Below are 54,938 nucleotides of genomic sequence, written 5' to 3' on the forward strand. Positions count from 1 at the left end.
GGGCCGTCGTCGTAACCGCCGCGCGCTGGGCCCTGTCGTCACCTTCCCGCCTGCCCCGCGGCGCCATGCACGCTCCCCCCACTGCCTTGAGGGCGTGGGAGGGCCCCACTCGCCGCACCACGCGTTGATCCCGGCCGAGCGCCGGCCCGGTCTGTGAGCAACCACACTCGTCACGGCAACCCCCCGCAGGCCAGAGGCACTTGGTGCCCGGAGGGCGGTGCCGCGGGGGTGCGCCGTCGATGACTCGCCCGTCCCGTCTGCCACGATGGTCCGCGCCGTGACCGACTCGGTGGAGTGACCGCGCAGCGCAGCCGGCGTCCCTCGGTTTCGCCGACCTGTCTGACCTGCCGCCTCGCCTCTCGGGTACCGCACTGTGTCTTCCGCATCCTCCCTTTCCCCTGCCCCTGCTCCTGCCTCGGCCCCGTCCGGGCAGGCGTCACGCTCGCCGTGGCGATCCCTGCGGCACCGCAGCATGCGCTGGTGGTCCGTCGCGAACTTCGTGTCGAACGCCGGCACCTGGATGCAGCTCACGGTGCAGAACCTGCTGGTCCTCCAGATCACCGGATCCGCTGCCGCGACCGGGCTGTCCATGTCGGTCCAGGCCGCCCCCGCCCTGTTCATGAGCCTGCTGGGCGGCGCGGCCGTCGACCGCTGGCCCCTCAAGCTGACGGCGGCCGTAAGCCAGGCCCTGCTCGGCGCGGTCGCTTTCACGACCGCCGTGCTCGTGGCACTGGACCGTCTGGACATGACGTCCTTGATGGTGCTGGCCGCCGTGACCGGCGCGATCGCCACCGTCGACGGACCGGCCTGCGCCCTGCTGGGCAACGACCTCGTTCCCGTGGCGGACGTCCCCTCCGCCATCGGCGTGGGCGCGCTGGTCCACAACGCGGGCCGGCTCGCCGGCACGGCGCTGGCCGGGGTGACGGTGGGCCTGCTGGGCACGCCCGCCGCGTACGCGGTCAACGGGCTGTCGTTCCTCTTCGTCGCCTCGGTCATTCCGTTCCTGCGCCCGGCGTACGACAAGGCCGGGCGGGCCGGGACGGACCACCATGCTCCTGCGCAGCCGCGCGACCGACGGGACGACATGACCGTCCGGGAAGGGCTGGCCTTCTTCGCGCGCCGACCCCGCCTGGTCGCGCTCGCCGCCGTCACCGGCATCAGCGCGGTCTTCGGACGCAACTACGGACTCACCCTCGCCGTGCTGGTCACCGGGCCGCTGGCGGGCGGCGCCGGTGCGTTCGGCTCGGTCTCCACTGTCCTCGCCGTCGGCGGCATCCTCGGGGCGGTCCTCGGCGCCCGGCTGCGCAAGCCCTCGGTCCGGCTCGTGGGCACACTGGCCGCCGCCGGTGGGCTGCTGCAGGTGGCGGCCGGACTGTCGCCGTCGCTGGCCGTGCTGCTGGTGCTCGTGCTGCCGATGGCCGTGGTGGAGTCCGTCTCCGACACCGCCGGAACGGCCGTCCTGCAGACCGACCCGCCCGCTCACCTGCGGGGTCGGGTGCTCGGGGTGTGGAGCAGCATCGGCACCGTGTGGGGCCTCGGTGGGCCGCCGGCGCTGGGTCTGCTCATGGAAACGGCCGGAGCACGCGGGGCCCTCGTGACCGGCGGCCTGCTCATCGCAGGCGCGATCGGTGCGGGCTTCGTCGTGCGGGCACGCCGCGTCCCGGAGCCGGTGGCCCTGCCGACCAAGCCGGGCGACGTGATGGAACAGGAAGCGCTCGGCGCTGCCGCCTGACGGCTCGCCGAACGACTCGTACGGCGTCCCGGCGCGCCGATCAGCACCCGGTCATCTTTCCTGGTCGCCGGGTACCGCACAGGACCTGCGGAGCTTGCCGACCGTCGCGGCCACCTGATGCCGGAGCGGTTCCGGCAGCCCGTCTCCGTTGACGGCATTGACCAGCCCGTAGGCCACGTCACGCAGTTTGGTGTTGGTGTTCTGGGAGACGTCGACCAGCACCGTCCAGGCACCCTCGGCGCTCAGACCGAAGGAGGCCATCAGCACCCCGCGGGCCAGGTCGATGACCGGCCGGGTCTCCATGGCCCGCTTCAGGTGCATGATCTCCGCCCGCAGCTCGGGCTCGCTCGCCCCCTCCGTGACAACGAAGAGGGACAGCGTCCCGGTGCCCGCGAGGACTCTGCGCACCGCGGGGCTGGCGGCCTGAACGGCCAGATCCTTGCCGGCCTCCCGAGCGTGCCGACGCACGCGTATCAGGACACCGAGGCCGGAACAATCACAGAAATCGACGCCGCTCAGGTCGAGATCGATTCCGTGGACCGATCTGCCGAGGGCCCGGAGCAGGGCCTCGCTGAGCGCACGGACCCCGGCGATGTCGATCTCGCCGGTCACCACCACGGCCGTTCGGTCGCGGGCAGGATGTGTTTCGATCCACAGCGAGGGCTGCTGGTGACCGCTCGCCGGGCGGGTTTCCGCGGAGGCGGTCTGGTCTCCGCCTGTGAGCTGCACAGGAAGCGTACGTTCTGACATCGTGGCCACTCCCCGAGGCGACGTGCATCCTCCGCACCAGCGTCATCCCGGCGGAACTCGTACGTCAAGGGATTCAGGAAACCGTATTCAGGCTTTTGAACGCACGAACGGGCACTTCTACCATGTAGGTATGGGTGACGTACCTGAACGGCACATCGGTTGGACATTCCTCACCAACCACGCCCGCGTGCTGGCCGCGATCGCCGACGATCCGACCACACGCATCCGCGACATCGCAGCGCGGTGCCGGCTCACCGAGCGGGCCGTCCAGAAGATCGTTTCAGATCTGGAGGCGGACGGCTATCTCAGCCGCACACGTCAAGGGCGGTCCAACACCTATCGCATCGAAGAGGGGACGATTCTGCGCCATCCCGCCGACTCGGGGCTGACGGTCGCGGGCCTCCTCTTTCTCCTTGCCCAGCACGACGCGGAACACAGCGGTGAGGTCCACAGCGGGAAGTGACGCTCCGCGGGGCCGTCTCCGATCCCGCGTTCCACAAGGCCCTGCTCGACGAACTGAGCCGAATCACCGGCGTGCGCCTGCCCTGAACCCGGCGGGTACTGCCAGGTCGGGACGGGGGAGCGGTGGCATCGTCCGCCACGGCTGCCGACGGGCCGTCCGATGCGGGTGCTTCTCTTCGCGGGTATCGAGGCCGGCGGCGTCGAGAAGGACGTGGCGTTCGAGGACGTCGACGGCGAGATCAACGACGCGGTCAACGCCGCCTACCGCAGCCGGTACGGCCGCTACTCCGGCGCTACCATCCAGCGCATCACGAGCACCACCGCGGGCTCGACGACCATGCGGCTCCTGCCGCGCTGACCGCCAAGGGAGAAGTGCCATGTCCACTGTCTTCGTCATCGACGCCTCGACCATCGAGTCCGTGTCATGACCACCCTGGTGATCATCGGTGCGGGGCCGGGCCTCGGTGCCGCGGTCGCGCGTCGGTTCGGCCGCGAGGGCCACGAGGTCGCGGTGATCGCCCGTGACCGGGGGCGGCTGGACACCCTGGCCGCCGAGCTCTCGGGCGACGGCGTCACAGCGCGCGGTTTCATCGCCGACGTACGCGACCCGAAAGCCCTGCAGGCCGCCCTGGACGCGGCGCACGCCACCCTGGGCCCGATCGAGATCCTCCAGTACAGCCCGGTCCCGCACCGGGACTTCATGCGACCCGTTCTGGAGACCACCCCTGCGGACCTCACCGGCCCCCTCGAGTTCTCCGTCCACGGTCCGGTCGCCGCCGTACAGCAGGTGCTGCCGGACATGCGGACGCTCGGCCGCGGCACGATCCTGTTCGTCAACGGCGGCACCGCTGTCGTCCCGCACCCCGATCGTGCGGGCACCTCGATCGCCTTCGCCGCCGAGAGCGCCTACGGCCATATGCTGCACGACGCGCTCGTTCCCGAGGGCATCCATGTCGCGCAGTTGATCATTCCCGGCGCGATCGTCCCCGGCCACCACCGCAAGGACCCCGCCGTACTGGCGGACACCTTGTGGGGACTCCACCGGGACAGGCACGGGTTCCGGCACTTCGCCGACGACCTCGACTCCTGACAGAGGCCGGAGACGTAGTCCTGGACGGCACCGCCGAACCGGGACGCGTCTTCGACCGCACCGTTTCCCTGTGGGAGGCACCTGAGAGGTGCCGAGCCATGGACGAGCGCCGGTCGCTGAAGGTCCTCGTCACTCCGTAGGGCCAGGGAACCCGGGCGGCGGTCGGCACATCACCGCTGGCGCCCGGGCTGAGCGGGACCGCCGCCGAGCCCCGGAACGGGCCGGTCAGTACTCCAGCTCGGGGCGGAGCGGGCCGCCGACCGCGTGCAGGTGCCGCAGTACCTGGGCGTAGGAGTTGAACAGGCCGGTCTCGTGGTAGGCGATGCCGTGCCGGGCGCAGAACGCGCGCACGAGTTCCTGGGCATGGCGCAGGCTGGACCGCGGCATGGAGGGGAACAAGTGGTGTTCGATCTGGTAGTTCAGCCCGCCGAGCGTGAAGTCGGTGAACCGGCTGCCACGGATGTTGCGCGAGGTCAGTACCTGCCGGCGCAGGAAGTCGATCTTGGCGTCCTTGGCGAACATGGGCATGCCCTTGTGGTTGGGGGCGAACGAGCACCCCATGTACAGCCCGAACAGCCCCTGGTGCACGAGCAGGAAGCACACGGCCTGGACGGGAGGCAGCACCCAGAACACGGCGACGAGATAGCCGACGAGATGCGCCGTCAGCAGGCTCGCCTGGCCCGCCTTGGCCATCCGCGAGGCGCGCATACCGGTGCCGTCGAACAGCGCCTTGACCCCGGCGACGTGCAGGGCGAGTCCTTCCAGGAGCAGCATCGGGAAGAACAGCCAGGCCTGGTGACGGGCCAGCCAGGCATACGCTCCGCTGCGGACGCGGGCCTGATCCTCGGTGAAGGCGATCGCACCGTCGGCGATGTCGGGGTCGCGGTCGATGTAGTTGGGGTGGGAGTGGTGCCGGTTGTGCTTGGCGATCCACCAGCCGTAGCTGAGGCCGATCAGCAGGTCGGCGTGCATCCGGCCGAGCAGGTTGTTGACGCGTTTGGAGGCGGCGATCTGCTGGTGCCCGGCGTCGTGCCCGATGAAGCCGGTCTGGGTGAACATCACCGCCAGGAAGGCCGCGGTCAGCAGCTGCCACCACGACTCCCCGATGAGGGCGAACGCGGTCCAGCCGGCGGCCAGCAGAAGCAGGTTCCCCCCGACCTTGAGGGAGTAGTAGCCCGGGCGCCGTTTCAGCAGCCCGCTCTGCCTCACCTCGCGGGACAGCGCGGCGTAGTCGCTGCCCCGGCTGCCGGGCGGAGGTTTCGGCGGTCCGGCGTGATCGGCCGGTTCGATGCCCCGGTTCATGATGTCAGTGGTCACAGTTTTCCTTTCGGAGTGGATGCGGGCCGGTGCCGGCGGCGCGGGGGCAGGGCGCCGCGTGCGGGTAGCCCGCGGGGAGGCAGCGCGAGGCAGGCCCGCGGTGCGGACCTGCCTCGTAAAGTGGCCTCAGAGCACGCGGACCGGGTCCGCGTGCGGGCCCTCGGGGCCCTGGCTTCCTTGAGCCATACGTTGTCTCCTTCGAGACGGCGAGTGGGACGGAGGACGCGCGCCTGCGCGATCCCGGGCTGCTGGTCGCCAGCCGTCGAAGAAAACCCCCGAAACGACGAAGCGCCCGCTGTCAGAACTCCGCGGGCGCTTCCACGTTCGCAAACTTCCACTACAACCACTCGCTCCAACGTCCGGCGCGCGGGGATGGTTCCCGGCCCCGGCGGGGAGGGGTCCGGCGCCGGCGGGAGGGGTCCGGCGACGCTCCGACGGTCGGCTCCGGGGACCGGAGGGGAGTACGGTTGGCGGCATCGAGCGCACTTCGCATGCCGTCATCCGTTACGGCATCGCCCTCGCGATGATGAGGAAGCGCATGAGCCTTTTGAGCCTCGGAGTACTCGCCTCCTCCCGCAAGGAAAACGAGTTCCGACTGCCGCTGCACCCCGCCCACCTCGACCGTATCGCCCCGGACGTACGCGAGAGGATCTTCCTCGAGCAGGGCTACGGCAACCGGTTCGGCGTCGCCGACGACGCCCTGCGACCGCTGGTGGCCGGCCTGCGCTCCCGTGAGCAACTCCTCGCCGAGTGCGACGTGTTGCTGCTGCCCAAACCCATGCACGAGGACGCCGCCGCGCTGCGCGAGGGCCAGGTGCTGTGGGGATGGCCGCACTGTGTGCAGGACGAGAAGATGACCCAGCTCGGCATCGACCGACGGCTGACCCTCATCGCCTGGGAGGCCATGAACCACTGGACCTCCACGGGCGCCTTCAGCGTCCATGTGTTCCACAAGAACAACGAGCTCGCCGGCTACTGCTCGGTGCTGCACGCCCTGCAGCTCGGCGGGCTGACCGGCAGCTACGGGCGCCGCCTGCGCGCGGTGGTCCTCAGCTTCGGCGCCACGGCGCGCGGAGCGGTCACGGGTCTGGGCGCCATGGGCGTGTCCGACGTCACGGTGCTCACCCAGCGGGCCGCGGCGGCGGTGGCCTCGCCGATGCCGTCGGTCGTGATGGGCCACTTCGAGGAGCAGGAGGACGATCCGTCGAAGCTGCGGGCCTTCACCGCGGCCGGTTCCGTGCCGCTGGCGGAGTACCTGGCCGGCTTCGACATCATCGTCAACTGTGTCCTGCAGGACACCGACGCGCCGCTGATGTTCGTCACCGAGAAGGAACTCTCCCTGTTCCGGCCGGGAACCTTCTTCATCGACGTCGCCTGCGACGAGGGCATGGGCTTCGAATGGGCCCGCCCGACCTCCTTCGGCGCCCCGATGCACACGGTCGGTCCGGACTGCCACTACTACGGGGTGGATCACAGCCCGTCCCACATGTGGAACTCGGCGACCTGGGAGATCAGCGAGGCGCTCCTTCCCTACCTGCGCAAGGTCATGAGCGGCCCCGAAGCCTGGGAGGCCGACGTCACCCTCCGCAAGGCCATCGAGATCCGCGACGGTGTCGTACTGAACCCGAAGATCCTGTCCTTCCAGCACCGGACGGCCGCCTACCCCCACGGCCCTGAGGCCCCCGCCCCGGCGCGGCAGCGCTCCGCGCAGCCGGCCTGACCAAGCCCACGCCCGTCACGGTCACGCCCCTTGCGCAGCAGTCACCGGCCGGTCATTTCGCAACTGCGCGAAGAGTTTCCGTGCCCGGCGGTCGTCCCACTGCACGGCACTGCCCTTGGACGTGGCAAGGGCGGGGTTGGAGACGGGCACGTTGAGCTGCCTCCCGTCGCCCGCGGTGACGCCCCGCATCGCCTGGAACAGCGACATGAGATCCCGTAGGTCCGTGTCCTTGTCGACCACGAGTGTGTCGAGGCCCGCGCTGAGGGTCGGGAAGGACTTGGCCGGGTTGAGGAGCGTCCCGGCGGTGGCGGCCTTCCTGGCGAGCGCGGTCAGGAACTTCTGCTGGTTGCGGGTACGGCCCAGGTCGCCCTGGGCTTCCTGCTTGCGCTGCCGGACGAACGCCAGCGCCTCGGTGCCGTCGAGGGTCTGGCAGCCCTTTTGCAGGTCCGCGCCCGAGTTCTTGTCCTTGATGGCCCGGTCCAGGCAGATGTCCACGCCGCCGACCGCGTCCACCACGCCGACGAAGCCCGCGAAGCCGATCTCCGCGTAGTGGTCGATGCGCAGTCCGGTGTTGCGTTCCACGGCCCGGACGAGCAGGTCGGGGCCGCCGAGGGAGAACGCGGCGTTCAGTTTGTCCGGCTCGGCGGAGAAGCTCTTGCCGGTCTCGGGACGGACGTAGGGCGGGACGGTCACCCACGAGTCGCGCGGCAGGCTCAGCATCGTGGTGCCGTTCGCGCCGGTGTGGAGCACGATCATCGAGTCGGTGCGGCGGCCCTCGGCCGAGCCGGTGCGCAGGTCCTTCCTCGCCTGCTCGGACAGCCCGTCGCGGCTGTCGGAGCCCACGATCAGATAGTTGGTTCCCTTCCCGCCGGCCGGGCGGTCCGGGAGCGCGTTGAGGTCGACCTCCTGGTCGAGCTCGGTGTCGGCCCACACATACGTCCCGACGGAGGAAGCGAACAGCGCGCAGACCAGGAGGACCGTCAGCCGTACGATCTTGCGGCGGCGGGAGGGACGGGGCTTGCGGGACCTGCCGCCGCCCATGTCCCCGAGCGGCCGGCGCCCGTGCCCCGTACGGCCCGGCGTGGCGGGGGAGGGCATGCCCGGCAGTGGCGCCGTACGCGTCGTGGGCAGGGCCCCGGACCCTGGCGCGGCCCGGCCCGTGACGAAGTGCGGTGGCCCCGCCACCCCACCGCTTCGGTCGTAGTGGCCCGCCGGGCGGTCGGTCCCGTCACTCATCAGCCTGCTCAGTCCCTCACCACATCGGGATCATCTCGTCGGCAGACTCTTATACGAGGCCGGGCCGCCGATCTGTTCAGCGGCGGTTCCGGAACGCTTCATGCGCTGCCAGGTCAGCCGGCTGCCCAGCAGGGCGGCGACCACGGACTGGATGACGACCAGATACATCAGCTGGCGGTAGACGAACAGCTGGAACGGCATCGACCACAGGGCCCGCTTTCGCTCCCCGTCGAGCTTCAACGCGTAACCGGCGCAGGCCAGTTGGACACCCAGGAAGGCGAACCACACCGCGGCCGCGCTCAGGGGATCGAGGAACAGCACGCCGTACAGGGCGAACACGTCGATGACCGGCGCGAGCAGCGGCAGGACGACCTGGAAGAGCGCGAGGTAGGTGAGTCCGCGCCGGCCGAAGCGCCCGGCCACGCCCACCTCCAGGACGGCACCGCGGTGCTTCCACATGGCCTTGATGGTGCCGTAGCACCAGCGGTAGCGCTGGCGCCACAACTGGCGCAGGGAAGTGGGCACTTCGGTCCAGGCGACGGCGGACTCCTCGTAGAGCACCCGCCAGCCCGCCCGCCACAGCGCCATCGTGAGGTCGGTGTCCTCGGCGAGGGTGTCGTCGCTGACCCCGCCGACGTTCATCAACGCGTCCCGGCGGAAGGCCCCGATGGCACCGGGGACGGTCGTCATGCACTCCAGCACCTCGAACATCCGGCGGTCGAGATTGAAGCCGAAGCAGTACTCGAGATGCTGCCATTTGGCGAGCAGGCCCCGCCGGTTGCCGACCTTGGTGTTGCCGCTGACGGCGCCGACGGCCGGGTGCGCCAGCGGCTGCACGAGATGGTGGATGGCGTCCGGTTCGAAGACGGTGTCGGCGTCGACCATGACCACGATGTCGTAACTGGCGTACTGAAGGCCGGTGTTGAGGGCGGCGGCCTTGCCGCCGTTGGGCTTGCGGATCACCAGCACGCGCGGATCGCCGATGCCCTCGGCGAGATCCGCCGTACGGTCCGTCGAGCCGTCGTCGACCACGATGATCTGCAACCGGGGGTAGTCCGAGGCGAGCAGGGAACGGACGGTGGACTCGATCCCGGCCTCCTCGTTGTAGGCGGGCACGAGCACCGTCACCGGCTCCGTCACCTCCCGCAGCCAGGGCGCGCCGGGCCGGGAGCGCTCCAGCCGCCGGACGTGCGCACGGGCGAAGACGGCGAGCAGCACCAGGCGCAGCACCCCGAGAGCGCCCGCGATGCCGAGCGTCCAGGTCATGGCGTCGGAGAAGGCCCGCCCGATGGCGGTGGCCCAGACCAGGGCGGTGCCACGCCACCTCTCGAGGGCCGACACCGGAGCGTACGGGGTGAGCCGGAGCCCTGCCGAGACGGTGGTGAAGCGGTCGACGCTCCGGTTCTCGAGCAGCCTCTGCGTCTGCCGGTAGGCGGTCTCCGTCTGGCTGAGCTGCCGGACCATGCCCTGTGCCGGTTTCCGGGACGCCTTGTCGGCGGCGACCAGGACGTAGCCCTGGGCGGTGGCGCGGCGCGCCGCCTGCCACTCGCGGCCGCACAGGGTGTCCGGCGAGGTGGTGCGCGGCATCCGCAGCAGATTGGTGCGCAGGCCCGCGGCTCCCGCCAACGCGCTCTGCGTGAGGTCCAGTTCGGCGGAGAAGCGGACGGACGAGGCCTCGCCCAGGGCGCCACCGGTGTAGGTGTTGGAGCCGATCTCGTGCCCCTCGTCGCGGATCCGCCGTACCAGGTCCGGATGGCGGGCCGCCTGTGAGCCGAAGAGGAAGAAGGTGGCCTGCGCCCGGTGCCGGCGCAGCAGGTCGAGCAGGCGCGGGGTCCACACGGGGTCGGGGCCGCCGTCGAAGGTGAGCGCGACGGTGCGGGCCGGCATCGAACCCGTTTGTATCCCGTTGCGATTGATCCCCACCACGGGGCCGCCGCCGACCACGGCATCGGGTGCGGGCGAGGTGCAGGCGGACCGCGTCGTCGCCCCGTCGACCTCGTGGTTGGTCCAGCCCTCGAAGAGCAGGGCCGCGAACATCGCGGGGAGGACGAGGATCAGTAACAGCCAGTGTCCGCGCGGGTCGCGGGACTGCTTGTGCCGAGCCTTCACGGAACGTCGTCCCCCCTTTCGGCCGATGTGCCGCGCGGGGCACAAGTGGTCGGTACCTCAAGGGACTTGGGGTACGCCTTGGCACTCCGACAGGCCGCGTTCCCGGCCGTTCTTCTCCAGTCGTACGTGTCGGGGCGCGAGGCGCGGGGGGACGTCTTCTTCCACTGCTGCACGGGACTGGAGTTACGCATGGGGCGCGAGTCTAGCCACAGCCTTTCGATTGCATGGCCATAACACCGAGCCTCACAGGAACGTGGCGTCGGATCACTTGTAGGCGATGGCCGACGCGCTGTAACGGCAGTACGTGCCGTCCGGGCCGCTGCCGACCTTGCTCGGCTCCGCCCCGCTGGTGTTGCCCTGGAAGCGCTCGCAGACGGTGATGTCCCTGCCGCTGTCGCCGACGATCGTCACACCGGAGAGGGTGGCGGTGTCCCCGTAGTTGGCGTTGATGCCGACGAGCACCTTCCCGGGGCTGGTCGCCCTGACGTTGTCGATCACGACATGCCGCTTGTACTGCGTGTCGCAGTTGCCGCACGAGCGGTACAGCTTGCCGAACTCGGCGACCTGGAAGTTCCTGATCGTCAGCGTTCCTGCACCGTTGTGCTGGAAGACCTTGTCGTCCGCCTTCCGAGCGCCACCGCCGATGACGAGGTACGTGGCGGAGGGGGACGTGCCCTTGAAGGTGGCCGCGTCCTCGCCGACGTCCTGCCACCACACGTTCTGCAGGGTGCAACTGCCCAGACAGTGCACGCCGTCGGCGGCCGGTGCGCCGAGGACGACGTTCTTCAGGACGGCTCCGTCGGCGAGTTCGAAGACGGGGTCCTGGTCCTCGTCCTGGCTGTCGCCGCCCAACGCGCCGGATCCGTAGAAGCGTTGCAGGCCGCCGTCGTAGCTGCCGGAGACCTTGATGGTGGAGGTCACCGGCCTGCCCCCGGTGGCGGTGGGCCAGGAGCCGAGGGCGGAGACGGGGGACGGGGATGCGGCGGAAGCGGTCGCGGACTTGCTCGCCGAAGCCGAAGCCGAAGCCGAGGCCGACTTCGAGGCCGAAGCCGACGCCGAAGGAGACGGGGAGGAAGGCGAGGCCGAACCCGAAGGCGACGCCGAAGCCGTCGGCGAGGACAAGCTCTTGACCGCCTTGCCCGAGTCCGGCCCGGAGGCCGATGACCTCATCAGGACGCCGCCGGTGATCGCGCCCCCGACCAGGGCGGTGGCCACCACGCTGATCAGAACAGTACGGCGGTTCGGTCTCCCGCGCCGGGTCCGGCGGTGCAGGGCTGCTCTTCGACTCACGTGATGACCTTCGTTCGGCAGTTCGTGGAGCGCGTCGGCTACCAGTCGCCACCGCTCCCGCAAAGGTTGCCGGGATTCTGTGAGACGTGCGTTAGCGTGGCCCGGCGCCGCGGACGTCACCGCCGACGACATGCGGACGGCGTTCGAGACGAACGTCTTCGGCGTGGTCCGCGTCACCCATGCTTCTCTGCCCCTGCTGCAGCGGTCGGCCGCGCCGGTCGTGGTCAACGTCAGCAGCGGTCTCGGCTCGGTCACCAACGTCTCCGATCCGAGTTCACCGGCCTGTCACTACCCGGGCGTCGCCTACCCGGCGTCCAAGGCCGCGGTCAACATGATCACCGTGCAGTACGCGAAGGCGTTCCCGGCCATGCGGATCAACGCCGTGGAGCCCGGCTTCACCGCGACGGACCTCAACGGGAAAACCGGCACGCAGACCGTCGAGGAGGGCGCCGAGATCATCGTCCGCATGGCGCAGGTCGGCCCCGACGGCCCGACCGGCGGCTACTTCGACGCCAAGGGGACCCTCCCCTGGTGAGATCACGGCTGCACGAGCCGAGGCGCCGAGCTCTCCGCCCGCTGCAATGTCCCGGCCTCCCGCGTCAACTCCCGTGAACTGCCCAGCAGTCCGTCCAGCACCAGGGCCCGCCGCACGTGTCGGTGCGGCGGGTGCTCGGCGGTGAATCCGATGCCTCCGACGACCTTTCCGTGAGTCCCGGCTGCTGGGGCCGACTCCGATCAGCCAGGAGACGGTGCTCAACTACGTGTCCCAGCACGCGCTGGGGCTGCCCAGGTCGTACTGACCCGGACAGCCCCAGACTCGATCGGTCAGCCCTTGCGGGTGTTGATCTCCTCGGTGAGCTGGGGGACGACGTCGAAGAGGTCGCCGACCACGCCGTAGTCGACGAGGTCGAAGATCGGGGCCTCGGCGTCCTTGTTGACCGCCACGATCGTCTTGGAGGTCTGCATGCCGGCCCGGTGCTGGATGGCGCCGGAGATGCCGGAGGCGATGTACAGCTGCGGGGAGACGGACTTGCCGGTCTGGCCGACCTGGTTGGTGTGCGGGTACCAGCCCGCGTCGACGGCGGCGCGGGAGGCGCCGACGGCCGCGCCGAGGGAGTCGGCGAGGGCCTCGATGATGGCGAAGTTCTCGGCGCCGTTGACGCCGCGGCCGCCGGAGACCACGATCGCGGCCTCGGTCAGCTCCGGACGGCCGGTCGACTCGCGGGGGGTGCGGGCGGTGACCTTGGTGCCGGTGGCCTGCGCGGAGAAGGACACCTCAAGGGCCTCGACCGCGCCGGCGGCCGGCGCCGGCTCCACGGCCGCGCTGTTGGGCTTGACGGTGATGACCGGGGTGCCCTTGGCGATGCGGGACTTGGTGGTGAACGAGGCCGCGAACACCGACTGGGTGGCCACCGGGCCCGCGTCGCCGGCCTCCAGGTCGACGGCGTCGGTGATGATGCCGGAGCCGATGCGCAAAGCGAGCCGGGCGGCGATCTCCTTGCCCTCCGCCGAGGACGGCACCAGCACGGCGGCCGGGGACACGGCGGCCACCGCGGCCTGCAGCGCGTCCACCTTCGGGACGACCAGGTAGTCGGCGTACTCGGCGGCCTCATGCGTGAGAACGCGGCTCGCGCCGTGCTCGCCGAGGACGGCGGCGGTGTCGGCGGCGCCGTTGCCCAGGGCGACGGCGACCGGCTCGCCGATGCGGCGGGCCAGGGTCAGCAGCTCCAGGGTGGGCTTGCGGACGGCGCCGTCCACGTGGTCGACATAGACGAGAACTTCAGCCATGGATCCGTGACCTCTCTCAGATGAACTTCTGGCTCGCGAGGAACTCGGCGAGCTGCTTGCCGCCCTCGCCCTCGTCCTTGACGATCGTCCCGGCGGTGCGCGCCGGGCGCTCGGTCGCGGACTCGACGACCGTGTAGGCGCCCTCCAGACCGACCTCCTCGGCCTCGATGTCGAGGTCCGACAGGTCCCAGGCCTGCACCGGCTTCTTCTTCGCCGCCATGATGCCCTTGAAGGACGGGTAGCGCGCCTCACCCGACTGGTCGGTCACCGACACCACCGCCGGCAGGGACGCCTCCAGCTGCTCGGTGGCGGAGTCGCCGTCCCGGCGGCCCTTCACCACCCCGTCCTCCACCGTGACCTCGGACAGCAGCGTCACCTGCGGCACACCCAGGCGCTCGGCCAGCAGCGCCGGCACGACACCCATGGTGCCGTCGGTGGAGGCCATGCCGGAGATCACCAGGTCGTAGCCGGCCTTCTCGACCGCCTTCGCCAGCACCAGCGAGGTGCCGATGGCATCCGTGCCGTGCAGGTCGTCGTCCTCGACGTGGATCGCCTTGTCGGCGCCCATCGACAGCGCCTTGCGCAGCGCGTCCTTGGCATCCTCCGGACCGACGGTCAGGACGGTGACCTCGACGTCGTCATCGGAGTTCTCGGAGATCTGCAGCGCCTGCTCGACCGCGTACTCGTCCAGCTCGGAGAGCAGACCGTCCACGTCGTCCCGGTCGACGGTCAGGTCATCGGCGAAGTGCCGGTCGCCGGTGGCGTCGGGCACGTACTTCACAGTGACAATGATCCTCAAGCTCACAACCCTCTCCTGTTTCCATGTCAGTGACCGCTGCGTCGCAGCCGCACGCGGTACGAGTAGTGCTCGGGCAGAAAGTGACTGATCGCCAGCTCCACGAGCTGTCCGGCGACCGACTGGTAGACGCGGTCGATGCGCAACAGCGCCCGGCCCGGTTCGCAGCCCAGATGGTCCGCGAGTTCGGGCGTGGCCTCGGCGACGGTGATGCTCTGCTCGGCCTCGGCGATCGACTCGGGCAGCCGCCCGTCGAGCAGTCCGATGACGGTGAAGTGGCTGGGTGTGACCGGCTCCGCCAGCTCCGGAACCGGCTCCAGCAGCCGGCCGACGTCGGGCGGCAGGAAGACGGAGGTGTGACAGAACACGGTGTCCTCGTGCAGACGGAGGAAGGCGAGCTTGTACACCTGGTCGGTGTGCAGACCGAGTCGGCCCGCCGCGTCCACGTCGACCCGCCGGTGCAGGGGCGTGACGACGTCCATGCGGGTGTCTATGGACAGCCCCATCAGGTCGTCCACCGATCCGAACTGGCGCAGGTACTGCTCCTCGCGGGGCGCGGCGAAGGTGCCGCGGCCCGGCACCCGGTGGACCAGCCCCTCGGCGACCAGGTCCTGGAACGCCCGCCGCACGGTCTGCCTGCTGACCCGGTGCCGCTCCGCCAGCTCGGCCTCCGTGGGCAGCCGTACGCCCTCGGGATAGTCGTGCCGCAGGATCGCCGCCCGCAGCTCACGGGCGAGCCGCAGATAGGTGCTTTCACGCTGTGCCGACTCAGCCATGCGACCCACCTCGCGCCACCGACCGGGCCGCGAACGTCACGCTCATCGCTCGTGGCTTCTCCACGGCAGCCACTCGTCTCTTCTCCGCGGCAGCCACTCGTGTCCCCTCCACGGCAGGCATCAGACCACCGCGTCGGCGCGCAGCGCCTCGAAGTCGTCGCGGCCGAGGCCGAGTTCGGCGAGGATCGCCCCGGTGTGTTCGCCCGCCGCCGGAACGGGGTCCATCCGAGCGGACATGCCCGCGAGGTCGGCCGGCGGGAGCAGCGCCTGAACCGTGGCGCCGCCCGGCACGCCCACCTCGCGCCAGCGGTCGCGGGCGGCCAGGACCGGGTGGTCGAGGAACGCGGCGACGTCGTTGACCCCGGCGCAGGCGATGCCGATGCCCTCCAGGTCCTCGAGGATCTTGGCGGCGTCGGACCGGGCGCAGCGTTCGGCCACCACGGCGTTGAGCTCCTCGCGGTGGGTGACCCGGTCGGAGCCGGTGGCGAAGCGTGGGTCGTCGGCGAGTTCGGGTCGGCCGAGGAAGCGGGCGCACAGGGCGACCCACTCGCGTTCGTTCTGGATGGAGAACAGCACGTCCTTGCCGTCGGCGGCCGTGAAGGCGCCGTAGGGGGCGATGGTGGCGTGCTGGGTGCCCAGGCGCGCGGGCTGGGTGCCGCCGTACCGGGTGTAGTAGGCCGGCTGGCCCATCCACTCCGCCAGCGCCTCGAACAGGGAGACCTCCACCGGGTGTGCGGTGCCGGTGGTGGCGCGGGTGTACAGGGCGGTGAGGATGCCGCTGTAGGCGTACATCCCGGCGGCGATGTCGGCGACGGAGATCCCGACGCGGGCGGTCTCGTCGGCGGTTCCGGTCAGGGAGACCAGACCGGTCTGGCACTGCACCAGCAGGTCGTACGACTTGCGGTCGGCCCACGGTCCGGAGGTGCCGTAGCCGGAGATCGTGCAGGGGATCAGCCGGGGGAAGCCCTCGGCGAGGGCGGCCGCGCCGAGGCCGAGGCGGTCGGCGGCGCCCGGTGCGAGGTTCTGGACGAACACGTCGGCGCCGTCGAGCAGTTGGTGCAGGATCTCCAGGCCTCGCGGGTCCTTGAGGTCCAGGGTGAGGGACTCCTTGGAGCGGTTGAGCCAGACGAAGTAGCTGGAGTGGCCGTGGACGGTCGTGTCGTACCGGCGGGCGAAGTCGCCGTCGCCCGGCCGCTCCACCTTGATCACGCGGGCGCCGAGGTCGGCGAGCTGCCGGGTGGCGTAAGGAGCGGCCACGGCCTGTTCCAGGCTGACCACGGTGATCCCGGCCAGGGGCCGCTGCGGGACGCTCATGCGGCCCATTTGTACGGCCAAATTCGAGAGCCTGTCAACGGCGACCTCCCACCCGCCACCTGTGCTCTTCGACACTCACCTGATGCTTGGGGGAGGCCCTCGGCGTCGAGCCGGCACTTTGTACGCCCCAATGCGGCACTCGGCCACCGAAGGGTGTTCAGAACCGCCGGTGCGGGTGGCGCAGCACCCGCCGCACGGGGCCGGGGCAGCGCGCGAGGCGACTTCAGACAGGCGTGCGGAGGGTCTCGACGACCCGTACGAGCGGGGCGAGTTCGGGGTTCCGGGCGGCGGCGTCGAGGGCTTCGCGCAGGGCGGCCTCGTTGGTGGGGCGAGCCTCCGCCAGCAGCTTCAGGCCCGCCTCGGTGACGTCGGTGTAGATGCCGCGGCGGTCGGTGGGGCACAGGTAGCGGGAGAGCAGGCCGCGGTCTTCGAGGCGGGTCACCAGGCGGGTGGTGGCGCTCTGGCTGAGGACGACGGCGTCGGCGACCTGTTTCATCTGGAGGTGGCCGCCTTCGCCGTCGTGCTGGCGGCTGAGGACATCCAGCAGGGAGTACTCGCGCACGCTCAGGTCGTGTGCCGCCTGCAGGGCCCGCTCGATGTGGGCCTCGATCCTGCCGTGCAGCAGGGACAGGGCGCACCAGCCCTGCGCGAGGGTGGTGAGTGCGGGATCTGTGGCGGTCATGGGGCCTGCTCCTCCGTCCCGAGGTGACTCCATCCAGGATAGGGCATCCTTGAAATTTCCAGCGGATGCGGTTATTGCGCGCCCGCAAGCAAGCCCGTAACTCCGTGGCCCGTCATACCCGTACCCCGATAGGCTCCGGACTCCAACCCGCCGCACTGAGCACGGAGAGCGATACCCATGACCGGCGGCCGAGCCACGACCACCCTCTGGCGTCCCACCGGACCCAAGGAGCTGGCCCTGGCCCGCGAGCTGGACTGGCGCGCCTGGCCGCCGCGGCTGCCCGAGCAGCCGATCTTCTACCCGGTCCTCAACGAGGACTACGCGATACGGATCGCCCGGGACTGGAACGTCAAGCACGACGGCGCCGGCTACGTCACCCGCTTCGAGGTCGACACGGAGTTCCTGAGCCGCTACCCCGTCCAGCAGGCGGGCGGCCGGACGATCCTCGAACTGTGGGTGCCCGCCGAGGAGCTGGACGAGTTCAACGCCCACATCGTCGACAGGATCCAGCTCGTGCACGCATTCCGCTGACGGTCGGGACAGCGCCGACGCGACCGCTACGACCGTGCCAAGTGCCGCATCGTCAGGGCCAGATGGAGTCTGAGCCGGCCCTGCGGCGTGCGCAGCGGCCAGCCGAGCACGTGCTCGGCGTGGGTCAGCCGGTCCTGGAGCGTGGAGTGGTGCACGTTGACCTCGGCGGCCGCAGCGCGCAGGCTCGCCGTCGCGGCCACCGCGTGCAGGGTGGCCAACAGCCAGGGCGTGCTCGCGGCCGCCGCTTCCAACGTCCGTACGTCGGGCGGCGGTTCGGCGCCCGGGACGACGAGGCCGGCCAGCAGGGCCACCCCGCCGAGCTCGTCGGCGTGCACCACGCGCGGTCCCGGGTCGTGTGCGGTGCCGTCCGCGGTGAAGCGCAGGGCGGTACGGGCGGCGGCCCAGGAAGCCGGCAGGTCCAGCACGGGGACGGCGGGACCGACGCCGAGCCGGCCGACGGGCAACTCGGCCTCCCCGGCGACGATACGGGGACGCCCGTCGTACGGGGCCAGGGCTCGCGCGGGCGCCGTCGGGTCCAGGCCCAGCCCGCGGGCCGCGTGCACTCGGGCCGGTTCCGGCGCCGTGGCGTCCAGCACCGTCTCGACCAGGGCGGGATCGTCGGCGGGTGCCCGGCCCCGGGTGCGGTCGAGGACGAGGCGTATGGCACCGGCCGCCCGCTCCAGGATCACCGCGTCGACCACACTGGGCGCCGCCTCCGTCCGCTCCAGCCACAGGGCCGCGGCCCCGCCCGGCGTCAGCGCCGCCGACGGCCACGCGGGGTCCGGCGGCAGGTCCGTGTCCCGGCGGGTTCCGTCGGTCTCGACGCGGACGTACACGCGCCGTTCGGCGTCGACCAGCCGCGCGGGCACCCCGGCCAGCACCGCGGCACCACGCACCAGCGCCTCCAGACCGGCCCGGGACTCGGACAGTCGGTCGAAGTAGGCGATGACCTGGACGGCGGCACCGGCGTCCGGGTCCAGCGCGGTCAGGCGCCCGGCCAGCTCTTTCATGCGTCCATGGTGCGCTATGCGGTCACGTTCCGTGGAGCCTGTGGGGAGGGGTGCTTTCGGCTTACGGCCGAGGGGACGCGCCGGAACCGCGGAGACGGTTCCACCCGGCAGGCGCCGGAACCCCGGAGTCCGTGCCACCGCAGGCCGGTCGGTGCCCCAGAAATCCGTACAGCCTGGGCCTTCTGGCCACGGGGGCCACGCACGCACACCGTCAGCCGTGAACCGGTCGGCTGGAGGCCCCTTCGCGCGGTTGTGGCGGCCGTATGGCTGGGCCTGCCGGGCAGCGAATGGCCGCTCAAGCGCTCCCGTCAGCGGCGAACCGGTCGGCCGGAGGCCCCCGCGCGGTCGCGGCAGCCGTATGGCTGGGCCTTCCGGGCAACGGATGGCCGCCCACGCGCTCCTGGCACAGCGAACCGGTCGGCTGGAGGCCCCCGCAGCCGCAGGGCCAGCAAGCGGGGTCGATCACGGGAACAGCCCCGCGGAAGCCTCCGCGGTCGCCGATCAGCCGTGAGCGTGCCGGCCCGTGACGCGGCGACCAGTGGGCAGTCTGCCGCCCCGCGACGGGGATCAGCCGTCAGTGTGCCGCCCCGTGACGCGCCGATCAGCTGCCAGCCGGCCGCCGCCTGTTCGCGGCGATCAGCCCCGGTCGCGCGCCGGCCGCCGCCGCTCTCGCGGCGATCAACGGCGCTCGCGTCTCCCGTCGCGCGGCGATCAACGGCACTCGCGCCGCCCCGGGTCACCCGCCCAGCAACCGCCGCAGCCACGCCAACTGCGCCGCCCGGGCCGCCTGCGACAGTGCCGCCTGCGGGGCGAAGCCGTCGAAGCCGTGGAAGCCGCCTGGCCACACGTGCAGCTCGGCCACCCCGCCCGCCTGCCAGAGCCGGGAGGCGTAGGCGACGACCTCGTCCCGGAAGGTCTCCGCGGAACCCACGTCGAGGAAGGCCGGCGGCAGGCCGGACAGGTCCTCGGCGCGGGCCGGTGCCGCGTACGCGGGCACCTCCGGACCGCCGCGCGCCTCGCCCAGCAGCGCACCCCAGCCGGTCTCGTTCGCCGTACGGTCCCACACACCGAGGCCCGCCATCTGGTGGCTGGAGACGGTGTCGTTGCGGTCGTCCAGCATCGGGCACATCAGCAGCTGGCCGATCGGCCGCGGGCCCTTGCGGTCCCGGGTGAGCAGGGCCAGCGCCGCGGACAGGCCGCCGCCCGCGCTCGCGCCCGCTATGACGATGCGCTCGGGGTCACCGCCGATCTCCGCCGCGTGCTCGGCCGTCCAGACGAGACCGGCGTACACGTCCTCGATCGGCGCCGGATGCGGATGCTCGGGCGCCAGGCGGTACTCGACCGACACCACGACCGCGCCCAGCTCCTTCGCCCAGGCCAGCGGCCCGTCCACGCCGACTCGGCTGTTGCCGAGGACCATGCCGCCGCCGTGCACGTGGTACACGACGGGCTGCGGCACGCCCGCGAGCTCAGGAGCGGTGGGCCGGCAGATCAGCAGCGAGATCTCGGGAGCGCCCTCGGGCCCCGGCACCGTACGGTCCTCGACCTTGAAGCAGCCGTCCATGGTCAGGTCCAGCTCGGCGAGCATCTGGATGGCCGGGCCCTGGCGTATGACGTCGATCTCGTCCGGGGTGAAACCGGGCGACAGGACGTCCTTGATCAGGTCCAGGGCGGCGGCGAGTTCCGGGTCGAACGGGGGCGGGACGTGGCTCATGTGATCTCCTCACGCGGGGGCGCGGCGGCTCGGTGCCCCATGATTCGCGCATCGGCCGACGTCCGGGACGCCGCCGTACGGCGGAACCTGCCCGCCGTACGGCGGGTGGGCTCCCGCGCTTTCCGGCCATGTCCCAGTGTGACCTGCCGCGTGCTCATGGTCGGCGTGATCGTGATCATGACACTGGTGCTGCGCGCGGGAGTTTCATCGCGGCAGCGGTCATCACGCCGACGAGCCTGCGGGCCCGCGAAGCAGCAGGAAACCGCCGAGCCGAGCGCGTGACCTGACGGCGCCGCGGCCACCCTTGACTTCGAGAGCGCTCCAGGACCTAGCGTCGCGGGAGTCAATGAAGGTCCGGGTGATCCCGGGGGAGCGGAGGCGGACATGCGGGTGGGCGTGCACATCAACCGGTTCGACCACAGTGGGGGCGGCCCCGCACTCGGCGCCGAACTCGCCGCGGCCGGCGCCGCGGCCGAGGACGCGGGCGTGAGCTGGCTGTCGGTCATGGACCACTACTTCCAGATGGAGTTCAACGGCGGCGCCGAGGCCCCGATGCTGGAGGCGTACACCACGCTGGGCTACCTCGCGGCCCGCACATCGACGATCCAGCTCGGCGCCCTCGTCACCGGAGTGACCTACCGCCACCCCGGGTTACTCGCCAAGATCGTCACCTCGCTCGACGTACTGTCCGGCGGCCGGGCCACCCTCGGCATCGGGGCGGCTTGGTACGACCGTGAGCACGAGGGGCTCGGCGTGCCGTTCCCACCGCTCGCGGAGCGCTTCGAGCGCCTGGAGGAGGTCCTGCGGATCTGTCGGCAGATGTGGGACCCGCAGTCGAACGGTCCCTTCGAGGGCGAGCACCACCGGCTCGCCGAGACCCTGTGCGTCCCGGCGCCGGTGAGCAGCCCGCACCCCGAGATCATGATCGGCGGCGGGGGCGAACGCAAGACGCTCCGCCTGGTCGCTCGGTACGGCGACGCCTGCAACCTGTTCGCCACCTCGCCCGAAGAGGTCCGGCACAAGCTCGACGTCCTGCGCCGTCACTGCGAGGCCGAGAGCCGCGATCCCGAGGAGATCCGCAAGACGGTCGCCTACACGGGCGAACCGGCCGACGAGGGCGACCTGGACGCCTTCACCCGGGACATCGCGGGCTACACAAAGCTCGGCATCGACACGGTGATCCTGGCGCCGCGCATCGGAGAGCCGGCCGAGTGGATCGAGCGCTTCGTGGCCCCTGCCGTTCAGCGGCTGGCCGAGCTCGACTGAGCCGCGGCCGGGCGACTGCGGGAGACGATCCGCGTGCCCCGGCCGTCGACGACCCGGACCTGCAGCGAACCGCAGCCGCAGCGGGTCCACACCGTGGTGCCCGCCGCCGTGCTGTGCCGGGACACCACCTGGAAGGGCTCGGCGCCGTCGGGCCAACCGCAGTGCGGGCAGACGGCGCCGGTCGTGCTGGTCATGGGAACTCCTTCGGTGGTAAGGCTGGTGGGCCGTCGCGACACAGTCAGGGTGCGCCGGAGTCTTCGTACACGTCCAGGTTGACTTTCTGGAGCCGACCTTGAAGCGTGGGCTTCATGATTGATCTGCGCCGGCTCCATGTCCTGCGCGCGGTGGCGCACTACGGCACGGTCACCGCCGCGGCCAACGCCCTGCACTTCACGCCCTCCGCGGCCTCCCAGCAGATCCGCCAACTCGCCCGCGAGTTGGGCGTCGACCTCCTCGCGCCACAGGGGCGCGGAGTGCGGCTCACCCCGGCCGCCGAGACCCTGCTCGCGCACGCCGACGCCATCCAGGCCCACTGGGAACAGGCCGAACTCGACCTCCGCGCCGACCACGGGGAACCCGCGGGGCCGCTGCGCGTGAGCGGTTTCCCCGTGGCCATCTCGGTGCTGCTGGCCCCGATGGCGGTCCGGCTGCGCGAGCGCCACCCGCGGCTGGCCGTCCGCATCCAGGAGGGGGCGGTTCCGGAGAGCTTCGACCTGCTCTTCGAGGGGGAGACCGATCTGGCGGTCGTCGAGGCGACCCCGCACAACCCGCCGCTCGGCGACGCGCGCTTCGACCAGCAGCCACTGCTGGACGACCCCTTCGACCTGGTCGTGCCCGAGGACCATCCGCTGGCAGGACGCACCGGCGTCGACCTGGCGGAGGCGGCGCACGAGGACTGGATCGCCCCGGTGCCGGAGAGCCCCTGCAGTCCGCATGTGCTGTCCGCGTGCGGTGAGGCCGGGTTCACGCCGGACGTGGTCCATCACACCCTGGACTGGAACGTCACCGCCCACCTGGTCGCCCACCGGCTGGGCGTCGCGCTGATCCCCCGGCTGGCCCACCTCACCCCGCACCTGCCGATCGCGCGCGTGCACTGCACCGGCAACCCGCACCGCAAGCTGCTCACCTGCACCCGCCGGGGCGGCCGGACCCGCCCCGCGGTGGTGGCCGCCCTGGCGGAGCTGCGGGAGCTGGCGCCCACGGCGGTGGCGTGACGTACGAGCAAGCCCCCGCCCACGACACGCGGAGGGGGCCGGAGCTCCGTACGGGCTCCGGCCCCCTCCGGGACCTGCTGCGATTGGGCGGTTCCAGCCCCCGTCCGGGGTCCGGACCCGTCAGGCGGCGACCGCTTCGCCGGCGTGGCCGTGCAGACGGGCGACCACCTCGGTGAGCTGCGCGGCGACCTCGGCGTCGTCGGACGGGTGGGTCTCGGCGAAGCGGGTCAGGGAGCCGGGGATGGAGAGCTTGAGGTCCTCGATCACCCTGCCGCCGGCGATGCCCACGGCCTTGCGGGCCTCGTCCTGCGCCCAGACGCCGCCGTACTGGCCGAAGGCGGTGCCGACCACGGCGACGGGCTTGCCGCCGAAGGCGCCGGCGCCGTACGGGCGGGACAGCCAGTCGATCGCGTTCTTCAGGACGGCCGGGATGGTGCCGTTGTACTCGGGCGAGAAGAACAGGAAGGCGTCGGCGGAGGTGGCGGCCTCGCGCAGCTTGGCGGCGGCGGCCGGGACGCTGCCCTCGACGTCGAGGTCCTCGTTGTAGAACGGGATGTCCGCCAGGCCCTCGAACAGCACCACGTCGGCGCCCTCGGGAGCGTGCTTGACGGCCGCCTCGGCGAGCTGGCGGTTGGTCGAACCGGCGCGAAGACTGCCGACGAGCGCGAGAATGCGAACAGACATACGAAACTCCCGGGGGCTGAAACAGTGGCGTTACGATCCGGACCGAGGTCCGTTTAACTTTCTAGCATCCTAACCGGACCGCGGTCCAGTTTTGTTCCGGATGCTTTACGCTGTTTTCATGTCCGCCGTCCTGCCCCCCTTCCCGCAGCCCCAGGAGCCCGCCCCGCAGCCCGAGTTGCTGCAGGTCGGATCCATCGGGGAAGAGCCCTGCCTGCGTGCCGACGCCGCGCGCAACCGGGCCCGGCTGCTGGAGGCCGCCGCCCGGCTGGTGGCGCAGCACGGCGCGGCCGGCGTGACGATGGAGGCGGTGGCCGTCGCGGCCGACGTCGGCAAGGGGACGGTGTTCCGGCGCTTCGGCGACCGCACCGGCCTGCTCACCGCACTGCTCGACCACTCGGAGAAGAAGTTCCAGGCCGCCTTCCTCGGCGGCCCCCCGCCACTGGGCCCAGGGGCACCCCCCGTCGAGCGGCTGCGGGCGTTCGGCTGCGCCCTGCTGCGCCGCTCGGCCGAGGAACTGGACCTGCAACTGGCGGCCGAACCGAGCCCGGAACGCCGGTTCTCCGTCCCGCCCCGCCGCGTGCAGCGCAGCCATGTCGCCATGCTGCTGCGGCAGGCGGTTCCGGACGCGGACACCGAACTCCTCGCGCACACCCTCATGGGCTTTCTGAGTCCCGTCCTGGTCCATCACCTGACCGTGCAGTGCGGGATGCCGATGGAGCGCCTGGAGGCCGCCTGGTGCGACATGGTCGACCGGATGACGGCCCCCGCCGGCGCACAGCCGCACTGACCATCGATTTCGACGCGAAGTTCCCCCAACCGAAAGCCACGCGCACAGGTTCTGCAAAGATGCGGTACGTCATGGTGCAGATACCGAAAACGCCCGCGCCCGCGTCGCCCGTACCGCGTTCCGTGCCCACGAGCGCCGATGTGGCCCGCCTGGCCGGCGTGTCGCGCGCGACCGTCTCCTACGTCCTCAACAACACCAGCGCCGTCCGGATCAGTGAACCCACCCGCCGACGCGTCCGCGAGGCCGCGAAGGAGCTCGGGTACGTGCCGCACGCGGCGGCCCGCAGCCTGCGCGCCGGGCACAGCCGCATGGTCCTGATGCCCGCCCCGACCTTCCCCGTGGGCCCGCTCTACAGCCAGTTCATCAGCGAACTCCAGTGGGCCCTCGGGCGTCTCGAGTACACGGTCGTGCAGTTCGGCACCGTCGGACTGCACGGCGACGAAGCCGCCCGCGCCTGGGCCGAACTGCGCCCCGTCGCCGTCCTGGTGCCCGGTTCCGGCCTCGGCCCCAAGGACGTCACCGTGCTCAAACGCTCCGGCGCCCGGGCCGTGGTCACCCTCGGCCCCGAGGCCGTCGAGGGCGCCCATGCCCTGCTCATGGACCACGAGGCCGTCGGCCACTGCGCGGGCACCCACCTGTACACCCGCGGCCGGCGCCGCATCGGCGTCGTCGTCCCCGAGGAACCCGGCCTGGACGCCTTCTCCGCGCCCCGTCTGGAAGGCGTACGCCGTGCTGTGTACGGCATGGACGCCACCGTCACCGAACTGCCCCTCGCCTACGAGGAGGCCGCCGCCGCACGGCTCGCGGCCCGCTGGCGCGAACTCGGCCTGGACGCCGTGTTCGCGTACAACGACGAGTACGCGATGCTGCTCATGCGCGCCCTGCAGGACGAGGGCGTCGCCATCCCGCAGGAGACGGCGGTGATCGGCGCCGACGACCTGATGCTCGGACGGCTGCTGCGGCCCAGACTGAGTACCGTGCACATCGAGCTGCCGTCCGGCCGCGACCTGGCCGGACTGGTCGACCGCGCGGTGCGCAACCCCGGCGCCGCACCCGAGACGCACACGGTGCTGGGAGCCTCGGTGGTACACCGCGACTCCAGTTGAGCCCAGGGAGGCGGGCCATGTACACGACGGTCGGCATCATCGGCGGCCCCGCCGGACTGCTCCTGCCCCGTCCGCTGCACCCGGCCGACATCGTGGTTCACGAGCCGATGTGCCACGCACGGCTGTTGCTAGCCCAAGGTGCCGCCCACATCGTCCCGCCGACCGGTGCCAAGGGCCACGGTGTCCGACTCCGCGTCCTCGCGCAGGTGTGGCAGGCGACGCGGTTCTCGTAGGACATGACTAGGATGTTGCATGCTCAACAAAATGGGGATGCGTTCGACGACCGGATGCAGTTCGCGCGGCTGCGCCGGATCACCGCGTCCCGCCACGCGGCCGAACCGGCCGCGAACTACTCGGGACTCCCGCTGCCCCTGTGAGTCCCGTCGGTGACCGAACGGAGAGCCGTCATGCCGTTGCTCGACCCCAAGACCTGGCAGTCCCGCACCCTGTCGGGACCTGAACACGCCGTCACCGAACCCGCCACCGGCGAAACACTCGGCACCGTCACCCTGGCCACCGCCGAGGACGTCCAGGCCGCCGCCGAGACCGCCCGCACCGCCCAGGCGGAGTGGGCCCGCCTGCCCCACTTCGTCCGCGCGGGCGTACTGCGCAAGGCCGGCGACCTGTTCGCCGCGCACACCGAAGAACTGCGCGAATGGCTGGTCCGCGAGTCCGGGTCCATCCCCGGCAAGGCCGACTTCGAGCTGCACGTCGCCGCCCAGGAGTGCTACGAGGCCGCCGCTCTCGCCTCCCGCCCGGCCGGACAGGTCCTGCCCAGCGAGGCGCCCCGCCTCTCCTACACGCGGCGCGTCCCGGTCGGGGTCGTGGGCGTGATCTCGCCCTTCAACGCCCCGCTGATCCTCTCCATCCGCTCCGTCGCCCCGGCGCTCGCCCTCGGCAACGCGGTCGTCCTGAAGCCGGACCCGCGTACGGCGGTCTGCGGTGGGCTGTCACTGGCCGCGGTCTTCGCCGAGGCGGGCCTGCCGGAGGGGCTGTTCCACGTCCTGCCGGGCGGACCGGACGCCGGTCAGGCCCTGGTCGCCGACCAGCGGGTGCCGGTCATCTCGTTCACCGGGTCGACCGCGGCCGGCCGGGCCGTCGGCGAGGCCGCCGGACGCCACCTCAAGCGCGCGCACCTGGAACTCGGCGGCAACTCCGCCCTGATCGTCCTGGAGGACGCCGACCTCGACGCCGTGATCTCCACGGCCGCCTGGGGCTCCTTCTTCCACCAGGGCCAGATCTGCATGACCACCGGCCGCCACCTGGTGCACGAGTCGCTGTACGGCGAGTACGTCGAGCGGCTGGCCGCGAAGGCCGACTCGCTCGCCGTCGGCGACCCGCACCGCGATCAGGTCCATCTCGGCCCGATCATCGACTCCGGCCAGCTCGCCAAGATCCACGGCCTGGTGGAGGCGAGCACGGCCCAGGGCGCCAAACTGGCCGCCGGCGGCACCCACGAGGAACTCTTCTACCGGCCGACGGTCCTCGCCGGTGTCGACGACCACACGCCCGCCTACGCGGAGGAGGTGTTCGGCCCGGTCGCGCCCGTACGCTCCTTCGGCACGCCCGAGGAGGCGGCCGCCCTGGCCGCGACCGGCCCCTACGGCCTCTCGCTCGGCATCATCACCCGGGACGCCGCCCGCGGACTCGACCTGGCCGAGCGGATCCCGACCGGCATCGTCCACATCAACGACCAGACGGTGAACGACGAGGCCGTCGCCCCCTTCGGCGGAATCGCCGCGTCCGGCACCGGCGCCCGCTTCGGCGGCGAGTCCAACCTGGAGGCCTTCACCGACGTCCGCTGGACGACGGTACGCGCGGACGTGGCGCCGTACCCGTTCTAGGCCGAGGGACTTACGCGCCGTTCTGCTCGGCCTGCGCCTGCTGATCGGCGACGGCCTTGCGGACCTCGTCCATGTCCAGCTTGCGGGCCTGCCCGATGACGTCCGTCAGGGCGGGCTCGGGCAGGGCGCCCGGCTGGGCGAACACGGCGACCTGGTCACGCACGATCATCAGCGTCGGGATCGACTGGATGCCGAAGGCCGCGGCCAGCTCCGGCTGCGCCTCGGTGTCCACCTTGCCGAACACCAGGTCCGGGTTCTCCTCGGCCGCCTTCTCGTAGACCGGCGCGAACTGACGGCACGGACCACACCACTCCGCCCAGAAGTCGATCAGGACGAACTCGTTGTCCGTGACCGTCTGGTCGAAGTTCTCCTTGGTGAGTTCCACGGTGCTGCTCATGGCGTGATCCCTCTTCCTGGTGTGGGGGCGAAGCCGCCTGCACAACACGGCGGCCCTGGTACATATTCCGCGCGCTTACCCATGTGGCCTCCGCGCACACCACGCACCAGACTGACCCCATGACGGAAACGGAATCCATCGCGTACGACGTCGTGGTGCTCGGTGCCGGGCCCGTGGGGGAGAACGTCGCCGACCGCACCCGCGCGGCCGGCCTCTCCACCGCGGTCGTGGAAAGCGAGCTGGTCGGCGGCGAATGCTCGTACTGGGCCTGCATTCCCAGCAAGGCCCTGCTGCGCCCGGTCATCGCCCGCGCCGACGCCCGCCGCGCACCCGGCCTGAGCCAGGCGGTGCAGGGCCCCCTCGACACGGACGCGGTCCTCGCCCACCGCGACTACTACACCTCCCACTGGAAGGACGACGGCCAGATCCAGTGGCTCGACAGCATCGGCGCCGACCTCTACCGGGGACACGGCCGCCTCACCGGCCCGCGCACGGTGACGGTCACCGGCCCCGACGGCGAGCGGCACGTGCTGACCGCCCGGCACGCCGTGGCCGTCGCCACCGGCACCCGCGCCGTCCTGCCCGACCTGCCCGGCCTCGCGCAGGTCGAGCCGTGGACGAGCCGTGAGGCCACCAGCGCCAAGGCGGCCCCCGGCCGACTGGTCGTCGTCGGCGGGGGAGTTGTCGCCACCGAGATGGCCACCGCCTGGCAGGCCCTCGGCTCACAGGTCACCCTTCTCGTCCGCGGCAAGGGCCTGCTGAACCGCATGGAGCCCTTCGCCGGCGAGCTGGTCGCCGAAGCCCTCGCCGAGGCCGGCGCCGACGTGCGCACCGGCACCTCCGTCGAATCGGTCACCCGCCAGAACGGCACGGTCGTGGTCGTCACCAACACCGGCGACCGCATCGAGGCCGACGAGATCCTCTTCGCCACCGGACGCGCTCCGCGCACCGACGACATCGGCCTGGACACCGTCGGCCTGCAGCCCGGCTCCTGGCTGGAGGTCGACGACAGCCTGCGCGTCACCGGCAGCAAGTGGCTGTACGCCGTCGGCGACGTCAACCACCGCGCCCTCCTCACCCACCAGGGCAAGTACCAGGCCCGCATAGCCGGAGCCGCCATCGCCGCCCGCGCCTCCGGTGTGCCCATCCTGGAGTCCGACCCATGGGGCGCCCACGCGGCGACCGCCGACCACGAGGCCGTCCCCCAGGTCGTCTTCACCGACCCCGAGGCAGCCGCCGTAGGGCTGTCACTGGCAGAGGCGGAACAGGCCGGACACCGCGTCCGCGCGGTCGACTACGACCTCGCCTCCGTCTCCGGAGCGGGCCTGTACGCCGACGGCTACAAGGGACGCGCCCGCATGGTCGTCGACCTGGAACGCGAGATCCTCCTCGGCGTCACCTTCGTCGGCCCCGGCGTCGGCGAACTGATCCACTCCGCGACCATCGCGGTCGCCGGTCAGGTGACCATCAGCAGGCTCTGGCACGCGGTGCCGTCGTTCCCGACGATCAGCGAGGTGTGGCTGCGGCTGCTGGAGGCCTACCGGGACAACTGACCCACCCCGTCACCGGGCAGTTCGAAGCCGAGGGAGGCCGCCGCCTCCCGAGGCGTCGGCTGCGCCCACCACTGGACCATCGCCTGGTTCGAGGCGAGCGAACGCAGTTCGGCACGGTCGAGGTACAGCATCCCGTCGAGGTGATCGGTCTCGTGCTGGACGATCCGCGCGGGCCAGCCGGCGAACACCTCGTCCACCGGGCGGCCCGCCTCGTCCTCACCGGTCAGCCGCACCTCGGCGGGCCGGGCCACCACCGCCTGCCAGCCCGGCACGCTCAGACAGCCCTCGAAGAACGCGGCACGGACGGCGCCGACGGGCTCGTACGACGGATTGACCAGGACCCGGAACGGCTGCGGCACCCGCCCGCGTACCAGCCGTACCTCCTCCGGCACGGGCGCCGGATCCTCGATGACCGCGATCCGCAGGGGCACCCCCACCTGCGGCGCGGCAAGGCCCACGCCCGGCGCCGCGTGCATGGTGAACCGCAGGGCCTCGACGAAACGGGCCAGCAGCGCGGGCTCCAACTGCCCCTCGAACCGCTCGGTGCCGCGCCGCAGCACCGGATCGCCGGCGGCGACGATGGGCAACGGACCGTCCGTGGCCAGAAGTTCCTCGACCAGCTCGGCCAGGGGCACACGATCGCGGGAAGAAACCATCGCGCCAGGATGCCACGACGCCTCGGCGCCCCTCCCACCCATCGGCGTGACGCACACCACACGCACCCCCGGGAACTCGGCGCTCCCTTCCCCCGACTTCTGGACCGCCACAGCCGAGAAACATCCCCTGCCCCGGGAGAAGCCCGCCGATGTCCACCGCTCCCTCGACCACCACGGACGAGGCCCCACAACCGGCCGCCGCCCCGGCGCCGTCGTCCCCCAGCAGCTGGTCGCCCCTGCGCCCGCTGATCCTCCGACTGCACTTCTACGCCGGCGTGTTCGTCGCTCCGTTCCTGTTCGTCGCCTCCGTCACCGGCTTCCTGTACGCCGGCGCGTTCCAGGCCGAGAAGATCGTCTACGCCGACGAGATGACCGTCTCCTCCGTCGGCGACGCCAAGCTGCCGATCTCCGAGCAGGTGGCCGCCGCCCGCGAGGCCCACCCCGAGGGCACGGTCTCGGCGATACGGCCCTCGCCCGAGGACGACGCGACCACCAGGGTGCTGCTCTCCGGCGTCAAGGGCGTCGACCCGAACCACTCGCTCGCCGTCTTCGTCGACCCGTACACCGCCAAGGTGCGGGGCGCGCTGGAGCAGTACGGCTCGACCGGCGCGCTGCCGCTGCGCACCTGGATCGACGAGTTCCACCGCGACCTGCACCTGGGCGAGAACGGTCGCCTCTACAGCGAGTTCGCCGCGAGCTGGCTGTGGGTGATCGCGCCCGGTGGTCTGGTCCTGTGGTTCTCGCGCCGCCGTGCCCTGCGCAGGGTCCGCGGTACCGGCGGGCGGCGCCGCACGCTCGGCCTGCACGGCACCGTCGGCGTCTGGGCCGCGGTGGGCTTCCTCTTCCTGTCGGTGACCGGCCTGACCTGGTCGACCTACGCCGGCGCGAACATCGACGAACTGCGTACCTCCCTCGGCCAGTCCACCCCGTCGGTCACGGCGACCGCGGGCGGCGATCACTCCGGCCACGGCGCGTCCGCCTCGGCCGGGGACGCCGAGCACGGCGTCGGCCTCGACAGGATCCTGGCCGCCGCCCGCACGGAGAGGCTCGGCGACCCCGTGGAGATCGTCCCGCCCGCGGACGCCTCGTCGGCGTACGTCGTGAGGCAGGTGCAGCGCAGCTGGCCCGAGAAGCAGGACGCCGTCGCGATCGACCCGACCACCGGCGAGGTCACCGACGTCCTGCGGTTCGCCGACCACCCCGTGCTCGCCAAGCTGACCCGCTGGGGCATCGACCTGCACACCGGAGTCCTCTTCGGCCTGGTCAACCAGATCGCGCTGATGCTTCTCGCGCTCTCGCTGATCCTGCTCATCGTCCTCGGGTACCGCATGTGGTGGCAGCGCGGCCGCGGCTCGTCCTTCGGGCGGCCGATCCCGCGCGGCGCCTGGCAGCAGGTGCCGCCCCACATCCTGGTCCCGTCCGTGGCGGTGATCGCCGTGCTCGGCTACTTCGTCCCGCTGCTCGGCATCCCGCTGGCCGCGTTCGTCGTCGTGGACGTCCTGCTCGGCGAGATCGCCCACCGGCGGGGGCGGCGCACCCGGGCGAGCGCGGCGTCCGGGCAGGCAGGTGACGGACTCGGCGGCGCCGACGCGAGGTAACCGGCGCCGACGCGAAGCAGCGGACCCGCGACAACCCCAGGGCGTGACACATGGCTCGGACCCGGCTCCCCGAAAGGGAACCGGGCCCGAGCCACAGTCCGTTCAGATCTGCTCGAAGTCGCCCGCGAGCGCCGAGGCGAGTCGCATGTGCGGCTCCGCCTCCTCGTGCCGGCCCTGCCGCTGCAACGTGCGGCCCAGCATCAGCCGGGCGTAGTGCTCCACCGGGTCCCGCTCGACGATCACCAGCAACTCACTCTCCGCGCGCCGCAGTTGGGCCGAGTGATAGTAGGAGCGGGCCAGCAGCAGCCGCGGTCCGGTCTGCTCCGGCACCTCCTCGACCAGCCCGCCCAGGACACGCGCCGCGGCGGCGTAGTCCTTGGCGTCGAAGAACATCCGCGCGCGCTCCCAGCGCTCCGCCGGCGTTCCGTGGTCGTAGTACGTCGTTTTCACTGCTGGCCTCCTTCGGCGTCTTCAACCGCGCGAGATGGTTAAACATTCCACTACTTGCGGGGCTGCTCCACGAGTACCGCCAGTTCCGCGTTCGCCCGCTCGGTGACCAGGGCGAGCACCCGCCCCGCGGCCGCCAGGTCCTCCGCGGAGATGCCGGCGTAGATCCGGGCGGAGATCTTCCCGGTCTGGCCGGTCACCTCGGCGTACAGGTCCCGTCCGGCGTTCGTGACCAGCACCTTCGAACCCTCGGTCGCCACCAGCTGCTTGGCGGCCAGCTCCTCGACGATGCCGTGCACGTCCGCCGTGTCGGTCTTGAGCGCGTCGGCGATCTGCGCGACGAGTCCGTCTCGCTCGACGGGGGCCTCGGCCTCCGCGACGGGCCGCAGGGTGATCTGTTGCTGAAAGGTCATGTCGTGGCGGGCCAGCACGTTCTCCAGGACCGCGCGGCCGGCGTAGTGGGCCACGCCGATGACGCGGCCGTTGACGGTGGGTGCGGTGGTGGTCATGACTGCTCCTCTGTTTCGCGGTTCACGGCTCCTCGGCTCCTGTCGATAAAGTACATGGATACTATGTACATGGCTACTAATAAACGAGGATTCGTTGGCCTGACGCGGAAGGCCGCGCGGAGCTAGGTTGAGCGGCATGAGCAATCTTGACCGCGAGGCGGTACCCGCCCTGTGCGGCGGCCGCGGCTTCGTGGTGGCCGAGCCCGTCCGCGAACTCCTCAGCCCTCGCCGCGTCAAGCTCGGCGAGTCCACCGAGGTCCGCCGCCTGCTGCCCAACCTGGGCCGCCGCATGGTCGGCGCCTGGTGCTTCGTCGATCACTACGGCCCCGACGACATCGCCGACGAAGCCGGCATGCAGGTGCCGCCGCATCCCCACATGGGCCTGCAGACCGTGAGCTGGCTCCACCAGGGTGAGGTGCTGCACCGCGACTCCACCGGCAGCCTCCAGACGATCCGCCCGCGCGAACTGGGCCTCATGACCTCCGGCCGGGCGATCAGCCACTCCGAGGAGAGCCCAAGGCCCCACGCCCGGTTCCTGCACGGTGCCCAGCTGTGGGTCGCTCTGCCGGACGGCCACCGGCACACCGAGCCGCACTTCGAACACCACGCCGAGCTGCCCCTCGTCACGGCACCCGGCCTGACGGCCACGCTCATCCTCGGCACCCTCGACGGCGCCACCTCGCCCGGCACGGCCTACACCCCGATCGTCGGCGCCGACCTCACCCTCGCTCGCGGCACGGACGTACGCCTGCCGCTGGAACCGGACTTCGAGTACGCCGTGCTGTCCATGTCCGGCGAGGCGCACGTGGACGGTGTGCCGATGCTGCCCGGCTCGATGCTCTACCTCGGCTGCGGCCGCACCGAACTCCCGCTGCGCGCCGAGTCCGACGCGGACCTGATGCTCCTGGGCGGCGAGCCGTTCGAGGAGGAGCTGATCATGTTCTGGAACTGGATCGGGCGCTCCCAGGAAGAGATCGTACAGGCGCGTCGGGACTGGATGGAGGGGACACGATTCGGGGAGGTGAAGGGCTACGACGGGGCTCCACTGCCCGCACCGGAACTGCCGCCAGTGCCGTTGAAACCGCGGGGAAGAGTGCGCTGACCTGCGGGATCGCGTCAGTGTCGGTGGCCGCTGGGCGGAAGACGATCAGAGATTTCTTGTCGCCTTCCACCTGCCTGCCGGAAGACGTCCGAGTAGCCGGCCGGCGGTGCTGGTCAGCCGAGCGGGTTGGTGGTGTCGCGCAGGGTGGCCAGGGCCGGGGCACACATGCGGGCCTTGATGGTGCCGAGGGTGTCACCGGCCTTGTTCACCTGCGCCTGGGCGAGCTCGGTGGCGGTGGAGCGCACGGCGTCCTCGCTGACCGCCTGGTCGACGATGCCGGCGGCCGCGGCGTCGGTGCCGCCGTAGCGGCGGGCGGTGAGCATGGCCTCATGCGCGGTCTGCGGCGCCAGCCGGGACTGGATGAGGGCGGCCATGCCGGGGGTGAAGGGGATTTTGATGTCCGCTTCGGGCAGGCACCAGTAGCCGCGGTCCGTGCGCATGACGCGGAAGTCGTGGGCGAGGGAGAACATCGCGCCGGCGGCGAAGGTGTGCCCCTGCAGCGCGGCCACCGTGATGACCGGCAGCGACAGCATCCGCGCGAACAGCTCATGGACCGAGACGACGTAGTCCTGGTGCTGGTCGGCGTGGGCGAACAGCCAGTCCAGGTCGAGCCCGTTGGAGTAGAACTTGCCGGTGGCGGCGGTGACCAGGGCGCGGGGGCCGTCCGCCTTTTCCACCTCGTCGAGCGCGGCGCTGACGGCGGTGAGCCAGTCGGGGTGGAAGCGGTTCTCTCCGTCTCCGAGGTCGAGGACGAAGACGTTGTCGTGGCGGTCGAGCGAGGGCATGGTGGCTCCTTCGAGCTGAGCTGACTGGATCAAGTGGCTGCGGACCACGACCGGGGCCCGGATCCGGCACCGGGGCGGTCACCCAAGGTGTAGAGGAGCAAGTCGTGGATCTCGGCGGCGGCTGCCTCGATCGGGGCGGTGCTCTGCTCGGCCCGGCGCATGATCACCGCGCCTTCGACCGCGGCGATGATGAAGGCGCCCAGCCTGCGGCTGCGTTCCTCGGTCAGGCCGTGCCGCAGGAAGAGGGCCGCAAGCGCCTCCTGCCAGCGGGCGAAGACGGCGGCGGCCGAGCGGGCGAGCCGGGGTGCTTCGTCGTTGGTCTCCACGGCGACCGCCACGATCGGGCAGCCGGCCCTGAAGCCGCTCTCCACGAGCCGGTCGCGCCACAGCAGGAAGAACGCGTCGACGGCTGCCACCGGGTCATCCGCCTGCATGGCGGCGTCGATCAGTCCTGCGAGGAAGTCCCCCGCCAGTGCCACCGCCTCGTCGATGAGCTGCGTCCGCCCGCCGGGGAAGTGGTGGTACGCCGAGCCCCGAGGGGTTCCGCTGTGGGCGAGCACCCGGTCGATGCTGGTCGCGCCGGCCCCGTACTCACGCAGCAGAGCAGCGGCACTGAGGATCATCCGGTCACGGCTGTCACTCTTGCGCGGACTCACCCGCCTCCACCCTTCCGACGACGATGTGGCCCGCCGAGCGAGCTACCCGTCGGTAACTTATGGGGTATTGCATAGGACATGCAAGAGGGGATCAGGCGGCGGTTCGGTCGGAGCCGACGAGCGTCGCCGCGATCCCGCTCGGTGCCCTGCTGGGCGGGGCGCTCGCCGACGTCCTGGGCGGGGCGATGGGGCCGGGCGCCGGTACCGGCACGGGGCTCGTGCTGACCGGGCTGACCGCGGTGGCGGCGGCTGTGCTGTTCTGCTCGGACCTGCGCCTCGTACGGGACATCCCTGGCGTCGACGAGGACGGGCCCGGCGTCGCGGCCTGACGGCGGCCAAGACCCGGGCGGGGGTCAGCCCTTCCTGACACTGACCGCCTGGGTGATCGCCACTCCGGCCGCCAAAACCGCCGAGGCCAGGGCGAGGAGTACGCCGGTCGATCCGAGCGTGGCCGTACGACGGATGCCGAACTCGACGTGCGCATACCGAGGCCGGGGTCGGTGACCGTACGCTCGCGTACTCGCCGTGGCTGCGCGTCGAGGGCGGCTGTCCGAGCCGGGAAGGCGAGTTCACGCGGCTGACGGTCGGCGGTTCGGGCGGGTATCGGATCGGGTCGTCGTGCCTTGCGCCCTCGTCGGCTTCCGGCGCCGGCCGGCGCTTCACCCGATGCTCAGTGCGGCGCCGGCCCGCTGCTGCGGCGGACGACGAGGTCCACCGGGACCAGCGACTCGGGCCGCGCGGGTTCGGCGGAGCCGTCGATGCGGTTGAGCAGGAGCCGCAGGGAGCGCGTGCCGATCTCCGCGAAGTCGGTGCGCACGGTGGTCAGCGGCGGCAGCAGATGCGCGGCCTCCGGGATGTCGTCGTAGCCGACGACGCTGACGTCGCCGGGCACCGAGCGGCCGGCCTCGTGGAGGGCGTGCAGGACGCCCAGCGCCATCTGGTCGTTGGAGGCGAACACCGCCGTGACGTCCGGGCGCGCGGCGAGCCGTCGGCCCAGCTCGTAGCCGGAGTCGGCGCTCCAGTCACCGACGAGTGGCTCGGGGATCTCGGCGCCGGCCGTGGCGAGGGTCGACCGCCAGCTGTCCAGCCGGTGGTCGGCGGAGGTCCAGCCGGTCGGCCCGGCGATGTGCCACACCGTCGCGTGACCGAGACCGAGGAGGTGCTCGATGGCCTTGCGGGCCCCGGTCCGCGAGTCCCCGGTGACCAGCTCGGTGGCGTCGTCGAGGCCGTTCTCCAGCACCACCAGCGGTGTGTCGAGGTGGGTGTCGGCCAGGGCGCGGCCCACCCACAGCTGCGGGGCGATGGCGATCACGCCGTCCGCGCCCTCGGCCGACAGCCGGTTCACGGCCTCGACGACCGTGTCGTGGTCGGCCGTGTCGAGGGCGATGGAGCTGACCAGGTAACCGGCCTCCTGGGCAGCGGTGTTGATCGCGGTGAGGATGGCGGCGGGCCCGTAGCGGGCGGCGTCGAAGGAGATGACCCCGAGCATCCGGGTCCGGCCGCTGGCCAGCGACCTGGCGCTGCGGCTGGGCCGGTAGCCGAGTGTGCGCATGGCCGCCAGGACCCCCTCGCGCGTCTCCGGGCGGACGGAGGGGTGGTCGTTCAGCACGCGGGAGACGGTCTGCTTGGAGACACCGGCCAGCCGGGCCACGTCGTCCATCACGGGACGCGAGCCCGCGAAGTTCCGTCTGCTGCGCCCCTTCGGGACGGCCCCGTCGGCGGCGCTTCGGGTCATGGTGGCGGTTTCCTCGACGTCGTTACGGCGGTGGTCCCGCCCGGCAGGACCACAGCATAGGCGGGGGAGTCCGAGGGCTCGGGGCGCCGGACCTCGGCTGTACGGCCGGGAGGGCGGTCAGCCGGCCCGGACGGTCCAGGTGCGGGAGGTGACCCACTCGGCGCTCACCACGGCCGCCGTCTCCCCGGCGCCGGCCACCTGCTCCGGGACGTACACCGGGGCGTCCGCGTGCAGGGGCAGCAGCCTCAACCGCAGGCCGTCCGCGCGCAGGGCGTCGGCTGGCAGCCGGTCCAGGCCGATGTCCCAGACGCGCCCCGAGAAGAACTGGTCGGCGACGAGCGTGTCCCCCACGTACGCCCGCCCCACGTCACCGGTCCAGTGCAGGCGCAGGAGGGTGCCGGGCGGCAGGTCGTCCGGCACGTCGACGCGGTACTCGGCGGCGACGGCGTCGACGTACTTGTCCGAGGGCGCGCTCGCCCGGCCCTGCACGCCGGTCACGGTCTCGGGCGCCGGACCGGCGGGTCGGACCAGGGTGACCTCGGGAGTGCCCCCCTCGCGTTGACCGGACTGGACGGTGTAGCGGGTGAACACCCCGTCCGCATCCGCGCTCGCCGTCACGCCGTCCACCGCCGGTGCCCGCTCCGGCGCGGGCAGCACCGCGAATGAGACAGCCGCCCGGGATCCGTGCAGTCGTACCTCCTCGCGGTCGAAGACGACCCCGTCCTCGCACAGCACCAGCCGCTCGGCACCCCACGCCTCGCCCCGGTAGGCGGTACGAGCCGTCGCCGCGTCAAGGACCAGCAGGCCTGCCCGACCCCCGTCCGCCGTCTCCACCTCGACCAGGGCGTCGGTGCCGGGGCGCAGCCCGGTCAGCAGCAGCCGGCCGCCGACGGGGGTGATGTTCCCGGACCCGGACGGCACACCGACCGACGCCACCGTCGCCGCGTCCAGGGCGAGTTCGGGTGCGATCCCGTCGGTGGCGGCCAGCACCAGGACGGTACGGCCGTCCACGTCGAGCGTGCACACCGGTTGCGCGGTGGCCCACTCCAGCCGCAGTCCCGCCACCTCCAGCCGCAGGGGCCAGCAGAAGTAGGCACCGCGCGGCACGGTGATAGGTGTGCTCGGCAGGGTCAACTCCCCGCCGCTGTCCGGGAACTGGACCGTGAACGACGTGTCCGGGTGGTCCGGCAGCGGCTCGTGCGGCTGGTGGTTGTTGACGAACAGGAAGCCCGAGGTGCCGTCACTGCGCACGGCCCAGCGCAGGGTCTCCCGGTCGTCCTGAGCCGCCGGCTGCCGCTCGGGCAGGACGGACTGCATCGGCGCGACGGCATGACCGAAGTCCGCCAGCATCAGGTGCTGCAACCGCAGTTCGTGATACGTCCGCCGGTACTGCCCGTACTCGCCGAGCGGCGCCTGGAAGTCGTACGTCAGGACGGGCAGGTCGTTGGGGTAACCGGTGGCGTGGGACTCCTGCAGGGTGGTCAGCTCGCCCGCCGGGTTGGTGCCGCCGTGGAACATGTAGAAGCCCTGCCAGACCGAACCGCAGCCGATCTTGGTGAGGCCGAGCGCGCCGATGTCGTCGGGGTCGACGCGTGGCCGGCGGTGGTACGACACCGCCATGCCGCCGCCCAACTCGCAGGTGGCCCAGGGAAATCGGTCGGCGAAGACGTCCGGCTCGCCGCCGCGCACGGTGGTGGGCCTGAGGTCGGCGCCGATGCCCTCGTCGTCGCGCTGGTGGGTGAAGAAGAAGTGCTTGCGGCAGGTCTCGGGCCAGCCGCTGTCCGCCTCGGTCCAGAAGGTCTCGGTGTAGCCGCCGTACAGCGGAAGCAGCTCGTCGGGCGGGAGCTGGACCCCGCCCCAGGCCGTCGACGTCCACAGTGGGGCGCTCATTCCGGCCTCTTGGGCCATGTGCTTCAGGGTGAGGAGGTGGCCGGGCCGGTCGTAGAGCTCGTTCTCGACCTGGATCGCCACGATCGGGCCGCCGTGCGCGCGGTCGAGGCCGCGCAGCTGCTCGGCGATCGCCGCGAACCAGGCGCGTACGGGTTCCAGGTAGGCGGGGTCGTCGGTGCGCGGGGTGCAGTCGCGGGCCAGCAGCCAGTCGGGCAGGCCTCCGTTGCGGACCTCCGCGTGCGACCAAGGGCCGATGCGGGGGACGAAGTCCAGGCCGTGGCGGGCGCACAGCTCGGCGAAGCGGCGCAGGTCGCGGTCGCCGTCGAAGCGGACGCGGCCTTCGGTCTCCTCGTGGTGGATCCAGATGATGTAGGCGGCCACGGCGGTCACGCCGCCCGCCTTCATCTTCAGCAGCTCCTCCTCCCACTCCCCGGCCGGGTAGCGGGAGTAGTGGAACTCGCCGGAGACCGGGAACCAGGGGCGGCCGCCGCGGGTGAGCCAACGACTGGTGACCTCGATGGGGTCGGGCACGCCGGGGGCGTCCGCGAAGGGCAGGTGTCCGGTCAGCGGCGGGCCGGCGGGGGCGGGGACACGCAGGCGGTGCGGGTGCGGGGTCATCAGTTGTTCTCCGGTCCGAGGTCGGGAGTGTCGGTGAGCCGCGCGCGGGTGCCGGTGGTGGCGTGCAGCTCCAGCAGGACGAGCTCGTTGGCACCCGGGCGCAGGACCGGACCGGGGACGTACAGGGTGCGCTGCGGGCCGCGGTTCCAGTAGCGGCCGAGATGGAAGCCGTTGACCCAGGCCTGGCCCTTGGTCCAGCCGGGCAGGGCGAGGAACGTGTCCGCCGGGGTGTCCACCTCGAACGTCCCCCGGTGGAAGGCGGGCACGGCGTCCGTGGCGGTGTCGGACGGCACGAACGGCACCGCGCCCAGCTCGCCCAGCGGGACGGCTCGGCACTCCCAGCCGTGCAGGGCCACGCCCTGGAAGGTCACCGGTCCCAGCAGCCCCTTGGGCGCGCCGATGCGCGGCCCGTAGTTGACGCCGCCCTGGTTCTCCACGAGCACCTCGAGGACGGCACCGGGCTCCGGCACCCTCACCGGCAGGGTCTCGTCGTGGCGCTCGCGTTCCAGTACGCCGACGGAGGCACCGTCCACGAAGACCTGCGCCCGGTCGCCGACACCGCCCGCGAAGTGCAACAGCCCGTCGCCGGAGGCGGCAACGGTCGTGCGGTAGAGCACGTAGCCGCCGTGCACGCCGAGTTCGTCCATCGTCACCGGGTCCTCGGTGCGCACGGCACCGTCGAGCGTCCGCAGGTACGGCAGCAGCGGCGCCCGGCGGTCCAACTCCACGGTGGTGGGCGGGAGTTTGGGTCCGGGCGCCGGGGCCGGCTCGTCGGGGACCGCCACGTGCCGGGCGATGACCTCGCGGAAGGCGTGGTACTTGGGGCCCGGGTCACCGCTCTCGGTGAGCGGGGCGTCGTAGTCGTACGAGGTGACCGTGGGCGCGTACGTGTGGTGGTGATTGGCGCCGTTGGTGAAGCCGAAGTTGGTGCCGCCGTGGAACATGTAGATGTTGACCGAGGCGCCCGCCGACAGCAGCCGGTCCAGGTCGGCCGCGGCGTCCTCGGCCGAGCGCACGTGGTGCGGGCCGCCCCAGTGGTCGAACCAGCCGATCCAGAACTCCGCGCACATCAGCGGGCCTTCGGGCCGGTGCGCGCGCAGGGCGGCAAGGTGCTCCTCGATCCGGCCGCCGAAGGTGGCGGTGCCGAGCGTGCCCGGCAGGCTGCCCGCGGTCAGGTGCTTGGCGTTGGCCTGGTCGCAGGTGAACAACAGCTCGTCGACGCCCCGGGAACGCAGGGCCTGTTCGACGTGCTGGAGGTACGCGGTGTCGTCGCCGTACGCCCCGTACTCGTTCTCCACCTGTACGGCGATCACCGGGCCGCCGTTCGCGGCGAGGTACGGCTGCAGCGGCGGCAGGAGCTGGTCGAGGTAGCGGTCGAAGGCGTCGGTGAAGCGGGGGTCGCTGGTGCGCAGCCGGATGTCGGGGTCCGAGACCAGCCAGGCGGGCAGCCCGCCGTCGTCCCATTCGGCGCAGATGTACGGTCCCGGGCGCAGCAGCACGTGCAGCCCCTCGGCCTGCGCCAGCCGCAGGAAGCGGGGCAGGTCGAGCAGGCCGTCGAGGACGAGGGTGCCGGGCGCGGGCTCGTGGAGGTTCCACGGCAGGTAGGTCTCGACCGTGTTGAGGCCCATCAGGCGTGCCTTGCGCAGCCGGTCGGTCCACTGGTCGGGATGGACGCGGAAGTAGTGCAGGGCGCCGGAGATGATCCGGAACGGTTCGCCGTGCAGGAGGAAACCGTCGGACGAGGTCGTCAGAGCGGGCATGCGGGTGTTCCCTTCGGTTCGCTTCGGTTCGGGTGCGACAGCCACAGCACCGGAGCCGGTGGCGGTGCCGGAGCCGTTTTCAATGGGTGCGCGTGCTGCGGATCAGCCAGAGCGTGGCGGCCAGGCACAGCGCCGAGACACCGCCGAGCAGGAGAGGCACCGCCCGGATGCCGGATGCCTCGATCGCCTTGCCGAGCGCCGGTCCCGCCGCGACGCCGCCGACCATGGACGCGGCGATGACCATGGCTCCGGCGCGCCGGGCGCTCGGGGCGGCCCGGTGCAGCCAGGGCAGGCCGGTGGGGAAGATCGGGGCGATGAACAGGCCGACACCGGCGTAGGCGTAGGGGGCCAGCGCCGGGATCGACGCCAGCAGCAGACAGACGGTCATGCCCGCGCAGGACACCGTGATGATGGCCTGGGCGGAGAAGCGCAGGGCGATCGGGGCGACCAGGAACCGGCCGACGGTCATCATCAGCCAGTACACGGAGGTCGCGGTGGCGGCGACCCCGGCGCCGTATCCCACGGTCTCCAGGTGGGTCGGCTCCCAGCCGCCGACGCCCGCCTCGATGCCCACGTGCAGCACGTAGAGCGCGACGAACACGGCGAGCACCGAGCCCAGACTGCGGCCGAGGGGGGACGGACCTCCGGCCGGCACCCGAGGCCGCCGGTCATCGGCCTCGTGGCCGTCGGTCGGCCCGGGCGCGTGGTCGCGTACGCCCTTCAGGCACAGCAGCAACGGCAGGTTGGCGAGCGCGAAACCGAGGAAGACCGCCGGGTAGTGCGCGGAGCCGAGCACGCCGATCAGTGCCGGGCCGAGGATCGCGCCGATCCCGAAGTGCGCGTTGAGGATGTTCAGCATCGCGGTCGAACGGTGGCCGAAGCCGACCGCGAACAGCTGGTTGAGGCCGTAGTCGATGCCGCCGAAACCGAGCCCCGCCAGCAACGCCATGGCAAGTGCCGTCGGCCAGTTCGGCGCGAGCGCGAAGCCTGCCGCGCCGAGAGCCATGAGCAGGTAGGAGGCGCCGAGGATCTGCCGGTTGCCGAGGCGGCCGTAGAGCCGGTCGATCAGCAGCACGCCGGCGACGCCGCCGACGAAGTGGGCACTCAGCCCGAGCCCCGCGGCCGAGGGGGACAGCCCGAACTCCTCGCGGAACGCGGGGATGGCAGGCCCGTAGAGCGCCTGGAGCGCGCCGATGAGGACGAAGCCCACGCAGGAGGCGGCCACGGCGGCGGGACTGAAGACCGGGGTGTCCGGGGGTACGTGGGTGGATGGCGCCTCGGACTTCGGGCTGCTGCTGTCGACAACTCGTCTTCCCCCGGGCACAGCACACCTCTCGTTCGCTCGACCGTTGCGATGTTACCGGTAACATCACCGCCGTCAAGATCCTGGACAGAGATGGGCACGAAGGGAGGGTTGGACTTTTGGTCCATGTGTTGGACGTATAGTCTAGAAGAACTGGCTGTGGCAGGGAGGGTGCGTCGGTGGGTGAATCGAGTCCGGAGGCGGAGCGGGACGCGGTCATCGCCGCCCTGGTCCCGGTGATCGACGGGATCGCGGCGACGTTCGGGCCGGTGTGCGAGGTGGTGCTCCATGACTACCGGCGCCCGGAGAAGTCGGTGGTCGCCATCGCCGGCTCGGTGACGGGACGCGTGGTGGGCGGCGCGATGAGTGAGATCGGCATGCGGATCGTCGCCCGGGGCGAGGAGGCGGTCGACGAGCTGAACTACGTCACCCGGACCCGGACCGGACAGACCGTCAAGTCGTCCACGATGGTGCTGCGGGACACCACGGGCGCGGTGTTCGGCGCGGTATGCGTGAACCTGGACGTCACCGCGCTGACCGACGCCCACACCGTGCTCGGCGCGCTCGCCGGCGTCGGCAGGCCGCCCGCCGAACTGCCGGTGACCACCTTCGGCAACGACATCGACTCCGTCGTCGACATCATCCTCGACGACCACCACCTGAGACAGGACCGGGCCTGGGCGGGCCTGGACCGCGCGGCACGTCTGGAGTTGTTCCGCGGCCTCGACGAGCGCGGGGTGTTCGCGGTGCGCCGCTCGGTCGAGCAGGTGGCTGCCCGGCTCGGCATCTCCCGCGCCTCCGCGTACAGCTACCTCGCCCAGGCCCGGGCCGCGCCGGACGCGACGCCCGACTCCACCGCTTCCCCCGACTCCACTGGAGGACACGCGTGACGACCACCACCCCGCCGGTCACCCTCGACGACGTCCGTGACGCGGCGGTCCGGCTCAGGGGCGTCGCGCACCGCACGCCCGTGCTGCGTTCGCGCACTCTCGACGCGCTCGTCGGCGCCGAGGTCTTCCTCAAGTGCGAGAACTTCCAGCGCGTCGGGGCCTTCAAGTTCCGCGGCGCCTACAACGCGGCCTCGCGGCTGGCCCCCGAGCAGCTCGCCCGGGGCATCGCCACGTACTCCTCCGGTAACCACGCCCAGGCCGTCGCCCTCGCCGCCCGCGAGCTCGGCACCACCGCGGTGATCGTCATGCCGCACGACGCCCCGGCTTCGAAGCGGGTGGCCACCGCCGGGTACGGCGCCGAGATCGTGACGTACGACCGCTACACCGGCGACCGCGTCGCCATCGCCGAGGCGCTGGCGGCCGAGCGGGGCCTCGCGGTCATCCCGCCCTACGAACACCCTCATGTCATCGCCGGGCAGGGCACGGCGGCGCTCGAACTCCTCGAAGAAGTAGGGGAGTTGGGCGCGTTGATGACTCCGGTCGGCGGTGGCGGACTGATCGCCGGGAGTGCCACCGCGGCCAAGGGTCAGTACGCGGACGTGCGGATGATCGGCGTCGAGCCGGAGGCCGGGGACGACACCAAGCGGTCCCTGGAGGCGGGCCGGCGCATCGAGATCCCCGTTCCGCACACCATCGCCGACGGTCAGGCGCTGCACACACCCGGCGAACTCACCTTTTCCATCAACCGGCTGCTCGTCGACGAGATCGCCCTGGTGTCCGACGACGAGATCCGGGAGGCGATGCGGTTCGCGTTCGAACGCCTGAAGATCGTCGTCGAGCCGAGCGGTGCCACGCCGCTGGCCGCCCTGCTCGCGGGCCGGGTGGGCCGCCTGCCACGCCGGGTCGGGGTGATCATCTCCGGCGGGAACGTCGACGCGGAGCGTTTCGCCCGGCTGTGTGGGGGCGCGGACTGACATCGAGGCGACGTCACCCGAATGGCGGCTCCGAGTGGAGGGGCGGACGATGGAGTGGTGGGGCACGGCCTCCGCCGATGCCGCTCGCGGTGGGTGGGAGACGGAGACCGGCCCCGGCCGTGCAGAGCCCGGCCGGAAGGGAGAGCAGTCATGATCGAGGTGAAGACGCTCGACAAGCCGGATGAGCGCCGCGATTTCCCCCAGGGCCATCTCGAAGCCGTCCACCTCAGTGGACTCGACTTCGCCGTGGCCACCTTCGAACCGGGCTGGCGCTGGTCCGAGTCCGTGGCCCCGATCGCGGGCACGGACAGCTGCCAGATCCACCACAACGGCTACGTCGTCCAAGGACGTATGCGCATCCGCATGGACGACGGCGCGGAGGCCGAAGTGGGTCCCCACGACACCTTCGTGTGCCCGCCCGGACACGACGCCTGGGTCGTGGGCGACGAACAGGTCGTGGTGTACGACTTCGCCGGACCTATGGCGCAGACGTACGCGAAGGCCGACTGACACCGTCGAGGGCGCGCGCCTCACACGGTGACGACCACCTTGGCGCGCGCGTGCTCGACCTCCAGATACCGCATCGCCTCGGGCACCTCGCTCAGCGGATATGTGCGGTCGACGACCGGGGCGATCTTCCCGGCCTCGACGAGCTCCCGCAGCGCCGCGAGGTTCGACTTGCTGGGTTTGGCCGGGAGTTCGAGCAGGCGTTGGCGGACGAAGGGCGACATCAGGGCCCGCTTGAACAAGAGCCCCATCGGGCCGACCAGGCTGCCGCCCTCGAACACACCCCCGCCGGACAGGACGAGCGTCCCGGTGGGGGTCACCGTGCGCCGGAACGCGCCGAGGGAGTGGTTGCCCACCAGGTCCAGCACGACCTCGTACTGACGCGCGCCGCGGGTGAAGTCCTCCCGCGTGTAGTCGATGACGTGGTCCGCACCGAGCGACCGGACGAGGTCGACGTTGCGGGTGCTGCACACGCCGGTCACCTCCGCGCCGTACGCCTTGGCGAGCTGTACCGCGAACGTGCCGACCCCGCCGGACGCCCCGTTCACCAGCACCGTCCGGTCCGCCCGGACTTCGGCCAGGTCGCGCAGGCCGATGAGCGCGGTGTTCGCGGCCAGGGGGATGGCGGCCGCCTGCTCGAAGCTGAGGCCGGCCGGTTTCAGGTCCACCGCATGGTCGGCGGCGCACACGAACTCCGCGAAGGCCCCGTCGGCCTCGCCGTACACCTCGTCGCCGGGGCGCAGTCCCTCGACGCCGGCGCCCACGGCCTCGACCCGCCCGGCGAAGTCCCGGCCCCGGATCCTCTTCCTCGGTGCGCGCAGCCCCAACACCAGACGGGCGATCTTCGGATCGCCGCGCATGAGATGCCAGTCGTAGGCGTTGAGCGCCGCCGCGTGCACCCGCACCAGCACCTCGCCGGCGGCGGGCACGGGCGGGTCGACCTCCCTGACTTCCAGGGTGTCCGCCGAGCCGTACCTGTCCTGGACCACTGCCTTCATGGGTTCCCCCTCCGTTGCTGCGGAGCGTAAGGGCGGGAAGGCGGGACGGACATCGGGGACAAGCCCTACATCTCTGGGATGACCCGTCCTGTTCACCAGGGTCGACCGCGGCCGGCCCGATGAGTCAGACCGGCAGCAGTCGCCCCACCAGGGCGCTGAGCTGACGGGCGTTGCGGCACTCGTGCATCTCGACGACCTCGGCGTAGGCGGGGGCGGCGGAGTCGCCCGTGCCCCACTGGGGGAGTGCCTCCGGGTTCAACCAGTAGACACGGCGGGCCCGTCCGGCGATCTGCCGTACGGCAGGCAGGTTGGGGTCGCTCATGTTCGTACGGGCGTCGCCCAGGACGAACACCGTGGAGCGCGGGCCGACCGCGTCGCCGTAGCGCTCCGCGAACTCGCCCAGCGCGACGCCGTAGTCGCTGCTGCCGTGCCAGCCCGTGAGGGTCGCCTCCGCGCGGATCCGGGCGCCGAGCCCCTCCGGATCGGCCGCGCCATGCACGAGCAGCCCGGTCACCTCGTCGATCCGGTTGACGAAGGCGAACACCCGCACCTTGCTGAACTGGTCGTGCAGCGCCTGCACCAGCAGCATCGTGAAGTCCGAGAACCCGGACACCGAGCCCGACACGTCGCACAGCAGCACCAGTTCGGGCCGGGCGGGACGGCGCCGGCGCAGCACGGGCCGCATCGGCACCCCGCCCGTCGACAGCGACCCGCGCAACGTCCGCCGCAGATCGATGCTGCCGCGCGCGGCACGCCGCCGACGCGCGGCGAGCCGGGTGGCGAGCTTGCGGGCGAGGGGCTGCACCGTCCTGCGCAGCTCGGCCAGCCGGTCCTTCCCGGCGAACAGGAAGTCGACCCGGTCGGCGGTCGGGGCCACCGCCCGCCGCGCGATCTCGTCCCGGCCCCGCCGCTCGGCGACCCGCCGCCGGGCCTCCGCGCCCACCAGGGCGCGGAACGCCTCGATGCGCCGTCGGATCTCGTCCTCCAGCAGCCGGTCCGTGAACCCCGGAGCGCCACCCCGTGCCCGCAGGTCGTCGCGCACGCGGGCCAGCAGCGTCTGCGGGCGGAGCCACTCGAGTGTCTGGTGCGACGACCAGCCGTCCGACGCCGGCGAGGAACCGTACCCGCCGAAGCCGTCGACCGCCTCGGCCGCCAACCGGCCCATCAGCGCCCGGTCGTTCGCGGCCAGGGCCGCCGCGAGCCGCTCGCGCAGGTGGTCCCGGCCCGCGGCCTCCGTCTCCGGCGCCCCCACGCCCCGCGGAAAGTACAGGTCGAAGACCGGGTCGAACACCGGCCGTTGGGCCGTGCCGTGCAGCAGCGTCGCGGCCAGCCCCTCCCGCAGCAGCTCACGGTCCGTGAGCCCGAGGGCCGCCACCGCCCGCGCCGCGTCCACGGTCTCCCCGGTGCCGACGCGGATGCCGTGCGCGCGCAGCGCCCCGACCAGGGACGTCAGCCGGTCCGCCACGCCGGCCGGCGTGCTCACAGAGCTCCCAGGTCCAGCTTGGCACCGGCCTTCAGCACGTCGTCCTGGTGCTTCAGCAGCACGCCCAGGGTGTCGCGTACGAGCGACTCGTCGAGCGTGTCCGCGCCCAGCGCGAGGAGCGTGCGCGCCCAGTCGATGGTCTCGGCGACCGACGGCACCTTCCGCAGGTCCATGGCCCTGAGCGCGCCGACCACCCGGACCACCGACTCCGCCAGCGCCTGGTCCAGACCGGCCACCTTCAGCCGTACGATCCGCCGCTCCAACTCCTCCTCCGGGAACCCGATGTGCAGGAACAGGCAGCGGCGGCGCAGCGCCTCGGACAGCTCGCGGCTCGCGTTCGAGGTGAGGACGACGAAGGGGCGGCGGGTCGCGGTGATCGTGCCCAGTTCGGGCACGGTGACCTGGAAGTCGCTGAGCACCTCCAGGAGCAGGCCCTCGACCTCGACGTCCGCCTTGTCGGTCTCGTCGATCAGCAGCACCTTGGGCTCGTCGCCGCGGATCGCGGTCAGCAGCGGACGGGGGAGCAGGAACTCCTCGCTGAAGATGTCCGTGCGCGCCTCGTCCCACGTCTCGTCCCGGCCCGCGCTGATGCGCAGCAGCTGCTTGGCGTGGTTCCACTCGTACAGCGCCCGGGACTCGTCGACGCCCTCGTAGCATTGCAAGCGCACCAGCCGCGCCCCCGCGACCTGGGCCACGGCCTTCGCGAGTTCCGTCTTGCCGACCCCGGCGGGGCCCTCCACGAGCAGCGGCTTGCCGAGGCGGTCGGCGAGGAAGACGGTCGTGGCGACGGCGGGAGACGCGAGATAGCCGGTCTCGGCGAGACGTGCGGAGACGTCGTCGACGGAAGTGAACAACGGGGGCCTCCAGCTCGGCGGCGTTACCTGGACGGTCCCCTATCTAAGCGCTTGTTCAGCGCTTGTGTCACCAGTAATCCGGTGATCCGAAAACATCGGGCGGCCGTCGAAACGGCCGCCCGCCGCCGAACGTGCTCACGCGGCCACCGCGACCGCCCCCACGGCCGGAGCGCGCAGCACCCGCCGCGCCGTCTCGGCCAGCCGGCCGTCGGCGAGGAACAGCACGGAGTCGGCGTAGGAGGCGGCGACCGGGTCGTGCGTCACCAACGCCACCGTCCGTCCGTGCACCCGCTGGAGCAGCCGCAGCACGTCCCGAGCGCTGCGCGTGTCCAGGGCGCCCGTGGGTTCGTCCGCGAAGATCACCCGGGGTTCGGTGACCAGCGCGCGGGCGATCGCCACGCGCTGCCGCTGCCCGCCGGACAGCTGGTCGGGGCCATGGCCGAGGCGGTCGCCCAGTCCGACGGACGTCAGTACCTCGCGGCCCCGCTCCCGGTCCACGCGCCGCCCGGCGAGCTTGAGCGGCAGCACCGTGTTCTGGGCGACGGTCAGCGTGTCCAGGAGGTACTGCTGGAACACGAACCCGATCCGGCCGCGCCGGAACCTCGTCAACTCGGCCTCGCCGCCCCCGGTCAGCTCCGTACCAGTGACACCCAACGGCCCGATGCGCCAAGGTGATCACCATGACTGACGGAATATCCTGGCTCGCCGAGCCCCAGTCCGTCGCCTGGGGCGGCTACAGCATCGTGATCGCCCGCGACCTCGCCTCGGAGACACTCGCCTCGCGTGTCGCCGACACCGTGTTCGGCCGGCGCCGTGACAAAAGGTCCATCGGAGAGCTCACCGGTCGACAGGTGCAGGACGTACTGGAAGGCCTGTGCGGCGCGGTCCACAACGGCATCGCCCTGCGCCACGGAGAGATCGACGAATGGGCGTACGTGGTCAAGTACGGGGGCTGGCAGGCCGAGTTCGGTGCCACGCCACCGGTCTCCCGCGGCGAGGCGCACGTCTTCCTGCTGGAGTACGAGGAGGAGAACGGCAAGCCGGTGCCGCCGCAGTTCGCCTACCTCCACGACGAGCGCCTGATGTGCGCGTTCAACCTGCACCTCGACGGCTCGTGGGGATACGACGGAGTCCAGGGGGACCCGGAGGTGGCGTCCGCCGTACAGGAACGCCTGACCGCCGCCGGACTGCCCGACCGGGAGCTGGAACGGCGGGTCGTCCACCGGACCTCGCTGGAGGTCCTCGAGCGGCATTTCGGTCTCACGCTGCCCCGGCAGCGCATCCTGGAGGAGACGCTCCCCACGATGCTGCTGTGGAAGCCGTGACCCGGCTGTGACCGGAGGTGTGGCTTCCACCATGGCACCGCTCGGCCTGTCCTGATCGACTCGGCGGATGCGAAGAACCACGGTGGGCAGCGCCTCCATGGCATGTGTGGCCGTCCTCGTCCTGGCGGGCTGAGGCAATACCCGCGCCGGTGCGGAGTCCACGGCCACCCTGAGCCCCTCGGTGACGATGTCGTCGTCCTCGCCCCAGCCGCGCCACATCAGCGCCGAGCTGCCAAGAGTGGAGGACGCGGCATGCGGCACCACGACACCGGCGCCGTCGGCCGGGGAGACCTCCGCCTCGCCCTCGGCGGAGACCGTCGAGGACCGGCCCCCGAACTACGCCGACACAACGCCTATCGACGCGCCCTGCCCCTCAAAGGCCTGGCCGAGTGCCGGGGCGAGGTGCACGTCGGGCGGCTCACCGAGAACCTGAAGAGCGTCCCCGTGGACAAGGCGGAGGTCGACGCCGCGCTGTCCCGCCTCGGCTATGGTCAGGCAGAGCGGGTTCAAAGCACCGGTGGGGGCGTGCACTTCGTTCTCGCCCTCGATGGAGTGTGCGTCACCGGCACCCTGTCGCCCAGCCACCGGAACACCATCGAGGCCCACGGACCCTACCTGGAGGGCGGCTGCGTCGAGCCCGCCTATGGGCACTGATGCCCATCAGGCGTCCGTCCTGACCAGGGCGGCTCAGGCGGTCACCAGAACGACCTCCAGAGTGCGCGGTCCGTGCACGCCCTCCACCCGGTCGAGTTCGATGTCACTGGTGGCCGACGGCCCGGAGATCCAGGTCAACGGGCGGGTCGGATCGAGCCGTTCGAGGGACTGCGGGACGGACGACACGACCTGCTCGGGGACCCGTACGACACAGATGTGGTGGTCGGGGACGAGGGTGATGCGGCGGCGGCCCTGGTCCGGGCTGCCGTCCAGGACGATCGTGCCGGTCTCGGCGACGGCCACCGCGCACGCGGTCACCACGCTGTCCACCCGGTCCAGTTCGTACGCAGTGCTCTCCGCCCGGTCGGTGACCCGCTCGGCCTCCACCGCCGACAGCCACTGCGGGTCCAGACCCGGCGGTGCGAGGACGGTCTTCGAGCCCCGCGCGGCCAGCATCCCGGCGAGGGTCGCCGCCAGGTCCGCGGTGGTGCAGCGGTGCACGATCGCCCGGTAGTCCGCCAGATTCTCGGCCAGCAGCTCCACCGTCCGCTCGACACCCAGGTCACCGTGCACGCGCAGATAGTCCCGCGACAGTGCCTGCTCGTACGGCGTGTCGTCCTGTTCCACGTCCGCCAGCGCGCGCCGCACCCGGCCCAGGATCCGCTCCCTGCTGCTCACTTCACACCGTCCTTTCCGCCTTGCGTCCGCTGCCACCAGTCGCGGAACGGCTCCGCCGGCACCGGCGGCAGATCCCGCGTCCCGCTCCACGCGCTGCCGGGACCGGGCAGCGTGCGCGGATGGAAGCGCCGGGTGCGCGAGGCCAGCCGCTGGCCGGTGCGCAGTGCTCCCGGGCGTGCGAACGCCCAGCGCGCCGCGCGCATCGCCGCCCGTTCGGCGGCATGCCCTTTGGCGGGCTTCAGCACCACCTTGTTTCCCTCCCGCGTCACCGGGCCGCCCTCGACGACCCGCTCCCGCAGATGCACCAGCACCTCGGGGATGTCGATCGCGACCGGGCACACCTCGTAGCAGGCCCCGCACAGCGAGGAGGCGTACGGCAGGGAGGCGTCGATCTCACTTCCCGTGCCCCGGAGTTGAGGGCTGAGGATGGCACCGATCGGACCTGGGTAGACCGAGCCGTAGGCGTGGCCGCCCGCCCGCTCGTACACCGGACAGACGTTCAGGCACGCCGAGCAGCGGATGCAGCGCAGGGCCTGGCGGCCGACCTCGTCGGCGAGGGTGTCGGTGCGGCCGTTGTCGAGCAGGACCAGATGGAAGGTCCGCGGCCCGTCCTCATCCGTGGTGCCGGTCCACATCGACGTGTACGGGTTCATGCGCTCGGCCGTCGAGGAGCGGGGGAGGGTCTGCAGGAACACCTCCAGGTCCTGCCAGGTCGGCACGATCTTCTCGATGCCGACCACCGAGATCAGCGTCTCGGGCAGGGTCAGGCACATCCGCCCGTTGCCCTCCGACTCCACGACCACCAGCGTGCCCGTCTCGGCGACCATGAAGTTGGCGCCGGAGATGCCGACCTTGGCGCGCAGGAACTTCTCCCGCAGGTGCAGCCGGGCCGCCTCGGCGAGTTCGGCGGGCGTGTCCGTGAGGCCCTCGGGGGCCGGGCGGCCCCACTCGCTCATCTCACGCTCGAAGATGTCCCGGATCTCTCCCCGGTTGCGGTGGATCGCCGGGACGAGGATGTGCGAGGGCCGGTCCTTGCCCAACTGCACGATCAACTCGGCGAGATCGGTCTCGTAGGCGTGGATCCCCTCCGCTTCGAGTGCCTCGTTCAGCCCGATCTCCTGCGTGGCCATCGACTTGACCTTGACGACCTCCGACTCGCCCGTCTCCTTGACGAGTCGGGTCACGATCCGGTTGGCCTCGTCGGCGTCCGTGGCCCAGTGGACGACGCCGCCCGCGGCCGTGACCGACTCCTCCACCTGGACGAGATATCGCTCCAGGTGACGGAGTGTATGATCCTTGATCTGCTTGCCGGCCTCCCGTAGCTCGGCCCAGTCGGACACCTCCGCCACGGCCTTGGCCCGCTTGGCGCGGATGGTGTGTGTGGCGTGGCGCAGATTGCCCCGCAGCGTCGGGTTGTTGACCGCATCGTGCGCGGCCTTCGGGAAGGCCGGCATTCCTACGAACGTGCCGCTCATGCCGCCGGTTCCTCCTCCGTGCTCGCCAGGATCTCCGCGATGTGCACCGGCCGCATGCCGGTCTTCAGCCGGGTCATCGTCCCGCCGATGTGCATCAGACAGGAGTTGTCGGCCGCGCACAGCACCTCGGCGCCGGTCGACTCGGCGTTGCGCACCTTGTCCGTGCCCATCGCCGCCGAGACGTCGGCGTTCTTCAGGGCGAAGGTGCCGCCGAAGCCGCAGCACTCGTCGGCGCCCGGCAGTTCGAGCAGCTCCAGCCCCTTCACGGACTGGAGCAGCCGCCGGGGCCGCTCGCCCAGCCCGAGGCCGCGCAGCCCGTGGCAGGTCGGGTGATAGGTGACGGTGTGCGGGTAGTACGCCCCCACGTCCGTCACCCCCAGCACGTCCACCAGGAACTCCGTGAGCTCGTACGTCTTCGGCACCACCGGCGCCAAGGTCGCAGCGAGCGAGTCCCCGCGCCCCTCGGCCCGGGCCCGCTCACCCATCCGCGGATACAGCTCCCGCACCATCGCCCCGCATGACCCGGAGGGCGTCACGATCGCCTCGTAGTCCCGGAAGACATCGGAGAAATGCCGGGCCAGCGGTTCCGCCTCATGCCGGTATCCGGTGTTGTAGTGGGCCTGCCCGCAGCAGGTCTGCGCCATCGGGAAGTCAACCTCGACGCCCAGCCTGGTCAGCAGTTTCACCACGGCGCGCCCGGTGTCCGGATAGAGCGTGTCGTTGACACAGGTCAGGAACAGGGCGACACGCATCGCGGCTCCTAGAGGTGGTCGATCATCGGATGAGTGAAGGGTAGTCCGGGGTGGATGGGCCCGGGGAGTCCCCGTCACCCCACGGCGAGCCGGGCCTGCGCCTCGCGCCACCGTGCGGTGTCGCCCTGCGGCTCGTACCGGGTCAGCGGCTGGGTACGCACGAGCAGCCCGCGCATCCCCGCCAGGTCGCCGACGAGCCCGTGGGCCCGGGCCTGTACCAGGACATTCCCCAGGGCCGCCGCCTCCGTCGGGCCCGCCACCACCGGCAGCCCGCAGGCGTCGGCGGTCAGCTGGCACAGCAGCGCGTTGCGGGTGCCGCCGCCGACGACGTACACGACGTCGACCGGGTGGTCGGCCAGCCGCTGCGCGTCCTCGACGGCCCGGCGATGGGCCAGGGCGAGGGAGTCGAGGATGCAGCGGGTGATCTCGGCGGGCGACTCGGGCACCGGCTGCCCCGAGACCCGGCACGCCTCGGCGATCCGCTCCGGCATCCGGCCCGGCGCCAGGAACGCGGCGTCACCCGCGTCCACGACCGACCGCAGCGCAGGCGCCTTGGCCGCGTCGAGGAGCAGCGCCCCGAGATCGGGGTCGCCCCAGGCCCGTACGCACTCCTGGAGCAGCCACAGTCCCATGATGTTGCGCAGATAGCGGACCGTGCCGTCCAGCCCCAGCTCGTTGGTGAAGTTGGCGGCGCGGCTCTCCTCCGTCAGAACCGGCGCGTCCAGCTCCAAGCCCGCCAGGGACCAGGTGCCGGTACAGATGTACGCGAACCGCTCACCGCCCGCCGGGACGGCCGCCACCGCGGACGCGGTGTCGTGCGAGCCGACCGCCGTCACCGGCACCGGCCCGTTCAGCCCGGTCTCCTCCAGCACCTGGGGCCGCAGTACGCCCGCCGCGTCGCCGGGCTGTCGCAGCGGCGCGAACAGCCCGAGGTCGATGCCGAGCCGGGAGGCGAGGTCGTACGACCACTCGCGCGTCCTGGGGTCGATCAGCTGGGTGGTCGACGCGTTGGTCAGCTCGGTGCCCTGCTCGCCGGTGAGCCAGTAGGTGAGCAGGTCGGGGATGAGCAACAGGCGCTTCGCGTACGCCAGGTGGGCGGAGGAGCGGGCCGCGGCCAACTGATAGAGGGTGTTGAAAGGGGCGAACTGCAAGCCGGTCGCCGCGTACAGCTCCTCGGCGGGCACGGTCGCCCACACCTTCTCCGCGACGCCCTCGGTCCGCGCGTCCCGGTAGTGCACGGGGTTGCCGAGCAGCGCCCCGTCGGCGTCGAGCAGGCCGTAGTCCACGGCCCAGCTGTCGATGCCGACGGAGTCGACCTGGTCGGCCGCCCGCAGCCCCTCCAGGACACCCCCGTAGAGCCCGAGAATGTCCCAGCGCAACCCCTCCGGAACCCGCACGGGCCGGTTGGGGAAGCGGTGCGCCTCGGTCAGCTCCAGGCTGTCGGTCCCGACGCGGCCGACCATCACGCGCCCGCTGGACGCACCCAGATCGACCGCGGCGTACGACTTCACGTGCGCGCTCATCGCAGGAAGGCGGCCGCGACGCCGGCGTCGACCGGGATGTGCAGCCCCGTGGTGTGCGTCAGCTCCCCGCCGGTCAGTGCGAAGACCGCGTTCGCGACGTGGTCGGGCAGCACCTCGCGCTTGAGGATGGTCCGCTGGGCGTAGTACTCGCCCAGCTTCTCCTCCGGCACGCCGTACACGGCTGCCCGCTTCGCGCCCCAGCCGCCCGCGAAGATCCCGGAGCCGCGTACGACCCCGTCCGGGTTGACGCCGTTGACGCGGATGCCGTGCTCGCCCAGCTCGGCGGCCAGCAGCCGCACCTGGTGGGCCTGGTCGGCCTTGGTCGCGGAGTAGGCGATGTTGTTGGGGCCGGCGAACACGGCGTTCTTCGAGGCGATGTAGACGATGTCGCCGCCCAGTTCCTGCGCGATCATCACCCGGGCCGCCTCGCGCGAGACGAGGAAGGAACCGCGGGCCATGATGTCGTGCTGGAGGTCCCAGTCCTTCGCCGACGTCTCAAGCAGCGGCTTGGAGATGGAGATCCCGGCGTTGTTGACCACCAGGTCGACCCCGCCGAAGGCCAGCGCCGCCGCCTTGAACGCCTCGGCGATCTGCTCCT

52 protein-coding genes and 3 pseudogenes (1 of these 55 only partly in view) are annotated in these 54,938 nt (G+C 71.7%); 22 read left to right on the top strand and 33 right to left on the bottom strand.

What is annotated here, in order from left to right; genetic code table 11:
- Positions 1–472: 472 nt before the first annotated feature.
- Positions 473–1,732, top strand: a complete 1,260-nt coding sequence (locus ACFYO2_RS32510; protein WP_388356113.1) for an MFS transporter — start codon at positions 473–475, stop codon at positions 1,730–1,732.
- A 51-nt stretch (positions 1,733–1,783) separates the two neighbouring features.
- Here the strand turns inward: ACFYO2_RS32510 and ACFYO2_RS32515 are convergent, their stop codons facing one another.
- Positions 1,784–2,482, bottom strand: a complete 699-nt coding sequence (locus tag ACFYO2_RS32515; protein ID WP_388356115.1) for an anti-sigma factor antagonist — start codon at positions 2,480–2,482, stop codon at positions 1,784–1,786.
- Between the two features lie 130 nt (positions 2,483–2,612).
- Between ACFYO2_RS32515 and ACFYO2_RS32520 the strand changes: the two genes are divergently transcribed.
- The 3 genes from ACFYO2_RS32520 (at position 2,613) to ACFYO2_RS32530 (ending at position 4,034) form a co-directional block, all read left to right on the top strand.
- The gene (locus tag ACFYO2_RS32520; RefSeq protein WP_388356117.1) at positions 2,613–2,945 is read left to right on the top strand and encodes a helix-turn-helix transcriptional regulator; all 333 of its coding nucleotides are present in this window, start codon (positions 2,613–2,615) and stop codon (positions 2,943–2,945) included.
- A gap of 159 nt (positions 2,946–3,104) precedes the next feature.
- The gene (locus ACFYO2_RS32525) at positions 3,105–3,302 is read left to right on the top strand and encodes a DUF2255 family protein (RefSeq protein WP_388356119.1); all 198 of its coding nucleotides are present in this window, start codon (positions 3,105–3,107) and stop codon (positions 3,300–3,302) included.
- Between the two features lie 66 nt (positions 3,303–3,368).
- On the top strand, positions 3,369–4,034 hold the full coding sequence (locus ACFYO2_RS32530) for an SDR family NAD(P)-dependent oxidoreductase (protein WP_388356121.1): 666 nt from the start codon (positions 3,369–3,371) through the stop codon (positions 4,032–4,034).
- Between the two features lie 225 nt (positions 4,035–4,259).
- On the opposite strand, the gene ACFYO2_RS32535 is transcribed toward ACFYO2_RS32530, so the two are convergent.
- Complete coding sequence (locus tag ACFYO2_RS32535; RefSeq protein ID WP_388356342.1) at positions 4,260–5,336, bottom strand: fatty acid desaturase family protein; 1,077 nt, start codon at positions 5,334–5,336, stop codon at positions 4,260–4,262.
- A gap of 553 nt (positions 5,337–5,889) precedes the next feature.
- On the opposite strand from ACFYO2_RS32535, the gene ACFYO2_RS32540 reads away from it, so the two are divergent.
- Positions 5,890–7,071 carry a N(5)-(carboxyethyl)ornithine synthase gene (locus ACFYO2_RS32540; protein WP_388356123.1) on the top strand — a complete coding sequence of 394 codons (1,182 nt, stop codon included), beginning with the start codon at positions 5,890–5,892 and terminating at the stop codon, positions 7,069–7,071.
- Between the two features lie 21 nt (positions 7,072–7,092).
- Here the strand turns inward: ACFYO2_RS32540 and ACFYO2_RS32545 are convergent, their stop codons facing one another.
- The 3 genes from ACFYO2_RS32545 to ACFYO2_RS32555 form a co-directional block, all read right to left on the bottom strand.
- Positions 7,093–8,307: an LCP family protein gene (locus ACFYO2_RS32545; RefSeq protein ID WP_388356125.1), complete on the bottom strand. Its 1,215-nt coding sequence runs from the start codon at positions 8,305–8,307 to the stop codon at positions 7,093–7,095.
- A 30-nt stretch (positions 8,308–8,337) separates the two neighbouring features.
- Positions 8,338–10,416 (bottom strand): bifunctional polysaccharide deacetylase/glycosyltransferase family 2 protein, encoded by a 2,079-nt coding sequence (locus ACFYO2_RS32550; RefSeq protein WP_388356127.1) that lies wholly within the window; start codon positions 10,414–10,416, stop codon positions 8,338–8,340.
- 264 nt (positions 10,417–10,680) lie between these two features.
- Positions 10,681–11,538, bottom strand: a complete 858-nt coding sequence (locus ACFYO2_RS32555; protein ID WP_388356345.1) for a pectate lyase — start codon at positions 11,536–11,538, stop codon at positions 10,681–10,683.
- A 268-nt stretch (positions 11,539–11,806) separates the two neighbouring features.
- On the opposite strand from ACFYO2_RS32555, the pseudogene ACFYO2_RS32560 reads away from it, so the two are divergent.
- Positions 11,807–12,241: pseudogene (locus ACFYO2_RS32560) on the top strand (SDR family NAD(P)-dependent oxidoreductase); the annotation flags it as partial.
- Positions 12,242–12,531: 290 nt separating this feature from the next.
- Here the strand turns inward: ACFYO2_RS32560 and ACFYO2_RS32565 are convergent.
- The 5 genes from ACFYO2_RS32565 to ACFYO2_RS32585 form a co-directional block, all read right to left on the bottom strand.
- Complete coding sequence (locus ACFYO2_RS32565; protein ID WP_388356129.1) at positions 12,532–13,494, bottom strand: electron transfer flavoprotein subunit alpha/FixB family protein; 963 nt, start codon at positions 13,492–13,494, stop codon at positions 12,532–12,534.
- Positions 13,495–13,510: 16 nt separating this feature from the next.
- Positions 13,511–14,299 carry an electron transfer flavoprotein subunit beta/FixA family protein gene (locus ACFYO2_RS32570; protein ID WP_388356131.1) on the bottom strand — a complete coding sequence of 263 codons (789 nt, stop codon included), beginning with the start codon at positions 14,297–14,299 and terminating at the stop codon, positions 13,511–13,513.
- A 20-nt stretch (positions 14,300–14,319) separates the two neighbouring features.
- On the bottom strand, positions 14,320–15,066 hold the full coding sequence (locus ACFYO2_RS32575) for a GntR family transcriptional regulator (RefSeq protein ID WP_388356133.1): 747 nt from the start codon (positions 15,064–15,066) through the stop codon (positions 14,320–14,322).
- Positions 15,067–15,186: 120 nt separating this feature from the next.
- Positions 15,187–16,380, bottom strand: a complete 1,194-nt coding sequence (locus tag ACFYO2_RS32580; RefSeq protein ID WP_388356135.1) for a CaiB/BaiF CoA transferase family protein — start codon at positions 16,378–16,380, stop codon at positions 15,187–15,189.
- Between the two features lie 223 nt (positions 16,381–16,603).
- Positions 16,604–17,062 (bottom strand): MarR family winged helix-turn-helix transcriptional regulator, encoded by a 459-nt coding sequence (locus ACFYO2_RS32585; protein ID WP_388356136.1) that lies wholly within the window; start codon positions 17,060–17,062, stop codon positions 16,604–16,606.
- A gap of 177 nt (positions 17,063–17,239) precedes the next feature.
- Between ACFYO2_RS32585 and ACFYO2_RS32590 the strand changes: the two genes are divergently transcribed.
- Positions 17,240–17,593 (top strand): hypothetical protein, encoded by a 354-nt coding sequence (locus tag ACFYO2_RS32590; RefSeq protein WP_388356138.1) that lies wholly within the window; start codon positions 17,240–17,242, stop codon positions 17,591–17,593.
- A 26-nt stretch (positions 17,594–17,619) separates the two neighbouring features.
- Here ACFYO2_RS32590 and ACFYO2_RS32595 read toward each other — a convergent pair whose 3' ends face one another.
- The gene (locus ACFYO2_RS32595) at positions 17,620–18,603 is read right to left on the bottom strand and encodes a helix-turn-helix domain-containing protein (RefSeq protein ID WP_388356139.1); all 984 of its coding nucleotides are present in this window, start codon (positions 18,601–18,603) and stop codon (positions 17,620–17,622) included.
- Between the two features lie 736 nt (positions 18,604–19,339).
- Positions 19,340–20,317, bottom strand: coding sequence for an alpha/beta hydrolase (locus ACFYO2_RS32600; RefSeq protein WP_388356141.1), 978 nt, complete (start codon positions 20,315–20,317; stop codon positions 19,340–19,342).
- Between the two features lie 384 nt (positions 20,318–20,701).
- Here ACFYO2_RS32600 and ACFYO2_RS32605 point away from each other — a divergent pair, with 384 nt between their 5' ends.
- A complete protein-coding gene (locus ACFYO2_RS32605) occupies positions 20,702–21,583 on the top strand; it encodes an LLM class F420-dependent oxidoreductase (RefSeq protein WP_388356143.1) in 882 nt (293 codons plus the stop codon).
- On the opposite strand, the gene ACFYO2_RS32610 is transcribed toward ACFYO2_RS32605, so the two are convergent.
- The gene (locus tag ACFYO2_RS32610; RefSeq protein ID WP_388356144.1) at positions 21,559–21,777 is read right to left on the bottom strand and encodes a hypothetical protein; all 219 of its coding nucleotides are present in this window, start codon (positions 21,775–21,777) and stop codon (positions 21,559–21,561) included. The genes ACFYO2_RS32605 and ACFYO2_RS32610 overlap by 25 nt on opposite strands.
- Before the next feature lie 114 nt (positions 21,778–21,891).
- Between ACFYO2_RS32610 and ACFYO2_RS32615 the strand changes: the two genes are divergently transcribed.
- The gene (locus tag ACFYO2_RS32615) at positions 21,892–22,797 is read left to right on the top strand and encodes a LysR family transcriptional regulator (protein WP_388356146.1); all 906 of its coding nucleotides are present in this window, start codon (positions 21,892–21,894) and stop codon (positions 22,795–22,797) included.
- A 120-nt stretch (positions 22,798–22,917) separates the two neighbouring features.
- Here ACFYO2_RS32615 and ACFYO2_RS32620 read toward each other — a convergent pair whose 3' ends face one another.
- Positions 22,918–23,481: an NAD(P)H-dependent oxidoreductase gene (locus ACFYO2_RS32620; RefSeq protein WP_388356148.1), complete on the bottom strand. Its 564-nt coding sequence runs from the start codon at positions 23,479–23,481 to the stop codon at positions 22,918–22,920.
- Positions 23,482–23,599: 118 nt separating this feature from the next.
- On the opposite strand from ACFYO2_RS32620, the gene ACFYO2_RS32625 reads away from it, so the two are divergent.
- The 4 genes and pseudogenes from ACFYO2_RS32625 (at position 23,600) to ACFYO2_RS32640 (ending at position 27,218) form a co-directional block, all read left to right on the top strand.
- Complete coding sequence (locus tag ACFYO2_RS32625) at positions 23,600–24,268, top strand: TetR/AcrR family transcriptional regulator (protein ID WP_388356149.1); 669 nt, start codon at positions 23,600–23,602, stop codon at positions 24,266–24,268.
- 59 nt (positions 24,269–24,327) lie between these two features.
- Positions 24,328–25,374 (top strand): LacI family DNA-binding transcriptional regulator, encoded by a 1,047-nt coding sequence (locus ACFYO2_RS32630; RefSeq protein ID WP_388356151.1) that lies wholly within the window; start codon positions 24,328–24,330, stop codon positions 25,372–25,374.
- Between the two features lie 53 nt (positions 25,375–25,427).
- Positions 25,428–25,751 (top strand): annotated as a pseudogene (locus tag ACFYO2_RS32635) (4-hydroxybenzoate 3-monooxygenase); the annotation flags it as partial.
- A gap of 30 nt (positions 25,752–25,781) precedes the next feature.
- The gene (locus ACFYO2_RS32640; protein WP_388356153.1) at positions 25,782–27,218 is read left to right on the top strand and encodes a benzaldehyde dehydrogenase; all 1,437 of its coding nucleotides are present in this window, start codon (positions 25,782–25,784) and stop codon (positions 27,216–27,218) included.
- 10 nt (positions 27,219–27,228) lie between these two features.
- Here ACFYO2_RS32640 and trxA read toward each other — a convergent pair whose 3' ends face one another.
- Positions 27,229–27,615 (bottom strand): thioredoxin, encoded by a 387-nt coding sequence (gene trxA / locus ACFYO2_RS32645; RefSeq protein ID WP_388356155.1) that lies wholly within the window; start codon positions 27,613–27,615, stop codon positions 27,229–27,231.
- Positions 27,616–27,734: 119 nt separating this feature from the next.
- Here trxA and ACFYO2_RS32650 point away from each other — a divergent pair, with 119 nt between their 5' ends.
- Positions 27,735–29,168, top strand: coding sequence for a dihydrolipoyl dehydrogenase family protein (locus ACFYO2_RS32650; RefSeq protein WP_388356156.1), 1,434 nt, complete (start codon positions 27,735–27,737; stop codon positions 29,166–29,168).
- Here ACFYO2_RS32650 and ACFYO2_RS32655 read toward each other — a convergent pair.
- On the bottom strand, positions 29,153–29,824 hold the full coding sequence (locus tag ACFYO2_RS32655; RefSeq protein WP_388356158.1) for a peptide deformylase: 672 nt from the start codon (positions 29,822–29,824) through the stop codon (positions 29,153–29,155). The genes ACFYO2_RS32650 and ACFYO2_RS32655 overlap by 16 nt on opposite strands.
- Before the next feature lie 149 nt (positions 29,825–29,973).
- Here ACFYO2_RS32655 and ACFYO2_RS32660 point away from each other — a divergent pair, with 149 nt between their 5' ends.
- Positions 29,974–31,422 (top strand): PepSY-associated TM helix domain-containing protein, encoded by a 1,449-nt coding sequence (locus ACFYO2_RS32660; RefSeq protein ID WP_388356159.1) that lies wholly within the window; start codon positions 29,974–29,976, stop codon positions 31,420–31,422.
- A gap of 102 nt (positions 31,423–31,524) precedes the next feature.
- On the opposite strand, the gene ACFYO2_RS32665 is transcribed toward ACFYO2_RS32660, so the two are convergent.
- Complete coding sequence (locus ACFYO2_RS32665; protein ID WP_388356160.1) at positions 31,525–31,872, bottom strand: tetratricopeptide repeat protein; 348 nt, start codon at positions 31,870–31,872, stop codon at positions 31,525–31,527.
- Between the two features lie 50 nt (positions 31,873–31,922).
- A complete protein-coding gene (locus tag ACFYO2_RS32670; protein ID WP_388356161.1) occupies positions 31,923–32,378 on the bottom strand; it encodes a MarR family winged helix-turn-helix transcriptional regulator in 456 nt (151 codons plus the stop codon).
- 136 nt (positions 32,379–32,514) lie between these two features.
- Here ACFYO2_RS32670 and ACFYO2_RS32675 point away from each other — a divergent pair, with 136 nt between their 5' ends.
- Positions 32,515–33,480 carry a pirin family protein gene (locus ACFYO2_RS32675; protein ID WP_388356162.1) on the top strand — a complete coding sequence of 322 codons (966 nt, stop codon included), beginning with the start codon at positions 32,515–32,517 and terminating at the stop codon, positions 33,478–33,480.
- Between the two features lie 113 nt (positions 33,481–33,593).
- On the opposite strand, the gene ACFYO2_RS32680 is transcribed toward ACFYO2_RS32675, so the two are convergent.
- Together ACFYO2_RS32680 and ACFYO2_RS32685 are read right to left on the bottom strand one after the other, a co-directional pair.
- Positions 33,594–34,265 carry an enoyl-CoA hydratase-related protein gene (locus ACFYO2_RS32680; protein ID WP_388356163.1) on the bottom strand — a complete coding sequence of 224 codons (672 nt, stop codon included), beginning with the start codon at positions 34,263–34,265 and terminating at the stop codon, positions 33,594–33,596.
- Between the two features lie 29 nt (positions 34,266–34,294).
- Positions 34,295–34,921 (bottom strand): TetR/AcrR family transcriptional regulator, encoded by a 627-nt coding sequence (locus ACFYO2_RS32685; RefSeq protein ID WP_388356164.1) that lies wholly within the window; start codon positions 34,919–34,921, stop codon positions 34,295–34,297.
- Positions 34,922–34,980: 59 nt separating this feature from the next.
- On the opposite strand from ACFYO2_RS32685, the gene ACFYO2_RS32690 reads away from it, so the two are divergent.
- Entirely contained in the window at positions 34,981–35,250 is a 270-nt protein-coding gene (locus ACFYO2_RS32690; protein ID WP_388356165.1) for a hypothetical protein, read from the top strand.
- A gap of 341 nt (positions 35,251–35,591) precedes the next feature.
- Here ACFYO2_RS32690 and ACFYO2_RS32695 read toward each other — a convergent pair whose 3' ends face one another.
- The 4 genes from ACFYO2_RS32695 to ACFYO2_RS32710 form a co-directional block, all read right to left on the bottom strand.
- Complete coding sequence (locus ACFYO2_RS32695; protein WP_388356166.1) at positions 35,592–36,656, bottom strand: LacI family DNA-binding transcriptional regulator; 1,065 nt, start codon at positions 36,654–36,656, stop codon at positions 35,592–35,594.
- 117 nt (positions 36,657–36,773) lie between these two features.
- Positions 36,774–39,164 (bottom strand): beta-galactosidase, encoded by a 2,391-nt coding sequence (locus ACFYO2_RS32700; RefSeq protein WP_388356167.1) that lies wholly within the window; start codon positions 39,162–39,164, stop codon positions 36,774–36,776.
- A complete protein-coding gene (locus tag ACFYO2_RS32705; protein WP_388356169.1) occupies positions 39,164–40,924 on the bottom strand; it encodes a beta-galactosidase in 1,761 nt (586 codons plus the stop codon). Before ACFYO2_RS32705 ends, ACFYO2_RS32700 begins: the two co-directional genes overlap by 1 nt.
- A gap of 79 nt (positions 40,925–41,003) precedes the next feature.
- The gene (locus ACFYO2_RS32710; RefSeq protein ID WP_388356348.1) at positions 41,004–42,149 is read right to left on the bottom strand and encodes an MFS transporter; all 1,146 of its coding nucleotides are present in this window, start codon (positions 42,147–42,149) and stop codon (positions 41,004–41,006) included.
- Between the two features lie 257 nt (positions 42,150–42,406).
- Between ACFYO2_RS32710 and ACFYO2_RS32715 the strand changes: the two genes are divergently transcribed.
- From ACFYO2_RS32715 to ACFYO2_RS32725, 3 genes are all read left to right on the top strand, one after another.
- A complete protein-coding gene (locus ACFYO2_RS32715) occupies positions 42,407–43,117 on the top strand; it encodes a transcriptional regulator (protein WP_388356171.1) in 711 nt (236 codons plus the stop codon).
- Positions 43,114–44,091, top strand: coding sequence for a pyridoxal-phosphate dependent enzyme (locus tag ACFYO2_RS32720; protein ID WP_388356173.1), 978 nt, complete (start codon positions 43,114–43,116; stop codon positions 44,089–44,091). The genes ACFYO2_RS32715 and ACFYO2_RS32720 overlap by 4 nt, the downstream gene beginning before the upstream one ends.
- Positions 44,092–44,241: 150 nt before the next feature.
- Positions 44,242–44,601 carry a cupin domain-containing protein gene (locus ACFYO2_RS32725; protein WP_388356175.1) on the top strand — a complete coding sequence of 120 codons (360 nt, stop codon included), beginning with the start codon at positions 44,242–44,244 and terminating at the stop codon, positions 44,599–44,601.
- 20 nt (positions 44,602–44,621) lie between these two features.
- Here the strand turns inward: ACFYO2_RS32725 and ACFYO2_RS32730 are convergent, their stop codons facing one another.
- The 4 genes and pseudogenes from ACFYO2_RS32730 to ACFYO2_RS32745 all read right to left on the bottom strand — a co-directional run.
- On the bottom strand, positions 44,622–45,596 hold the full coding sequence (locus ACFYO2_RS32730; RefSeq protein WP_388356177.1) for an NAD(P)-dependent alcohol dehydrogenase: 975 nt from the start codon (positions 45,594–45,596) through the stop codon (positions 44,622–44,624).
- 124 nt (positions 45,597–45,720) lie between these two features.
- Positions 45,721–47,079 (bottom strand): VWA domain-containing protein, encoded by a 1,359-nt coding sequence (locus tag ACFYO2_RS32735; RefSeq protein ID WP_388356179.1) that lies wholly within the window; start codon positions 47,077–47,079, stop codon positions 45,721–45,723.
- The gene (locus tag ACFYO2_RS32740) at positions 47,076–47,933 is read right to left on the bottom strand and encodes an AAA family ATPase (RefSeq protein WP_388356181.1); all 858 of its coding nucleotides are present in this window, start codon (positions 47,931–47,933) and stop codon (positions 47,076–47,078) included. Before ACFYO2_RS32740 ends, ACFYO2_RS32735 begins: the two co-directional genes overlap by 4 nt.
- A gap of 135 nt (positions 47,934–48,068) precedes the next feature.
- A pseudogene (locus tag ACFYO2_RS32745) lies at positions 48,069–48,593 on the bottom strand (ABC transporter ATP-binding protein); the annotation flags it as partial.
- 20 nt (positions 48,594–48,613) lie between these two features.
- Here ACFYO2_RS32745 and ACFYO2_RS32750 point away from each other — a divergent pair.
- Both ACFYO2_RS32750 and ACFYO2_RS32755 read left to right on the top strand, forming a co-directional pair.
- Positions 48,614–49,258 carry a hypothetical protein gene (locus tag ACFYO2_RS32750; RefSeq protein WP_388356183.1) on the top strand — a complete coding sequence of 215 codons (645 nt, stop codon included), beginning with the start codon at positions 48,614–48,616 and terminating at the stop codon, positions 49,256–49,258.
- Between the two features lie 252 nt (positions 49,259–49,510).
- Complete coding sequence (locus ACFYO2_RS32755) at positions 49,511–49,912, top strand: hypothetical protein (protein ID WP_388356185.1); 402 nt, start codon at positions 49,511–49,513, stop codon at positions 49,910–49,912.
- Between the two features lie 33 nt (positions 49,913–49,945).
- Here the strand turns inward: ACFYO2_RS32755 and ACFYO2_RS32760 are convergent, their stop codons facing one another.
- From ACFYO2_RS32760 to ACFYO2_RS32780, 5 genes are all read right to left on the bottom strand, one after another.
- Positions 49,946–50,590 carry a lactate utilization protein C gene (locus ACFYO2_RS32760; RefSeq protein WP_388356187.1) on the bottom strand — a complete coding sequence of 215 codons (645 nt, stop codon included), beginning with the start codon at positions 50,588–50,590 and terminating at the stop codon, positions 49,946–49,948.
- Positions 50,587–52,065, bottom strand: coding sequence for a LutB/LldF family L-lactate oxidation iron-sulfur protein (locus ACFYO2_RS32765; RefSeq protein WP_388356188.1), 1,479 nt, complete (start codon positions 52,063–52,065; stop codon positions 50,587–50,589). Before ACFYO2_RS32765 ends, ACFYO2_RS32760 begins: the two co-directional genes overlap by 4 nt.
- Entirely contained in the window at positions 52,062–52,817 is a 756-nt protein-coding gene (locus tag ACFYO2_RS32770; protein WP_388356190.1) for a (Fe-S)-binding protein, read from the bottom strand. Before ACFYO2_RS32770 ends, ACFYO2_RS32765 begins: the two co-directional genes overlap by 4 nt.
- Before the next feature lie 74 nt (positions 52,818–52,891).
- On the bottom strand, positions 52,892–54,340 hold the full coding sequence (locus tag ACFYO2_RS32775) for a rhamnulokinase family protein (protein WP_388356192.1): 1,449 nt from the start codon (positions 54,338–54,340) through the stop codon (positions 52,892–52,894).
- On the bottom strand, positions 54,337–54,938 hold the final stretch of the coding sequence (locus tag ACFYO2_RS32780; RefSeq protein WP_388356194.1) for a bifunctional aldolase/short-chain dehydrogenase. Its footprint extends 1,438 nt past the window's final position; only the last 602 of its 2,040 coding nucleotides appear in the window; the start codon falls outside the window, past its right edge; the stop codon is at positions 54,337–54,339. Before ACFYO2_RS32780 ends, ACFYO2_RS32775 begins: the two co-directional genes overlap by 4 nt.

Origin of the sequence: Streptomyces sp. NPDC006602 (assembly GCF_042870385.1) — a bacterium.
Classification (GTDB): Bacteria; Actinomycetota; Actinomycetes; order Streptomycetales; family Streptomycetaceae; genus Streptomyces.

Coding starts and splice junctions, on each gene's coding strand:
- ACFYO2_RS32510 (WP_388356113.1), top strand. CDS start 473: ATGCGCTGGTGGTCCGTCGCGAACTTCGTGTCGAACGCCGGCACCTGG.
- ACFYO2_RS32515 (WP_388356115.1), bottom strand. CDS start 2,482: ATGTCAGAACGTACGCTTCCTGTGCAGCTCACAGGCGGAGACCAGACC.
- ACFYO2_RS32520 (WP_388356117.1), top strand. CDS start 2,613: ATGGGTGACGTACCTGAACGGCACATCGGTTGGACATTCCTCACCAAC.
- ACFYO2_RS32525 (WP_388356119.1), top strand. CDS start 3,105: ATGCGGGTGCTTCTCTTCGCGGGTATCGAGGCCGGCGGCGTCGAGAAG.
- ACFYO2_RS32530 (WP_388356121.1), top strand. CDS start 3,369: ATGACCACCCTGGTGATCATCGGTGCGGGGCCGGGCCTCGGTGCCGCG.
- ACFYO2_RS32535 (WP_388356342.1), bottom strand. CDS start 5,336: ATGAACCGGGGCATCGAACCGGCCGATCACGCCGGACCGCCGAAACCT.
- ACFYO2_RS32540 (WP_388356123.1), top strand. CDS start 5,890: ATGAGCCTTTTGAGCCTCGGAGTACTCGCCTCCTCCCGCAAGGAAAAC.
- ACFYO2_RS32545 (WP_388356125.1), bottom strand. CDS start 8,307: ATGAGTGACGGGACCGACCGCCCGGCGGGCCACTACGACCGAAGCGGT.
- ACFYO2_RS32565 (WP_388356129.1), bottom strand. CDS start 13,494: ATGGCTGAAGTTCTCGTCTATGTCGACCACGTGGACGGCGCCGTCCGC.
- ACFYO2_RS32575 (WP_388356133.1), bottom strand. CDS start 15,066: ATGGCTGAGTCGGCACAGCGTGAAAGCACCTATCTGCGGCTCGCCCGT.
- ACFYO2_RS32580 (WP_388356135.1), bottom strand. CDS start 16,380: ATGAGCGTCCCGCAGCGGCCCCTGGCCGGGATCACCGTGGTCAGCCTG.
- ACFYO2_RS32585 (WP_388356136.1), bottom strand. CDS start 17,062: ATGACCGCCACAGATCCCGCACTCACCACCCTCGCGCAGGGCTGGTGC.
- ACFYO2_RS32590 (WP_388356138.1), top strand. CDS start 17,240: ATGACCGGCGGCCGAGCCACGACCACCCTCTGGCGTCCCACCGGACCC.
- ACFYO2_RS32595 (WP_388356139.1), bottom strand. CDS start 18,603: ATGAAAGAGCTGGCCGGGCGCCTGACCGCGCTGGACCCGGACGCCGGT.
- ACFYO2_RS32600 (WP_388356141.1), bottom strand. CDS start 20,317: ATGAGCCACGTCCCGCCCCCGTTCGACCCGGAACTCGCCGCCGCCCTG.
- ACFYO2_RS32605 (WP_388356143.1), top strand. CDS start 20,702: ATGCGGGTGGGCGTGCACATCAACCGGTTCGACCACAGTGGGGGCGGC.
- ACFYO2_RS32610 (WP_388356144.1), bottom strand. CDS start 21,777: ATGACCAGCACGACCGGCGCCGTCTGCCCGCACTGCGGTTGGCCCGAC.
- ACFYO2_RS32615 (WP_388356146.1), top strand. CDS start 21,892: ATGATTGATCTGCGCCGGCTCCATGTCCTGCGCGCGGTGGCGCACTAC.
- ACFYO2_RS32620 (WP_388356148.1), bottom strand. CDS start 23,481: ATGTCTGTTCGCATTCTCGCGCTCGTCGGCAGTCTTCGCGCCGGTTCG.
- ACFYO2_RS32625 (WP_388356149.1), top strand. CDS start 23,600: ATGTCCGCCGTCCTGCCCCCCTTCCCGCAGCCCCAGGAGCCCGCCCCG.
- ACFYO2_RS32630 (WP_388356151.1), top strand. CDS start 24,328: ATGCGGTACGTCATGGTGCAGATACCGAAAACGCCCGCGCCCGCGTCG.
- ACFYO2_RS32640 (WP_388356153.1), top strand. CDS start 25,782: ATGCCGTTGCTCGACCCCAAGACCTGGCAGTCCCGCACCCTGTCGGGA.
- trxA (WP_388356155.1), bottom strand. CDS start 27,615: ATGAGCAGCACCGTGGAACTCACCAAGGAGAACTTCGACCAGACGGTC.
- ACFYO2_RS32650 (WP_388356156.1), top strand. CDS start 27,735: ATGACGGAAACGGAATCCATCGCGTACGACGTCGTGGTGCTCGGTGCC.
- ACFYO2_RS32655 (WP_388356158.1), bottom strand. CDS start 29,824: ATGGTTTCTTCCCGCGATCGTGTGCCCCTGGCCGAGCTGGTCGAGGAA.
- ACFYO2_RS32660 (WP_388356159.1), top strand. CDS start 29,974: ATGTCCACCGCTCCCTCGACCACCACGGACGAGGCCCCACAACCGGCC.
- ACFYO2_RS32670 (WP_388356161.1), bottom strand. CDS start 32,378: ATGACCACCACCGCACCCACCGTCAACGGCCGCGTCATCGGCGTGGCC.
- ACFYO2_RS32675 (WP_388356162.1), top strand. CDS start 32,515: ATGAGCAATCTTGACCGCGAGGCGGTACCCGCCCTGTGCGGCGGCCGC.
- ACFYO2_RS32680 (WP_388356163.1), bottom strand. CDS start 34,265: ATGCCCTCGCTCGACCGCCACGACAACGTCTTCGTCCTCGACCTCGGA.
- ACFYO2_RS32690 (WP_388356165.1), top strand. CDS start 34,981: ATGGGGTATTGCATAGGACATGCAAGAGGGGATCAGGCGGCGGTTCGG.
- ACFYO2_RS32695 (WP_388356166.1), bottom strand. CDS start 36,656: ATGACCCGAAGCGCCGCCGACGGGGCCGTCCCGAAGGGGCGCAGCAGA.
- ACFYO2_RS32700 (WP_388356167.1), bottom strand. CDS start 39,164: ATGACCCCGCACCCGCACCGCCTGCGTGTCCCCGCCCCCGCCGGCCCG.
- ACFYO2_RS32705 (WP_388356169.1), bottom strand. CDS start 40,924: ATGCCCGCTCTGACGACCTCGTCCGACGGTTTCCTCCTGCACGGCGAA.
- ACFYO2_RS32725 (WP_388356175.1), top strand. CDS start 44,242: ATGATCGAGGTGAAGACGCTCGACAAGCCGGATGAGCGCCGCGATTTC.
- ACFYO2_RS32730 (WP_388356177.1), bottom strand. CDS start 45,596: ATGAAGGCAGTGGTCCAGGACAGGTACGGCTCGGCGGACACCCTGGAA.
- ACFYO2_RS32750 (WP_388356183.1), top strand. CDS start 48,614: ATGACTGACGGAATATCCTGGCTCGCCGAGCCCCAGTCCGTCGCCTGG.
- ACFYO2_RS32755 (WP_388356185.1), top strand. CDS start 49,511: ATGCGGCACCACGACACCGGCGCCGTCGGCCGGGGAGACCTCCGCCTC.
- ACFYO2_RS32765 (WP_388356188.1), bottom strand. CDS start 52,065: ATGAGCGGCACGTTCGTAGGAATGCCGGCCTTCCCGAAGGCCGCGCAC.
- ACFYO2_RS32770 (WP_388356190.1), bottom strand. CDS start 52,817: ATGCGTGTCGCCCTGTTCCTGACCTGTGTCAACGACACGCTCTATCCG.
- ACFYO2_RS32775 (WP_388356192.1), bottom strand. CDS start 54,340: ATGAGCGCGCACGTGAAGTCGTACGCCGCGGTCGATCTGGGTGCGTCC.